Source organism: Diaphorobacter sp., from assembly GCF_050251835.1.
Classification (GTDB): Bacteria; Pseudomonadota; Gammaproteobacteria; order Burkholderiales; family Burkholderiaceae_C; genus JBFXIE01.
Genome location: NZ_JBFWLZ010000003.1, coordinates 57154 through 114824, shown reverse-complemented (window position 1 = coordinate 114824; position 57671 = coordinate 57154). Strand labels below are relative to the sequence as shown.

The 57671-nt window shown below is 67.2% G+C and carries 43 protein-coding genes (1 of these 43 running past the window's edge); 21 read left to right on the top strand and 22 right to left on the bottom strand.

From position 1 onward, the window contains the following. The 5 genes from AB7E35_RS02160 to queF all read left to right on the top strand — a co-directional run. Positions 1-3171, top strand: partial view of an Rne/Rng family ribonuclease gene (locus tag AB7E35_RS02160; RefSeq protein WP_428162378.1) — the 3' portion only. The gene continues 93 nt to the left of window position 1, outside the view; 3171 of the gene's 3264 nt are visible here — the last part of the coding sequence; the start codon falls outside the window, past its left edge; its stop codon occupies positions 3169-3171. 146 nt (positions 3172-3317) lie between these two features. After that, positions 3318-4100: a peroxide stress protein YaaA gene (gene yaaA / locus AB7E35_RS02155; RefSeq protein ID WP_428166992.1), complete on the top strand. Its 783-nt coding sequence runs from the start codon at positions 3318-3320 to the stop codon at positions 4098-4100. Between the two features lie 84 nt (positions 4101-4184). Beyond that, on the top strand, positions 4185-4571 hold the full coding sequence (locus AB7E35_RS02150) for a hypothetical protein (RefSeq protein ID WP_428162376.1): 387 nt from the start codon (positions 4185-4187) through the stop codon (positions 4569-4571). Positions 4572-4630: 59 nt separating this feature from the next. Further along, complete coding sequence (locus AB7E35_RS02145; RefSeq protein WP_428166991.1) at positions 4631-5500, top strand: 2OG-Fe(II) oxygenase; 870 nt, start codon at positions 4631-4633, stop codon at positions 5498-5500. An 81-nt stretch (positions 5501-5581) separates the two neighbouring features. Next, complete coding sequence (gene queF / locus AB7E35_RS02140) at positions 5582-6427, top strand: NADPH-dependent 7-cyano-7-deazaguanine reductase QueF (protein WP_428162374.1); 846 nt, start codon at positions 5582-5584, stop codon at positions 6425-6427. Positions 6428-6622: 195 nt separating this feature from the next. Here the strand turns inward: queF and AB7E35_RS02135 are convergent, their stop codons facing one another. The 17 genes from AB7E35_RS02135 to argH form a co-directional block, all read right to left on the bottom strand. Continuing rightward, positions 6623-8191: a methyl-accepting chemotaxis protein gene (locus AB7E35_RS02135; protein ID WP_428166990.1), complete on the bottom strand. Its 1569-nt coding sequence runs from the start codon at positions 8189-8191 to the stop codon at positions 6623-6625. Between the two features lie 155 nt (positions 8192-8346). Beyond that, positions 8347-9504: a Y-family DNA polymerase gene (locus AB7E35_RS02130; protein ID WP_428167000.1), complete on the bottom strand. Its 1158-nt coding sequence runs from the start codon at positions 9502-9504 to the stop codon at positions 8347-8349. A 76-nt stretch (positions 9505-9580) separates the two neighbouring features. After that, positions 9581-10516, bottom strand: a complete 936-nt coding sequence (locus AB7E35_RS02125) for an EamA family transporter (RefSeq protein WP_428162372.1) — start codon at positions 10514-10516, stop codon at positions 9581-9583. A 158-nt stretch (positions 10517-10674) separates the two neighbouring features. Beyond that, on the bottom strand, positions 10675-11847 hold the full coding sequence (locus AB7E35_RS02120) for an alpha-hydroxy acid oxidase (RefSeq protein WP_428162371.1): 1173 nt from the start codon (positions 11845-11847) through the stop codon (positions 10675-10677). 73 nt (positions 11848-11920) lie between these two features. Further along, positions 11921-14203 carry a diguanylate cyclase domain-containing protein gene (locus AB7E35_RS02115; RefSeq protein WP_428166989.1) on the bottom strand — a complete coding sequence of 761 codons (2283 nt, stop codon included), beginning with the start codon at positions 14201-14203 and terminating at the stop codon, positions 11921-11923. 68 nt (positions 14204-14271) lie between these two features. Beyond that, positions 14272-16533, bottom strand: coding sequence for a penicillin-binding protein 1C (pbpC, locus tag AB7E35_RS02110; protein WP_428162369.1), 2262 nt, complete (start codon positions 16531-16533; stop codon positions 14272-14274). Between the two features lie 21 nt (positions 16534-16554). After that, positions 16555-17427: a methylglyoxal synthase gene (locus tag AB7E35_RS02105; RefSeq protein WP_428162368.1), complete on the bottom strand. Its 873-nt coding sequence runs from the start codon at positions 17425-17427 to the stop codon at positions 16555-16557. Between the two features lie 84 nt (positions 17428-17511). Further along, the gene (locus AB7E35_RS02100; protein ID WP_428162367.1) at positions 17512-17898 is read right to left on the bottom strand and encodes a YkvA family protein; all 387 of its coding nucleotides are present in this window, start codon (positions 17896-17898) and stop codon (positions 17512-17514) included. A gap of 99 nt (positions 17899-17997) precedes the next feature. Beyond that, positions 17998-18873 (bottom strand): endonuclease/exonuclease/phosphatase family protein, encoded by an 876-nt coding sequence (locus tag AB7E35_RS02095; protein ID WP_428162366.1) that lies wholly within the window; start codon positions 18871-18873, stop codon positions 17998-18000. 70 nt (positions 18874-18943) lie between these two features. Further along, complete coding sequence (locus tag AB7E35_RS02090) at positions 18944-19765, bottom strand: carbohydrate ABC transporter permease (RefSeq protein ID WP_428162365.1); 822 nt, start codon at positions 19763-19765, stop codon at positions 18944-18946. Between the two features lie 148 nt (positions 19766-19913). Then, complete coding sequence (locus tag AB7E35_RS02085; protein WP_428166988.1) at positions 19914-20813, bottom strand: carbohydrate ABC transporter permease; 900 nt, start codon at positions 20811-20813, stop codon at positions 19914-19916. 13 nt (positions 20814-20826) lie between these two features. After that, positions 20827-22122, bottom strand: a complete 1296-nt coding sequence (locus AB7E35_RS02080) for an ABC transporter substrate-binding protein (protein WP_428166987.1) — start codon at positions 22120-22122, stop codon at positions 20827-20829. A 93-nt stretch (positions 22123-22215) separates the two neighbouring features. Beyond that, the gene (locus AB7E35_RS02075) at positions 22216-23262 is read right to left on the bottom strand and encodes an ABC transporter ATP-binding protein (RefSeq protein ID WP_428162362.1); all 1047 of its coding nucleotides are present in this window, start codon (positions 23260-23262) and stop codon (positions 22216-22218) included. A 297-nt stretch (positions 23263-23559) separates the two neighbouring features. After that, on the bottom strand, positions 23560-25665 hold the full coding sequence (locus AB7E35_RS02070; RefSeq protein WP_428162361.1) for a BCCT family transporter: 2106 nt from the start codon (positions 25663-25665) through the stop codon (positions 23560-23562). A gap of 321 nt (positions 25666-25986) precedes the next feature. Beyond that, entirely contained in the window at positions 25987-32088 is a 6102-nt protein-coding gene (locus tag AB7E35_RS02065) for an alpha-2-macroglobulin family protein (protein WP_428166986.1), read from the bottom strand. A 63-nt stretch (positions 32089-32151) separates the two neighbouring features. Next, the gene (locus AB7E35_RS02060; RefSeq protein ID WP_428166985.1) at positions 32152-33204 is read right to left on the bottom strand and encodes a Bug family tripartite tricarboxylate transporter substrate binding protein; all 1053 of its coding nucleotides are present in this window, start codon (positions 33202-33204) and stop codon (positions 32152-32154) included. Between the two features lie 95 nt (positions 33205-33299). Further along, a complete protein-coding gene (gene argH, locus AB7E35_RS02055) occupies positions 33300-34760 on the bottom strand; it encodes an argininosuccinate lyase (RefSeq protein ID WP_428162358.1) in 1461 nt (486 codons plus the stop codon). A 49-nt stretch (positions 34761-34809) separates the two neighbouring features. Between argH and AB7E35_RS02050 the strand changes: the two genes are divergently transcribed. Next, complete coding sequence (locus AB7E35_RS02050) at positions 34810-35877, top strand: sensor histidine kinase (RefSeq protein WP_428162357.1); 1068 nt, start codon at positions 34810-34812, stop codon at positions 35875-35877. A 13-nt stretch (positions 35878-35890) separates the two neighbouring features. Next, complete coding sequence (locus AB7E35_RS02045; RefSeq protein WP_428166984.1) at positions 35891-36640, top strand: LytR/AlgR family response regulator transcription factor; 750 nt, start codon at positions 35891-35893, stop codon at positions 36638-36640. A gap of 33 nt (positions 36641-36673) precedes the next feature. Here the strand turns inward: AB7E35_RS02045 and AB7E35_RS02040 are convergent, their stop codons facing one another. The 3 genes from AB7E35_RS02040 to AB7E35_RS02030 form a co-directional block, all read right to left on the bottom strand. Then, the gene (locus AB7E35_RS02040; protein WP_428162355.1) at positions 36674-37519 is read right to left on the bottom strand and encodes a ZIP family metal transporter; all 846 of its coding nucleotides are present in this window, start codon (positions 37517-37519) and stop codon (positions 36674-36676) included. 119 nt (positions 37520-37638) lie between these two features. Next, entirely contained in the window at positions 37639-38535 is an 897-nt protein-coding gene (locus AB7E35_RS02035) for a dienelactone hydrolase family protein (protein ID WP_428162354.1), read from the bottom strand. Positions 38536-38565: 30 nt separating this feature from the next. Then, positions 38566-39288 (bottom strand): lysostaphin resistance A-like protein, encoded by a 723-nt coding sequence (locus AB7E35_RS02030; RefSeq protein WP_428166983.1) that lies wholly within the window; start codon positions 39286-39288, stop codon positions 38566-38568. A gap of 406 nt (positions 39289-39694) precedes the next feature. Between AB7E35_RS02030 and AB7E35_RS02025 the strand changes: the two genes are divergently transcribed. Further along, a complete protein-coding gene (locus AB7E35_RS02025; RefSeq protein WP_428162352.1) occupies positions 39695-40507 on the top strand; it encodes a PEP-CTERM sorting domain-containing protein in 813 nt (270 codons plus the stop codon). A gap of 233 nt (positions 40508-40740) precedes the next feature. On the opposite strand, the gene AB7E35_RS02020 is transcribed toward AB7E35_RS02025, so the two are convergent. Next, positions 40741-41685, bottom strand: a complete 945-nt coding sequence (locus tag AB7E35_RS02020; RefSeq protein ID WP_428166982.1) for a LysR family transcriptional regulator — start codon at positions 41683-41685, stop codon at positions 40741-40743. A 143-nt stretch (positions 41686-41828) separates the two neighbouring features. Here AB7E35_RS02020 and AB7E35_RS02015 point away from each other — a divergent pair, with 143 nt between their 5' ends. The 10 genes from AB7E35_RS02015 (at position 41829) to AB7E35_RS01970 (ending at position 51901) form a co-directional block, all read left to right on the top strand. Next, positions 41829-43004: a muconate/chloromuconate family cycloisomerase gene (locus AB7E35_RS02015; RefSeq protein WP_428166981.1), complete on the top strand. Its 1176-nt coding sequence runs from the start codon at positions 41829-41831 to the stop codon at positions 43002-43004. A 60-nt stretch (positions 43005-43064) separates the two neighbouring features. Next, positions 43065-44000, top strand: coding sequence for a catechol 1,2-dioxygenase (catA, locus tag AB7E35_RS02010; protein ID WP_428162349.1), 936 nt, complete (start codon positions 43065-43067; stop codon positions 43998-44000). A 125-nt stretch (positions 44001-44125) separates the two neighbouring features. Next, positions 44126-45490 (top strand): Rieske 2Fe-2S domain-containing protein, encoded by a 1365-nt coding sequence (locus AB7E35_RS02005; RefSeq protein WP_428166980.1) that lies wholly within the window; start codon positions 44126-44128, stop codon positions 45488-45490. Further along, entirely contained in the window at positions 45487-45987 is a 501-nt protein-coding gene (gene benB / locus AB7E35_RS02000; protein WP_428166979.1) for a benzoate 1,2-dioxygenase small subunit, read from the top strand. Before AB7E35_RS02005 ends, benB begins: the two co-directional genes overlap by 4 nt. A 17-nt stretch (positions 45988-46004) precedes the next feature. Then, complete coding sequence (gene benC / locus AB7E35_RS01995) at positions 46005-47030, top strand: benzoate 1,2-dioxygenase electron transfer component BenC (RefSeq protein WP_428162920.1); 1026 nt, start codon at positions 46005-46007, stop codon at positions 47028-47030. A gap of 12 nt (positions 47031-47042) precedes the next feature. Further along, positions 47043-47816 (top strand): benzoate diol dehydrogenase BenD, encoded by a 774-nt coding sequence (benD, locus tag AB7E35_RS01990; RefSeq protein ID WP_428162919.1) that lies wholly within the window; start codon positions 47043-47045, stop codon positions 47814-47816. 172 nt (positions 47817-47988) lie between these two features. Continuing rightward, the gene (locus tag AB7E35_RS01985) at positions 47989-49344 is read left to right on the top strand and encodes an MFS transporter (protein WP_428162918.1); all 1356 of its coding nucleotides are present in this window, start codon (positions 47989-47991) and stop codon (positions 49342-49344) included. Positions 49345-49479: 135 nt separating this feature from the next. Next, complete coding sequence (gene pcaD, locus AB7E35_RS01980; RefSeq protein WP_428162917.1) at positions 49480-50292, top strand: 3-oxoadipate enol-lactonase; 813 nt, start codon at positions 49480-49482, stop codon at positions 50290-50292. A gap of 33 nt (positions 50293-50325) precedes the next feature. Next, entirely contained in the window at positions 50326-50604 is a 279-nt protein-coding gene (gene catC, locus AB7E35_RS01975; RefSeq protein WP_428162916.1) for a muconolactone Delta-isomerase, read from the top strand. 115 nt (positions 50605-50719) lie between these two features. Continuing rightward, positions 50720-51901, top strand: coding sequence for a benzoate/H(+) symporter BenE family transporter (locus AB7E35_RS01970; protein WP_428162915.1), 1182 nt, complete (start codon positions 50720-50722; stop codon positions 51899-51901). Between the two features lie 103 nt (positions 51902-52004). On the opposite strand, the gene polA is transcribed toward AB7E35_RS01970, so the two are convergent. Continuing rightward, positions 52005-54800, bottom strand: coding sequence for a DNA polymerase I (gene polA / locus AB7E35_RS01965; protein WP_428166978.1), 2796 nt, complete (start codon positions 54798-54800; stop codon positions 52005-52007). Between the two features lie 175 nt (positions 54801-54975). Between polA and AB7E35_RS01960 the strand changes: the two genes are divergently transcribed. The 3 genes from AB7E35_RS01960 to AB7E35_RS01950 all read left to right on the top strand — a co-directional run bounded on the left by AB7E35_RS01960 (position 54976) and on the right by AB7E35_RS01950 (position 57287). Next, on the top strand, positions 54976-55344 hold the full coding sequence (locus tag AB7E35_RS01960; protein WP_428166977.1) for a hypothetical protein: 369 nt from the start codon (positions 54976-54978) through the stop codon (positions 55342-55344). A gap of 75 nt (positions 55345-55419) precedes the next feature. Then, positions 55420-56370 (top strand): homoserine kinase, encoded by a 951-nt coding sequence (locus AB7E35_RS01955; protein WP_428162912.1) that lies wholly within the window; start codon positions 55420-55422, stop codon positions 56368-56370. A 104-nt stretch (positions 56371-56474) separates the two neighbouring features. Then, a complete protein-coding gene (locus tag AB7E35_RS01950) occupies positions 56475-57287 on the top strand; it encodes a BPSS1780 family membrane protein (protein ID WP_428166976.1) in 813 nt (270 codons plus the stop codon). Positions 57288-57671 lie beyond the last annotated feature (384 nt).

The following is a 57671-nucleotide window of genomic DNA, read 5'->3' as shown; positions in this document are numbered from 1 at the left end:
GAAGGGCGCGAGCAGCGCAAGGGCAACATCTACAAGGCCGTCGTCACGCGCGTCGAGCCCTCGCTGGAGGCCTGCTTTGTCGATTACGGCGAGGATCGCCACGGCTTTTTGCCCTTCAAGGAAATCTCCAAGCAGTACTTTGCCGAGGGTGTATCGCCCAGCCAGGCGCGCATCAGCGATGTGATCAAAGAAGGCCAGGAGCTGATCGTCCAGGTCGAAAAAGAAGAGCGCGGCAACAAGGGCGCAGCGCTGACCACCTTCATCAGCCTGGCCGGCCGCTATGTGGTGCTGATGCCCAACAACCCTCGCGGCGGCGGCGTGTCGCGCCGTATCGAGGGCGAGGACCGCGCCGAGCTCAAAGAGGCGATGGACCAGCTCGACTACCCCAAGGGCATGAGCATCATCGCGCGCACCGCCGGCATCGGCCGCACCGCGCCCGAGCTGCAATGGGATCTGAACTACCTGCTGAAACTGTGGACCGCCATCGACGGCGCGGCCAAGGGCGGCAAGGGCGCGTTTTTGATCTACCAGGAGTCCAGCCTGGTGATCCGCGCCATCCGCGACTATTTCAACAACGACATCGGTGACATCCTCATCGACACCGACGACATTTACGAGCAGGCGCAGCAGTTCATGGCGCATGTCATGCCCGAGCATGCCGCCCGCGTGAAGCGCTACCGCGACGATGCGCCGCTGTTCTCGCGCTTCCAGATCGAGCACCAGATCGAATCGGCCTACGCCCGCACCGTGCAGCTGCCCAGCGGCGGCGCCATCGTGATCGACCACACCGAGGCGTTGGTCAGCGTGGACGTGAACTCGGCGCGCGCCATCAAGGGCGGCGACATCGAAGAAACCGCCACCCGCACCAACCTGGAAGCCGCCGACGAAGTGGCGCGCCAGATGCGCCTGCGCGACCTGGGCGGCCTGATCGTGATCGACTTCATCGACATGGAGGAAGCCAAAAACCGCCGCGAGGTCGAAAACCGCCTGCGCGACGCGCTGCGCCAGGACCGCGCCCGCGTGCAGTTCGGCACCATCAGCAAGTTTGGCCTGATGGAGATGAGCCGCCAGCGTCTGAAGCCTGCCTTGAGCGAAGGCGCGCACATCAACTGCCCGCGCTGCGGCGGCTCCGGCCACATCCGCGACACGGAAAGCTCGGCCCTGCAGATCCTGCGCATCATTCAGGAAGAGTCCATGAAGGACAACACCGCCGCGGTGCACTGCCAGGTGCCGGTGGAGGTGGCCAGCTTCCTGCTGAACGAAAAGCGCACCGAGATCGCCAAGATCGAGCTCAAGCAGCGCGTCAGCGTGCTGATGATCCCCAACAAGACGCTGGAGACGCCGCACTACAAGCTCGAGCGCCTCAAGCACGACGACCCGCGCCTGGAGAACCTGGACGTCAGCTACAAGCTGGCCGAAGAGGTGGAAGACCCCACCACCGTCACGCGCCGCTCGCAAGAGCCCACCAACAAGCAGACGCCGGTGATCAAGGGCGTGCTGCCAGACGCGCCCGCCCCCGTGGCAGAGGCCCGCCCCGAAGCCGCGCCCGCCCGGCCCGCCAACGGCACAGGTACCGGCAACCGCGCCCAGGGCCAGCCACGCACGCAGACCGCCGCGCCACAGCGGCCCGCGCCCGCGCCAGTGCCGCAACTGGGCTTCCTGGGCTGGCTCAAGAGCCTGTTTGGCTTCGGGCCCGCGCCAGCCCCGGCACCCGCACCGGCGCAAGCGCCAGCGGATCCCGGCGCCCGCACCGAAGCGCGCCGCGACGGCCGCAGCGGTGAACGCGGCAGCCGCCGCGGCAGCGGCAACACCGAACGCGGCACCAACCGCGATGGCGCCAGCGCAAGCGGTGAAGGCCGTGGCCGCCGTGGCGAGGGCCGGGGCGGCGAACGCTCGGCAGAAGGGCGCGAAGCTCGTGAATCCCGCGAAGTGCGTGAGCCACGCGAAAGCCGGGAGGGCCGCGAACCACGTGAACCCCGTGAACCGCGCGAATCCCGCAATGGCCGCGGCGATCGTCCCGAGGGCGAAGGCCGCCGCGAGCCGCGCGAGGGCCGTGGCGGCCGTGAACGCGCCGCGCAGCAAGCACAGCAAACCGACCAGGCAGCTGCCGACCTGACGGCCGAGCGCAACGCCGCGCCCGCCGTCTCTGGCGCCGAAGTGCAGCAAGACCAGGAGCGCGCACCGCGCCGCGAACGCGGCGAACGCGGTGGACGTGGCCGTGACCGCAGCGAGCGCGGCCCGCGCGCCGACGAAGCCGCCACCCCTGCCGCAGGCGTGGACTTTGCCGACACCGCGCCACTGTCCGCCCTGCCCGACCTGGACTTGACGGGCCACGAAGCCGCGCCTGGCCAGCCCGAGGCTACCGGCGGCGAGGAGCAGCGCCGCGAGCGCCGATCGCGCGACCGCTACGGCCGTGACCGCCGTGACCGCGCCGACCGTGGAGACCGTGCCGAACGCGGTTCGCGCAACGGAGGCGACAGCGCCGCCGAGGGTGACGCACCGGCCACCACAGCCGCCGTCGGTGTGCCCGACTCCGCAGCGAGCGCGGACCAGCGCGCCGATGACCGCGTGACCGAAACCGCCAGCGAACCCGCGCGCCGCAGCTACTTTGCAGCGCCCGCGTCAGTACCCGCTACTGCAGCCCCGGCGACCAGCTTGCCTGCGGCGCCTGTGGCGCCAGAGGCCGCGCCCGCCAAGGCCCCGCAAGCAGCGGCACCCACGGCGCAGCACGTGCTGCCGGCAACCGCACCGGCAGCGGCGCCGTCAGCGGCTGATGCCGTGGCGCAAGTGCCGCCGGCAACCGCCGCAACACCGCCCGCCGCCGCACCCGCAGCGTCAGCGCCGGTCGCAACGCCTGCAACGGCCCCGGCCGAGCAGCCGGCCGCACCCGCGGCAGCTGCCAGCGGCATGCCGCGCGTGTCGGCCTTCACGCTGCCCGTGGCATCGCTGCAGCAGGTGGCGCAGGATGCAGGGCTGGAGTGGGTGAACTCCGACGCAGAGAAGATCGCCGCCGTCCAAGCAGCGATTGCCGCCGAGCCCAAGCCGGTGCACGTGCCGCGCGAACGCCCGCCCGTGGCGCAGCTGGATGAGGGCCCGCTGGTGCTGGTGGAAACACGCCGCGACCTGCGCGACCTGCAACTGCCCTTCGACAAAGAGGGCAACGCCGCCTGACGGCGCAGACTCCCGCGTCCGCGCCAACGGCACCGCAAGCGACTGGCCTGCGGTGCCGTTTCACCATCAAACCCATGGAGATCAGTGGTTGGCAGACCAGCAACTGAATCTTTATGGAGGCTTCAATCACCAAAGTTGCAACTGCCATGCTGTTCTTGCTCTCGCCCGCCAAGTCGCTGGACTACGACACCCCGCTGCCCGCCGGCCTGCCGCACACGCAGCCCCACTTTGTGCCGCAGGCACAGCGCCTGATCGACGTGCTGCGCGAGAAGTCGCCGCAAGAGGTGGCGTCGCTGATGTCGATCAGCGACCCGCTGGCCGCCCTCAACGTGGCGCGGTATGCGGCGTGGCAGCCGCAGTTCACGCCCGCCAACGCGCGCCAGGCGGTGCTGGCCTTCAATGGCGACGTCTATGAAGGCTTGCAGGCGCAGACGCTGTCGGGCGACGACCTGCAGTGGGCGCAGCAGCATGTGGCCATCCTGAGCGGGCTGTACGGCGTGCTGCGCCCGCTGGACCTGATGCAACCCTACCGCCTGGAAATGGGCACGCGCCTGGCCACCGACGCGGGCGCCAACCTGTACCAGTTCTGGGGCACGCGCATCGCCGAGCACCTCAACCAGCAACTGGCCGCAGACACTTCGCCCGTGGTGGTCAACCTGGCCTCGCAGGAATACTTCAAGTCCGTGGACACCAGGGCGCTCAAGGCGCGCGTGATCGAGTGCGTGTTCGAGGACTGCAAGGCCGGCCAGTACAAGATCATCAGCTTTTATGCCAAGCGCGCGCGCGGCCTGATGGCGCGCTGGGCCATCCAGCAGCGCGTGTCCGTGCCGCGGCAACTGGAACAGTTTGACCTGGAAGGCTATGCTTTCCACCCGCCATCGTCCGAGCCGCAGCGGCTGGTGTTTCGCCGCGATGCCGTCAGCGGCTGAACGGCTCCACTGCACCATCCAGCCGCACCATCCAGCCGCACCAAACACCTGCACCAACCACCCGCATTTCCTCCGCACCTGCCCATGAAGCACGCCGTAGAAACAGCGCACTACCCTGCCAGCCAGCCGCTCGACCAACCGTTTGAAGCCACCGTGCGCGAAGGCTGGGGCGTGTGGATCAATTTCATGCGCGAGGATTTCCTGAAGGCCACCTTCACCCGGCGCGCCGACGCCGATGCCTTTGCGCAAAAGCACAACCACGGCGGCCAGCGCGGGCAGGTGCGCCGCATGTGGCTGCTGGTCAACGAGACGGCCGGCGAGGCCTACGCGATCGACTCTGACGGCGCTCAAGCCCTGCAGGGCGTGGACTTGGACTTTCGCCACCACCAACGCCTGAAGGCGCTGCGCAGCGATGTGCTGTCGCGCCTGAGCGACGCCGAACTGCATGCGCTGGGCCTCAAGCGCAGCTGAGAGTCTGTTGCCCATGCCCGCCTTGCAAGCCCTGCCCTGAACCCATCGCCCGCGACGCCATGTCCAAGCAAAGCACCGCATCATCCCAACCCGTCACGCCCGAGCTGCGCCAATGGATCATCGACCAGGCCCGCAACGGCATTGCCGCGCCCGCGCTGATCCAGTCGATGTGCACAGCCGGCTGGAACGAAGACGTGGCCGTGCGGGCCGTCGAAGAAGTGCTGCGCGCGCACCTGGACAACGTGGCGCAGCAGCAGGGCCTGCCGCCCGCCGTGCCGGTGCCCGACCCCGACATTGCCGACTCGCCGCTGTTCATCGACGTGGGCGACCGCCAGGTCGAGGTGCTGATGGCCATGGCCAACCCGCGCGTGGTGCTGTTTGGCAACCTGCTGTCGCCCGATGAATGCCAGGCCATCATCGACGCGGCAGACCCGCGCATGGCGCGCTCGCTCACCGTGCAGACGGCCACGGGCGGATCTGAGGTGAATGCCGACCGCACCAGCGACGGCATGTTCTTTCAGCGCGGCGAAACTCCGGTGGTTCAGCGCCTGGAAGAACGCATTGCCCGCCTGGTGCGCTGGCCCATCGAAAACGGCGAGGGCCTGCAGGTGCTGCACTACCAGCCGGGCGCGCAGTACAAGCCGCACTACGACTACTTCGACCCCGGCCAGCCCGGCACGGCCACCATCTTGCGCCGTGGCGGCCAACGCGTGGCCACGTTGGTGATCTACCTGAACAACCCGCGCAAGGGCGGCGGCACCATCTTCCCTGACGTGCCCCTGGAGATCGCGCCGCGCCAGGGCAACGCGGTGTTCTTCAGCTACGAGCGCGCCCACCCCGCCACGCGCACGCTGCACGGCGGCGCGCCGGTGATCGAGGGCGAAAAGTGGATCGCCACCAAATGGCTGCGCGAGCGGGAGTTCAATTAAATACAAGCCAAAAATGCCTCCAGCCCTTTTATATCAAGCGCTGGCAGCTATTTATTTTCTAGCACAACCTGGCAGCACACCGTGAACACCCCGAACCAATCCCAGCTGGGCAAGGCATCGGCCTATACCGACCAGTACGACGCGACGCTGCTGTTTCCCATACCGCGCGCTGACAAGCGCGCCGAGCTGGGCATCACGGACAGCGCGCCTTTTTTTGGCGCCGACCTGTGGACTGCGTTCGAGCTGTCGTGGCTGAACGCGCGCGGCAAGCCGCAGGTGGCCATCGCCCACGTCACCGTGCCCTGCGAGACACCCAACATCGTCGAGAGCAAATCGTTCAAGCTGTACCTGAACAGTTTCAACAACACCCGTTTTGCCAACGCCGATGAGGTGCGCGCGCGCATTCGCGCCGACGTGAGCGAGGCCGTGTGGCGCGGCGCGGCCACCGCCGCCACCGTGGGCGTGACGCTGGTACTGCCCGAGGCCTTCGACCGCGAGCCCATCCATGAGCTGGACGGCCTGCTGCTCGATCGCCTGGACGTGGAATGCACGCGCTACCAGCCCGCGCCCGAGCTGCTGGCCGCCAACCACGACGAAGCCCCGGTGAGCGAGACGCTGGTGAGCCACCTGCTCAAGAGCAACTGCCTGGTGACCGGCCAGCCCGACTGGGGCAGCGTGCAGATCAGCTACAGCGGCGCGCAGATCGACCAGGCCGGGTTGCTGCAGTACCTGGTGAGCTTTCGCAACCACAACGAATTCCACGAGCAGTGCGTGGAGCGCATCTTCATGGACATCTGGACGCGCTGCCGCCCCATCAAGCTGGCGGTGTATGCGCGCTACACGCGCCGCGGCGGGCTGGACATCAACCCGCTGCGCACCAGCCACCCGCAGCAGCTGCCGCGCAACGTGCGCACGGCGCGGCAATAGCCAGGCATCGCCCGCATTTGCTGCGCACCCTGCCCGGTGCGCGCGGCCTCTCGGGCTGCGTTCAGGGCCAGGATGGCCTGCATCGGTCAGATCGCATTCGGCAACGTTTTGCACGGCATTGACCGGCGCCACAACGGTGCTGGAGCAGCCGGCTGCGCGCCCAGGGGCAGCCGCCGCGCCAGGGCAAGTGCGCCGTCAGCCCAGGCGGAACACCTCAACGCTGCGCCCCAGCGATACCGCCCCGCTGCGCAGCGCCTGCGCGGCTGCGGCGGACTCCTCCACCAGCGCCGCGTTTTGCTGCGTCATGCCGTCCAGCTGTGCGATGGCGCCATTCACCTGGCCTATGCCTTGCGACTGCTCGCGCGTGGCGGTGGATATTTCTTGCACGTGGCTGCCCACCCGCTGCACGGCGTCCACCACCTCGGCGATGGTGCCGCCCGCCTGCGCCATGCGCTGGCTGCCGTCGGCAACGCCGTCCGCCGTCTGCCGGATCAGGCCGCTGATTTCCTTGGCGGCACTGGCGCTGCGCTGCGCCAGCGCGCGCACCTCGCCCGCCACCACGGCAAAGCCGCGGCCCTGCTCGCCCGCGCGGGCGGCCTCCACGGCGGCGTTGAGCGCCAGCAGGTTCGTCTGAAAGGCAATGCCTTCGATCACGCCAATGATCTCGCCCATGCGCGCCGACGACTGGCGGATGCGCTCCATGGACTGCCCCACTTCGGCAATGGCCGCACCGCCGCGCCCAGCCACGGCGGTGCTGCGCCCGCTCTCGTCGGCCATGTGGTTGGCAGCGTCTGCCGTGTGGGCCACGGCGCCCGACAGCTGCTCCATGGCGGCGGCGGTCTGCTGCAGGTGACCGGCCTGGGCCTCGGTGCGCGCCGACAGCTCCAGCCCGCCCTGCGCCACCTGGGCCGCGGTCGCTGCGAAACCTTGCACCTCGGTGCGCACGTCGCCCACCACCGCACGCAGGTTGACCTGGATTTGCGCCAGGCGGCGCATCAGCGCGCCCAGCGCACCCGGCGCACCCGGCAAGTCTGTGTGCGCGGTGGTAGAGAGGTTGCAGCCTGCAATGTCTCCGGCAAAGCGCTCGGCCTCTTGCAGCGCAGCCGTGAAGTAATGGTGAAAGTAAGCCACCGCAGCCGCGCCGCCCAGCGCCAGCACGGCTGCGCGCCAGATCACAGCGGGCATGCCCTGCACGTCAAGCAAGTCCGGCAGCAAGGCCGCCAGGGCCGGCACACCCAAGGCCAGCGCCATGCGGGCCGCCAGCCCAAAGCCAGACAGGCGCTGCAGCCAGCCGCGCAGGCCGGTGTGCAGCACGGCGCCCTCGCGCAGCACCAGCGTGGTGCGGCCGGCATCGGCCTCGGCACGCATGCGCGCGTACAGGTCTTCGGCAGCAGCCACCTCGGCAGCGGACGGCTTGACGCGCACCGACATATAGCCCACGGGCTTGCCGCCTTCCAGCACCGGCGTGACGTTGGCGCGCACCCAGTAGTGGTCGCCGTTCTTGCGGCGGTTCTTGACCAGCCCCGTCCAGGGCTTGCCACGGCCGATGGTGGACCACATGTCCTTGAACGCCGCGGGCGGCATGTCGGGGTGGCGTATCAGGTTGTGCGGCTGGCCCATGAGCTCGTCATAGGCAAAACCGCTCACCCGCACGAAGGCCGGGTTGCAATGGGTGATCTCGCCGCGGGCATTGGTCAGCGAGACCAGCAACTCGTCTGGCGGATAGTCGTAGTCACGGCCCGTGACGGGGGAGTTCACTCGCATGCACACCTTTGAAAGAACAAACGGCCCCGGGTTCGGGGCCGTGCGCGACAGTTGCGGCCCGCAAGTGTAACTTTTCACCGAATTGGCCACGATTGGCGTCAAGAAATTTACACAAACCGGGTGTACGGCAGGGCGCTGGCGCGCCAGACCAGGGGCTAAAACAGCGCCGCGCTCTCGCCCCAGCGGCCGGCCTGCCCTGCCACCGCGGCCTGGGGCAGCAAGTTGCCCACGCGCACGCCCAGCAGGCGCAGCCGCCGGCCCAGCGGCACGCGCTTGAGGCACAGGCCGGCCACGCGGCGGATGGTGGCTGCGTCCTGTGTGTAGTCCGCCACCGTCTGGTCGCGCGTGGCGGTCTTGAAGTCGTCGTAGCGCAGCTTGATGCCGATGGTGCGGCCCGCGTAGCCCTTAGCAATCAGGTCGCCCGCCACCTGCTCGCACAGGGCGGTGAAGATGCGGCCCAGCTCGGCGCGGTCGTGCACCGCGTGCAGGTCGCGTTCGAAGGTGGTCTCGCGGCTCATGGACACGGGCTCGCTCTCGGTCACCACCTCGCGTTCGTCGCGGCCCCAGGCGGCCTCGTGCAGCCAGGCGCCATAAGACCGCCCGAACTGCTGCACCAGCCACGGCAGCGGCCGCTGCGCCAGATCGCCAATGGTGCGGATGCCGTGGGCCAGCAATTTGGCCTCGGCCTTGGGGCCCACGCCGTTGATCTTGCGGCAGTCCAGCGGCCAGATGCGCGGTTGCAGGTCATCGTGCTGCACGATGGAGATGCCATTGGGCTTGTTGAACTCGCTTGCCATCTTGGCGATGAGCTTGTTGGGCGCCACGCCGATGGAGCAGGTCAGCCCCGTGGCGTCGAAGATGCTCTTCTGGATCAGCCGGGCCAGCACACGGCCACCCTCGCGCTGGCCGCCGGGCACCCGCGTGAAGTCGATATACACCTCGTCCACGCCTCGGTCTTCCATGACCGGCGCGATGGACAGGATCACCTCCTTGAAACGCCGGGAGTAGCGGCGGTACTGCGCAAAGTCCACCGGCAGCAGCACGGCCTGCGGGCACAGGCGGGCGGCCTTCATCAGCCCCATGGCGGAGCCCACGCCAAACTGCCGCGCCGCATAGGTGGCGGTGGTGATCACGCCGCGGCCTGCGTAGTCACGCAGCAGCGCAAACGCCGCCACGGGAATCTCGCCCAGGCGGCCCGCATAGGCAGCAGCCAGCGCCTCGTCCTGCGGTCGGCGGCCGCCACCGATCACTACAGGCAGCCCCTTGAGTTGCGGGTAGCGCAGCAGCTCGACGGAGGCGTAGAACGCATCCATGTCGAGATGGGCGATGCGGCGATCAGGGGCGGTAGCGGTCACTGCCGCGATTGTCGCGCCTCCCCCCAGTCCGCTCCTACACGCCCTGCAGGCAGATCAGCACCAGCCCTGCCAACATGAGCGCCATGCCGACCTTCTCGGGCCGCGTGAAGGACTCGCTGAGCAGGCGGCGCGACACCAGGTAGCTGAACACCACCTCCACCATGCCCAGCGTGCGCACGGCCCCCGTGGTCTGCATGGCATAGGCCGTGAACCAGGCCAGCGACGCGGCCGCCCCCATGCTGCCCGCCACCAGCGACATGCGCCACGCGGGCCACAGCGCGGCCAGGCCCCGCTCGGTCCTGAGCGCCACCCAGGCACCCAGGCCCAGGGTCTGCAGCGTCTGCGCGATGAGCACGCCCCAGGCGCCCGACAGCCAGGGGGTTTGCGCCCCCAGCGCCAGCGCCCCGCCGCGAAAGCCCACCGAGGCGATGGCAAAGCTGGCGCCGCAGGCCAGGCCATAGAGGGCCGGGCGGCTCAGCCAGGCCGCCGGCGACAGCAGCTGTCCGCGCGGGGGCAGCGACAGCAGCAGCACGCCCAGCGTGGCCACCACCATGGCCAGCAGCGCCAGCGGCGTGGGCAGCTCATGCAAAAAAACGCTGGCAAACAGCGCCACCTGCAGCACCTCGGTCTTGGACAGGGTGACGGCCACGGCAAAGTTGCGCTCTTTCATGGCCAGCAGCAGGAAGGCCGTGCCCGCAATCTGGAAAAAAGCCCCCAGGGCAATCCAGCCCAGATAGGCGACGCTGAACTGCGGCACCGCCGGCGGCTGTTCGGGCCAGGCGTACAGCAGCGCCAGCCACACGCCGGCAAACGGCAGGCCGTAGAGAAAGCGCACCAGCGTGGCGGGCAGCGTGCCCAGTTCGGCGGTCAGGGAGCGCTGCGCGGTGTTGCGCACGGTCTGCGCCAGCGCGGCAAACAGCACCACGGGCACCCAGAGCCACGGTGCGACGGTCGTCAGGGAGGAAGTCATGCGCTGCCGAGCATAGCCAGCACCACTGCCGCGCGGCCCCGGTGATTGGCGAGGCCCGCCTCAGTCCCTGGCGATGGCCGGCGGCCAGGTTTCAAGTCAAAAATGCCGATGACGCATACCCATCAAGCGCCAGCAGCTATCACAACAGGAGCAAACCGTCAGTCCTGCGGCGCCGTGGGATAGGTGCCGGGCACGAGGATGGAGCGGCTCACGTTCTGGATGTCGGTGTGCCCGCAAAAAGCCATGGTCACGTCCAGCTCCTTGTGGATGATCTGCAGGGCCTTCGTCACGCCCGCCTCGCCGAACGCGCCCAGGCCATACACCATGGCGCGGCCGATCATGGTGCCGCGCGCGCCCAGCGCCCAGGCCTTGAGCACGTCCTGGCCGCTGCGGATGCCGCCGTCCATCCACACCTCGGTCTGCGTGCCCACGGCATCCACGATGGCCGGCAGTGCATGGATGGAGGACGGCGCGCCGTCCAGCTGGCGCCCGCCGTGGTTGCTGACCACGATGGCGTCTGCGCCGTGCTGCACGGCCAGGCGCGCATCCTCCTCGACCATGATGCCCTTGAGGATCAGCTTGCCGCCCCACTGCTCCTTCACCCAGGCGACGTCGGCCCAGGACAGGCGCGGGTCGAACTGCTCGTTGGTCCAGGCGGCCAGCGAGCTCATGTCCGACACGCCCTTGACGTGCCCCACCAGGTTGCCAAAGCTGCGCCGGCGCGTGCCGGCCAGCCCCAAGCACCACTGGGGCTTGGTCATCAGGTTGAGGATGTTGGCCAGCGTGGGCTTGGGCGGCGCGGTCAGGCCGTTTTTAATGTCCTTGTGGCGCTGGCCGATCACCTGCAGGTCCAGCGTGAGCACCAGGGCGCTGCAGCGCGCGTCCTTGGCGCGCTGGATCATGCGGGCCATGGCGTCGCGGTCGCGCATCATGTACAGCTGGAACCAGAACGGCGCGCTGGTGTGCCCGGCAATGTCCTCGATGGAGCAGATGCTCATCGTGGACAGCGTGAACGGAATGCCGAACTTCTCGGCCGCGCGAGCGGCGTGGATCTCGCCGTCGGCATGCTGCATGCCCGTGAGGCCCACAGGCGCGATGCACACGGGCATGCGGGCCTGCTGCCCCACCAGCGTGGTGGCAGTGGTGCGCCCTTCCATGTTGACGGCCACGCGCTGGCGCAGCTTGATGGGCGCGAAGTCGTCCTCGTTCGCACGGTAGGTGCCCCCGGTCCAGGCGCCAGAGTCGGCGTAGTCGTAGAACATGCGGGGCACGCGGCGCTGCGCGAGCACGCGCAGGTCTTCGATACAGGTGATTCTGGAAAGGTCGGGCAAGTGATTCTCCTGCGGCGGGTGAGGGGTGGGCAGCGGCGAAGCAAGCCGCGGACTTTGCCAGCCCACCAGGGTTTTAGGTGGATGAAGGCTGCACGGCCAGAGGCGGCTGGCCCCTGCCGCGGTAGAGCATGAAGCGCAGCCTCCCGGCGCGCTTGGCGACGTACATGGCACTGTCGGCATGGCGCGAGAGCTCTTCGAAGGTATCGCCATGCTCAGGGTACAGCGCGATTCCGCCGCTCAGTCCCCCGCGCACCATGTGCCCGGACAGGTCGAAAGGCGCATCGAGCGCCGCCAGAATCTTGTGGGCCACGCGGCATGCCGAGCCCTCGGGGTCGGCGCCGTCCAGGCCCGGCAGCAGCACCACGAATTCGTCGCCGCCATGGCGGCACACGGTGTCGGTCGCGCGCACGGCGCGCTGCAGACGTTGGGCAAACTGCACCAGCAACTGGTCACCCAAGGCATGGCCCAGGGTGTCGTTGACTTGCTTGAAACCGTCCAGGTCCAGGTACATCACGGCCAGCGCCTTGCCCAGGCGCCGCGCCTGGGCAATGGCCTGTTGCGCGCGGTCTTGCAGCAACACGCGGTTGGGCAGATCGGTCAGGGCGTCGTATTGGGCAAGGCGGGCCAGGCGCTCCGCCATGGCCACGGCATCGGTCACGTCGCGCAGCACGGCAACGGCGCCGGTCACGTTACCATGGCGATCGGCAATGGGGCTGGCGGTCTCGTCCACCTGGAAACGCTGGCCGCTGGTATGGTGCACGAGCACGCCGCGCACGTTTTCCACCGGTGCGGCCAGCTGAATGGCTTTGTGCAAGGGACTGGGCAGGGGCGCGTCATTGCCGGGGCAGCGCAGCTGCTTCACTTCATCGATGCTGCGACCCGCCGCGTCGCTGGCCTGCCAGCCAGTCAGGCGCTCGGCCACGGGGTTGAGGTAGGTCAGCACGCCCCGGGCGTCGGTGCAGATCACCGCATCGCCAATGGATTGCAGCGTCAGGCGCTCGCGCTCTTTTTCCTCGAACAGCTGATCCTCCATCCGCTTGCGGTCGGTGATGTCGGTGACCTGCACGAAGATGCCTTGCACCTTGCCGCTGTCCTCGTCCACGTCGGGCACCAACGAGCCCATGGTGTGGCGTGGCATGCCCTGGGTGTCAATGATGGTGTGCTCGAACAGCTGCGGCTCGCCCTGCAGCGCGCGCTCAAAGTAAGGCTTGCCGGCGGCATACAGCTCGGGCGTCAGCAGCTCGCTGGCGTGCATGCCGCGCATGCGGGCAGGCGTCACGCCAAACCAGTCGAAGTAAGGCTGGTTGGCGAAGCGGTTGCGCAGCTGGTCGTCCCAGTAACCAATCATGGAGGGCATGTTGTCCATGATGGTGCGCATGTCGTGCTCGGCCTCGCGCAGCTGGGCCGACACCTTTTGCCGCAGCGTCAGCTCGCGCACGAACAGCAGCGCCAGGCCCAGGCTGGCCAGCATCAGCAGCGCGGCAAAGCCGCCCAGCACCCAGGCACTGCGGCGCCATTGGGCCAAAATGGTTTCGGTGGACTGGGCCACGTTGACGATGAGCGGATAGCCGCCCACCTTGCGAAAGGCGTACAGCCGCTGCACGCCATCAATGGCGGCCTTGCCCACAAACAGGCCGCTGCCCTCGCGCTGAAAACGCAACATGTTGGGCGTGCCCGCGATGCTGCGCCCCACGTCGGAATTGCCATACGGAAAGCGCGAAATCAACACGCCGTCGGCGCGGTACAGGTTCACGCCGCTGTCTTTGCCCAGATCAAGCGCCCGAAAGAAATCGTTGAGGTAACTCAGGGGAATGACACCCACCACCACCCCGGCAAAGCGGCCATCGGGATGATGATAGGCACGCACCAACGGCAGGATGCCCACGCCAGTAATGCGCGACACGACAGGCCGGCCGATGTACAGGCCCTGGTGGCCGCTTTCCTTGAAGGCCAGAAAGTAGTCCCGGTCGGCCAGGTTGGCCTTGCGCGGCTCAAGGGAGCCGGAGTCCAGTACCACCTCGCCGCTCTCGTCGAGCACCAGCACGCCGCCTGCGCCGCGCGCGCGCAGCGAGTTGTCAAACAGCACGCGGGCGCGCAGGTCCGCCGTCAAAGCCCACACGTCTGGCTGCGTCACTTCACGGGCCACGCCTTCCAGCGATTTGTCCATGGAATCGAGTGCCCAGACCAGGCCGGTCTCCAGCGTGCGCACCAGGTTGGTGTTGGTCTGGCTGGCAAAGCCCCATTCTTCGCCGCGCATGGTCCAGATAGCGCGCGCAAACAGCGCGCCAATGCCGGCGGAGACCAACACTGCCAGCCAAATCAGGCGGTGGGTAAAAAACTGACGGGATAAGGACATGGCCATTTTGTAACCATTTTAAACAACGCCGTTGAACCCGAACCGGACGCGCAGCGGCTGAACCCATGTCACCGTGCCGGGGCGCTAGCGCCGCGCACCTCGACAGTCACCTCATCCAGCAGCAGCTCGCGCCTATCCAGCAGCTGCACGCGGTGGCGACCGGGCCAGGGCAGCCAGGCCAGGGTGGCGCCCTGCCCCGCAGGCTTGCCGTTGATGCGCCAGTGCAGCGAAGCGCTGCCCGCCAGATCGGCCTGACCGGCAGCACCTGCCACGAACTGCAGGCGCTGGTGCGCAGGCGCAATGTCGGGGTCCAGCGCCACCACGGTGCCCGGCGCGGGCGCCAGGATGCGCGGCGCGGCAGCGCTGGCGAGCTGGTAGTCATTTTGGCCTTTAGCGCTTGTATTACCTGCGCTAGCAGCTATGCTTTCAGTAGCAAAAAACGCCTGCTGCATGCCTGCCGTAAACCACTCCTGCCGCGCGCTCTCCAGCGGCTGGCCATCCTGATCCGGGCCAAAGCGCACGGACTGGCGCACCAGCGTGGCGGGCGGCTGTGGGGCGCGGCTGGGGGTGGTGCGGTGTAGCCAGTGCATGACTTCGGCCCAGATGGGCGCGGCGCCGCTGGTGCCGCTGACGTCGTGCATGGCAGCGCCGCTGGCGTTGCCCACCCACACGCCCACGGTGTAGCGCTGCGACCAGCCCACGGCCCAGTTGTCGCGCATGTCCTTGCTGGTGCCGGTCTTCACCGCCGTCCAGAAACGCGTGGCAAGCACGCTGTCGGTGCCAAAGGTGCGCACGCGCGCATGGGCGTCCGACAGGATGTCGCCCACGATGAAGGCGGCGCCCGCATCCAGCACCGGGGTGAACTGCGGGCGCGGCGCAGGCGCATAGGCCACGGGGCTGATGCGCCCGCCGTTGGCCAGGGCGCGGTAGGCGTTGGTCAGGTGCAGCAGCGGCACCTCGCTGGCGCCCAGCGCCAGGCTGTAGCCGTAGTAGCCGCCCGACTGCGGCAGCGGCAGGCCCAGGGCGCGCAGCTGCTCAAAAAACGCATCGGGCGACACCATCACCAGCGTGCGCACCGCCGGCACGTTGAGCGATGCCGCCAGCGCGGTGCGCACCGACACCCAGCCCTTGAACTGCCGGTCGTAGTTCTGCGGGATGTACAGCCCGCCGGCCGTGGGGATGTGCGCCGGCGAGTCGTGCACCAGCGACGCGGCGGTGAGCCGCCGCTGCGCGATGGCCTGCGCGTACAGAAAGGGCTTGAGTGTGGAGCCCGGCTGGCGCAAGGCCAGCACGCCGTCCACCTCGGCTGCCTGGCTCAAGGGGCCGGACGAGCCCACCCAGGCCAGCACCTGGCCGCTGGCGTTGTCCAGCACCACCAGCGCTGCGTCTTGCACGTTGCGCCCGCGCAGCTCGCGCAGGTGGCGGGTGAGCGTGTCCAGCGCCACGCGCTGCAGCGGCGCGCTGAGCGTGGAGCGCAGGCGCTGCGGCGGCGCGCCGCCGGGCGGGCGGGCCTGCTGGCGCAGTAGCTGGCGCGCAAAGTGCGGCGCGATGCCCTCGCTGGCGGCAAAGGTGCGGCGCTGCAACGCGGCGGTGGTGAACAGGTCCAGCGCATCGCAGTCGGTCGCGTTCAAGGCCCCGCTGGCCCCGCCGGCCCCGCGCATGTCGCGCAGCACACCGCAGGCGCGCCGCGCCACCAGCGCGGGCCGCGCATTGGGCGCGCGCACCAGGGCCGCGGCCACGGCGGCCTCGCGCTCGTCCAGACCGTGCGCGGCCTTGCCGAACAGGGTGCGCGCCAGTGCGTCGATGCCCACGATCTCGCCGCGAAAGGGCACCAGGTTGAGGTAGGCCTCCAGGATCTGGTCCTTGCGCCAGCGCCGGTCCAGCACCTGCGCGGCCACGGCCTGGCCCAGCTTTTGGGGCACGCTGCGCCCGCCCGGGCCCTGGCGCAAGAAATCAGCATCCGGGCCGTCGAGCAATCCCGCCAGCTGCATGGTCAGCGTGCTGGCGCCGCGCGTGCGCTGGTTCCACAGGTTGCCCCAGGCGGCGGCGGACACCGCCGCCCAGTCCACACCGCTGTGCTCGTAAAAGCGCTTGTCCTCGCTGACCACCAGGGCGCGCCGCAGCGCGGGCGACACGTCGGCCAGCGCCAGCCACTGGCCGCGGCGCACGGTGGCGTCGGTACGCAGGCGCTGCAGCACCTCGCCCTCGCGCGAGAGCACCAGGGTCTCGGACGAGCGAAAGCCCGCGCGCACTTCCTCAAAGGTGGGCAGCGCCAGACTGGCAGTGCTGGCCAGCGCCAGGCTGGCCGCTGCAAGGGCGCGTCGCCACATCACGGGCGCCTCACCCGCAGATCACCGCGCGGCGCGCAACGCCGCGGCATCGCACCAGCGCTGCGCCACCTGCGGCGATGTGGTGCACACCGCGTCGTGCGTGGCGGTGGTCACGGCGCGCTCCAGCAGCTGGATGTCGGCCTCATGCTGGCGCGCCACGTGCGGGTCTTCAAAAAAAATGGCACGGTGGCAGCGCCGCTGCAGCACCAGGTCGGCAATCTGCGCGTCACCGCCCAGCGGGCCGCTGTTGAAGCGCTGCACCCAGGGCGTGTCGGCAGGCCAGCCGCGTGCCCAGGCCAGCTCATTCAGGCGCTGGCCCGTGGTGCCCGTGGCCACGCGCTGGCGAAAGCGCGAGAGCAATTCGAAGTTACGCGCCGCAAAGTCCAGCATGGCGGACTTCATCGCATCGTGGGCGATCAGCGCCAGCGTCTGCGTGCCGTAGTCATGAAAGCGGTCGGCGTTGCGGTCGGCCGGCAGGCCGGCGTGCATGCGCTCCATCTCCACCCAGTCGCGCGCGCTGGCCACGGTGGACAGGAACGGCTTGCCGTGGATCACGCACTGGCGCTTGAGCGCCAACGCCTCGGGGAAGATGGACGACGGGTCCACCGGGTCGATGAGGTAGATGGCGCCATCCAGCGTGCGGCCGGGCTCGGGCAGGCCCACCACCTCGGCCACCAGCCGCATCAGCCCGCCTTCGCGCCCGTAGGGGTAGCGCACCAGCGGGCGGTAGTTGTGCAGCATGCCGGCTGCAACGATGGCATCGTGCGTGCGGCCCACCGTGTGCAGGCCCAGCTGCAGTTCGCGGATACCCGCCTCGCAGGCGCGCAAAAAGGCAAACAGCGCGGCGTCTTCGGTGTGGTGGTGCAGGCGGTTGGCGGCAAGACCCATCAGCATGGTGCAAAGGCTTTCAGGCGAAGAATTGATTGACCGGCGAGCATAGCCGCAGGCACCACCGCACGCGGCCCCGCCTTGCCGGCTTTACCGGCCTGACCAGCCGCGCCACCAGACGAAAAGCAGCACGGCCAGCAGCACCCACAGCGCAACGATCAGCGCCGCAGCCACCCAGCTGCGCGGGCGCGCCAGCATGTGCGCGGCACGCTCGCGCGCGGCGAGCAGCACCGGCGCCGGCAGCAGGCGCAGCACCAGGGCCAGGCCCAGCGGCACGATGAGCAGATCGTCCAGATAACCCAGCACGGGGATGAAATCGGGCACCAGGTCGATGGGGCTGAGCGCATAGGCGGCCACGGCCAGCGCCAGCAGGCGCAGCGCCCAGGGCGTGCGTGGGTCGCGTGCGGCCAGATAAACGACCAGGACGTCGCGCTTGAGCGTGCGCGCCCATTGCTTGGCGGTTTGCAGCAGTCCCATGGGATGTACGGCAGAAGTGAAAAGGCGGGGGGTTGTCAGACGGGAAGCCGTATCGTAAGCACGCTCTGAGACAGCCGGGCAGCGCCTGCACTCAGCCTCTCAGCCCAGCACCAGCAGCACCGGCTGGTGGTCCGACGCCCGCGTGGCGCCATCGACGTACAGGGCGCGCACTTGCGCGCGCAGTGAATCGCTGACCCACCAGAAGTCACAGGCCACGGGCTGGGGCGCGTAGGCGCGGTCAAACACGCAGAACGTGGGCGGCTGCGGCTGGTTTGGATGCAGCAGCCGCCAGGCATCGTGCAGCGGCACCGCGCCGGGCTGCGCCCAGCCCTGGGCCTCGGGCGCCGACAAAGGCGCAGTCATGGCGGCGTACTCCGCCTCGTGCGCCTGCAGGTTGAAGTCACCGCACAGCACGGCGTGCGGCGTATGTGCTTTGGTCTGAAAGGGCGATCCGTCCTGCAAGGGCTGCGGCGGCTGCGCGGCCTGGGCGCAGGCCTGCAGATGCAGCGCCCGCAACGCCAGCGCCTGCGCCATGCGCTGGGGCTTGGAGTAGTACTCCAGGTGCGTGGTCATCACGCGCACCGGGCCCAGCGCGCGGTCATGAACGGTGAGCACGCTGCACATGCGCGGCATGGTGCTCACGCCTGCATCCGGCGGGTACGGCAGCGGGTGGTGCTGCAGCTGCAGCACGGGCAATCGCGTGGCGATCAGGTTGCCAAAACGCTGGCGGCCCACGGCGGTCCACTCGTCCACCGCAGCGCCAAAGAACACCTGCCAGCCCACGGGCAGCGCGGCGCGCACCTGCGCTACCTGGTCGCCAGGCGCGCCCGCCAGGCCGGGGTAGTTGACGGCGATCTCCTGCAGGCACAGCACATCGACGTCGCCCAGCGCCAACGCGTGGCGCACGATGCGCGCGGGATCCACGCGGCCGTCCAGGCCGCAGCACCATTGCGTGTTCCAGGTGACGAGCTGCATGATTTGCTCCTGAAAACATAGCTGCTAGCGCTTGCAGTATGAGCGCTTTAGGCCAATTTGGCTAATCACTTTACTTGATGCCCGCGCGCATGAAGCTTTGCACGAACTGGCGCTGAAAGAGTATGAACCCGATGAGCAGCGGCGCTGTGGACATCAGCGTGGCCGCCGTGATGAGCGACCATTCCACGCCCTGCTCCACCGACGAGAACACCTGCAGCCCCACGGTGAGCGGGCGCGATTCCACGCTGTTGGTGATGATGAGCGGCCACAGGAAGTTGTTCCAGTGAAAGCTCACCGACACCAGCGCGAACGCGGTGTACACCGGCCGCGCCAGCGGCACGTACACGCGCCACAGGATCTGCAGGGCGCTGGCGCCTTCCACGCGCGCGGCCTCGTCCAGCTCTTTGGGAATGCCCATGAAGGTCTGGCGCAGCAAAAAGATGGCGAAGGCCGAGGCAAAGTACGGCAGGCCGATGGCCACCAGCGAATCCACCAGCCCCAGGTGGCCCATGGTCTTGTAGTTCTCGACCAGCAGGATGTCCGGCATGACCATGAGCTGCACCAGCACCAGCGCAAAGGCCACGTTCTGGCCGCGAAACCGGTAACGCGCGAAGGCATAGGCCGCCAGCGTGGACAGCACCAGCTGCGCGGCCAGGATCATCGCCACCAGCACGGTGGTGTTGAGGAAGTAGCGCGCAAACGGCGCGGCCTCCCAGGCGCGGCGAAAGTTGTCCAGCGTCCAGGGCGCCAGCAGGTCGAAGCGCGTGGCGTACTCCGCGGGGTGGAAGGCCGTCCACACCGCATAGGCCAGCGGCAGCAGCCACAGCAGAGCCAGCGTCCAGGCGGCCAGGGTGTCCAGCCAGATTACCTCGTACAGCGTATTGGTTTTCATGGCGCGTCGCGCCCTCCTGGGGCATGAAATGGGCGCCACACACGCCAGGGCCGCCGTGCAAGGGCCGCCCCGCCGCACGGGCGGCGTCCTCCTTCCCACGCGCAGCGTGAGAGAAGGGGGAAGCGGCGCAGCCGCTCAGGGGGTTGTTTCACTGGTAATGCACCCGTTTGTCGAACACGAAGAACTGCACCAGCGCCACGCCGGCCAGCACCGCCACCAGCACCACCGTAAGCGCCGCGGCATAGCCCGTGTCCCAGAACTTGAAGCCCACCTCGTACAGGTGGTACAGCAGCAGGGTGGACGCGTTGTCCGGCCCGCCGCGCGTGAGGATGAAGAGATGGTCCACCAGCCGGAAGGCGTTGATCACGGCATTGACCAGCACGAACAGCGTGGTGGGCATGAGCAGCGGCCACTGCACGCGGCGAAAGAAGTACCAGCGCGAGGCGCCCTCGATGGCCGCGGCCTCCTTCAGGCTGGGGTTCAGCGTCTGCAGCGCGGCCAGGTAGAAGATCATGAAGAAGCCCGCCTCCTTCCACACTGCCACCACCGTGACGCAGGCCAGCGCCGTGGCCGGGTCGCCCAGCCAGTTGCGTGATGGCAGCCCGAAAGCGCCGGTGATCTGCTCCAGCAGCCCGTACTGCGGCGTGTAGAAAAACAGCCAGATGTTGGCCACCGCGATCATCGGCAGCACCGTGGGCGTGAAGTACGCCATGCGCACCCAGGTGCGCCCCGCCAGGCGTTCATTCACCCACAGCGCCATGACCAGTGCCAGGCCGATGGACAACGGAATGGTCACCCCGGCAAACCACAGGTTGTTGCGCACAGCTTGCCAGAAGACGGGGTCGTCCGCCATGGCCGCGTAGTTCTCCAGCCCCACCCACACGCCCGCCTGGCCGGCGCGGGGCGTGGAATGGAAGCTGTCGATCAGCGTGGCCAGCGTGGGCCAGTGCGTGAAGGCCACCAACAGGACCATGGCCGGAAGCAGCAGCAGCCAGGCGTGCACGGCACGCTGGCTGCTGTCCCCCGGCGTGCTGCGCATCACCGGCATGGAAGGCCCGCCCTTATTTGTAGCTGCGCAGGATGCGGTCAGCCTCGCGCTGCGCGTCCTTCATCGCCTGGGCCGAGGTCTTGGTGCCGTTCAGCGCCGCCTGGATGGCGTCGTTCAGCACCTTGGTCACGCGCTGGTTCTCGTGCGTGGAGAACTCGGCCACCGATACCGGCAGTTGGTCGCGCGCCACCAGTGCGGGCGGGAAGTCCTGGCCGTACTTCTTGAGGGCCGGCGTGTCATAGGCGGCCTGCGACACGGCCACGTAGCCGCTGTCCATGCTCCACTGCGCAGCGCGCTCGGGCTGGGTGATCCACTTGGCGAACTCGAACGCGGCCTGCTGCTGCTCCTTGGGCGACTTCTTGAAGATGTAGAAGTTGCCGCCGCCGGTGGGCGAGCCTTTGCGCAGGTTGCCGGCGATCTGGGCCACGCCGAAGTCGAACTTGGCGTTGTTCTTCACGTTGGTCAGGTTGCCTGTGGTCGTGATGATGATGGCCGCCTTCTTCTCGAAGAAGTCCTTGGGCGTCGTGCCCCACTCCACCACGCCCTTGGGGTGCACGCCTTCCTTGGTCAGGTTGACCCAGAAGTCCAGCGCCTCGATGACCTTGGGGTGGTCGAAGGTGACCCGGGTGCCGGCTTCATTGGCCAGCAGCACGTCGTTGGGCGTGGTCAGTGTCTGCAGCATCCAGTAGGCAAAGCCGGTGGACGGGATCTGGATGCCGTACTGCGTGACGTTGCCGCTGGCGTCCTTCTTGGTGAGCTTGTGCGCCGCCTCTTTCAGCTCCTTCCAGTTCTGGGGTGCCTTGCTGGGGTCCAGGCCCGCCTCCTTGAACGCCTCCTTGTTGTAGTACATGACCACGGTGGAGCGCTGGAACGGCACGCCCCAGGTCTTGCCGCCGGTCTGGCTGTTGGCCATGAAAGCGGGGTAGAAGCCCTTGAGCCAGGCGCGGTCGGCATCGGTCTTCACAAAGTCGTCGATGGGGGCGATGGCGTCCTCGTCGATCAGCGTGAACATGTCGGTGGACAGCAGCACCGATGTCGCCGGCGCCTTGCCCGACTTGTGCGCTGTGAGCGCCTTGACGATGGTCTCCTGGTAGGTGCCGGCATAGATGGGCACCACCTTGTACTGCGGGTGCGCCTTGTTGAAGTCGGCCGCGTAGCCGTCGATCACCTTGGTGATGGGGCCGCCCACGGCCACGGGGTAGTAGAACGGCACCTCCACGGGTGTCTGCGCCGCCGCCGTGCCGGCGAACAGGGCCAGGGTTGCCAAGGCCGGTGCGGCCAGGGTCTTCAAAAACATCTTGCGTTGCATGGAAAAGCTCCTGAGGTCTGAAAAATGGGAGAGAGGAAACCGAAAGGAAGAAAGCCGTGCACGCGCTCTGGCGCAGGTTGCAGGGGGAGTTGCTCAAGCCGCCAGGCGCTGGCCCTGGGCGTCGAAGAAATGCTGGTCGTGCCCGCGCCATTGCAGGCGCACACGCTGGCCGTTGGCCGCAGGCGCTCGCTGCCCCGGCGCGCGCACGGTGATGAATTCAGTCCCGATCGCGCAGCGCAGCACGGCATCGGCGCCCAGGTATTCCTGGCTGTGCACGGCGGCGGCCACGCTGCCCACTGCGCCGCTGCCACTGCCTTCGTCCAGGGCCACCGCCTCGGGCCGCAGGCCCAGCCATTGCGCCTGCGCGCTGCCCACGGTGATGTCGGTGCCTGCGATGCGGCCTTGCTCCAGGCGCAGCAGATTCATGGGGGGCGTGCCAATGAAGCGCGCGGCAAAGGTGGTTGCGGGCGCGGCATAGACATCGCGCGGCGGCGCGCATTGCTCCACGCGGCCCTGGTGCAGCAGCACCACCTGGTCGCCCATGCTCATGGCCTCTGCCTGGTCGTGCGTCACATACACCACGGTGAGGCCCAGGCGCCGTTGCAGCTCGCGCAGCTCGGTGCGCATCTCCTGGCGCAGTTGCGCGTCCAGGTTGGACAGCGGCTCGTCCATCAGGCACACGCGGGCCTGGGCCACCAGGGCGCGGCCCAGCGCCACGCGCTGCTGCTGCCCGCCGGACAGCTGCGCCGGGCGGCGCTCCAGCAGCGGGGCCAGGCCCAGCAGCTCGGCGGCATGCGCCACGCGCTGCGCGGCCTCGGCCTTGGGCACCTTGCGCACGGACAGGCCAAAGCCGATGTTCTGCGCCACGCTCAGATGCGGAAACAGCGCATAGTTCTGAAACACCATCGCAATGCCGCGCTGCGCCGGCGCCAGCCGCGTGACGTCCTGCCCATCGATGCGCACGCTGCCCGACGTGGGCGACTCCAGCCCCGCGATGATGCGCAGCGTGGTCGATTTGCCGCACCCCGAGGGGCCCAGCAGCACGCAGAAAGAACCGGGCTCAATGCGCAGGTTCATGGACTGCAATGCCGTGGTGGAACCCCAGGACTTGCCAACCGCATCAAGCTCGATCAAAGACATCGCGGAAGTGTAGAAACCGCTTGTGACGCGGTCGTTACGCGCGGCCGAGCGGCCCGGCGCACTGCGAAGCGCCTTTCATCGCCCGCCAGGCGGCCAGCGGCAGCGGATGGGCGTAAAAACAGCGGCTAGCGCTGGCCCATCAAGCGCTGTAAGCTATATTTTTAATAGCATACAGCACTGCAGCAACTTCACCCGGGCGCCTCGCCACGCATCTCGGGCGCAGCCGCACGAATTGCTCCTGAAAACATAGCTGCTCACGCTTATTACACTTGCGCTGGATGCCTATTTGGCCTGTTCTCATGCGGGACTGTCGTGGCCGGGTGCGCGGTTGAGCAGCTGCGTGCTCTGGCTGGCACTGGCCGACAGGTAGCGCTCGTAGTGCCGCAAGATGTCGGCGATGACCTCTTCGCCGCGCAGGTACTGGATGTCGTAGCCCGATCGACCGTCGGCAAAAAAGGTGATGGGCTCGACCACGTAGAGCCGCTCCTTGTCCTGCGGGGCCACCTCGGCCAGCATGAAGCCCGGCAGCTTGCGCCGCACGGGGTGCACGCCATAGACGAAGTCGCGCAGCTCTGGCATGGGGATGGTCAGCCGCACCGAGCCGGCATCGCCGCCCTCGCTGCGGGTGGAGTCGTCCTGCACCTGCGCCTGCACACCGCGGCGGCCAAGCTCTGCCGCCACCTCGCGCATGGCCGGCAGCACCGTACCCTGCAGGAAGCGCAGCACGTCCGCGCGCGAGGGCTGGTGCACGATCTGCTCCAGGCGCTTGCGCCAGTGCTGCCCGCTCCAGAAGCTGGTGGCCTGGGCCAGATCCTGCGTCGAGTGCGCCAGATCCGCCTGCATGCCGCGCCACAGCCCCCAGCACAGGGCCACCATGATCGCCGCCACGGGCAGGGCCGCTGCCAGCGTCAGCGCCTGCAGCGCCTTCAGGCCGCCCGCCACCAGCAGCACCGCCGCCGTCACGCCCAGCACGGCGGCCCAGAACAGCCGCTGCCACACCGGCGAGCGCGTGTTGCCGCGTGTGGCAATAGCGTCCAGCACGTAGGCGCCCGAGTCGGCGGAGGTGACGAAGAACACCGCAATCAGCACGATGGCCAGCCACGAGACGGCCTTGACGAACGGCAGGTACTCGAAGAAGCGAAACAGCAGCGCGTCCACGTTACCCGCCGTCTGCGCCAGCGCGCCCTGGGCGACATGGGTGTCGATCCAGATGGCGCTGTTGCCAAACGCCGTCATCCACAGCAGGTTGAACGCGGTGGGCGCCAGCAATACGCCCAGGATGAACTCGCGCACCGTGCGCCCGCGAGAGATGCGCGCAATGAACATGCCGACGAAGGGCGACCAGGAGATCCACCACGCCCAGTACAGCACCGTCCAGTCGCCGTACCAGCCGGGCTGCTGCGGCGCCTGGTAGGCGAAGGTGCGCAGCGACATCTGCGCCAGCGAGGAGACATAGTTGCCGATGTTCTCGCTCAGCGCCTGGAACAGGTGGACGGTGGGCCCGCAAACGATGACGAAGGCCAGCAGCACGAAGGACAGCCCCAGGTTGAACTCCGACAGGATGCGCACGCCCTTGTCCAGGCCCGACACCGCCGAGAGGCCCGCCATCGTCACCACTACCGCGACCACCGCCACACGAAACAGCGCCGTGTCCGTGTTCCAGCCCGTCAGCAGCCCGATGCCCGCGGCCAGCTGCAACGCGCCGTAGCCCAGGGTGGTGGCGATGCCCGCGATGGTGCCCACCAGCGCAAAGGCGTCCACCGTATGGCCAATGGGGCCGTTGATGCGCTGCTGCAGCAGCGGATACAGGCCCGATCGCATGGTCAGCGGCAGGTTGTAGCGAAAGCCGAAGTACGCCAGCACCAGCCCCATGGTGCCGTACACGGCCCAGGCATGAAACCCCCAGTGAAAGAAGGTGGACTGCAGGGCCTCGCGCGCCGCTTCTGCCGTGCCGGCAGGCGCCGTCGGCGGCTTGATGTAGTGCTGCAGCGGCTCGCCGACGCCGAAGTACATCAGGCCGATGCCCATGCCCGCCGCGAACAGCATGGCCGTCCAGGACAGGAAGCTGAATTCGGGCTTGGCGTCGTCGGGCCCGAGGCGGATGTCGCCAAAACGGCTGGCCGCCACCAGCGCCAGGAACACCAGAAAGAGCGTCACCGCCACGCTGTAGAACCAATCGAAGTGCCCCACCACCCAGACCTGCACGCCGCTGAAAAAGCGGCCTGCCTGCTGCGGGAACATGCCGCACAGCACCAGCAGCAGCCCCAGCACGACGAGCGAAGGCACCACCACGGGCGCGGAAAAGGTAAAGCGCTGCACCGAATAGGACGCAGGCGCGGTGGATGCAGCAGGCGCAGCAGGCGGCGGCTGGTGCGCACCCGGGCGGGGTGTTGGAGAGGTCATGCGAGCTCCTGCACAAGGTTGCCAGGGAATAACACCGCAATGTACAGGCCGCCGCGCCATTGCGTGCGCCGTCGGCGCGCGCGGCAAGGATGGCTCCTAAAGTAATAGCTTGCGGCGCTTGCTGCGACTGGGTTACCGCCCCAAAGACCTGATGACCAACATGTCTCTGATGTCTTATCCCATCCGTTCGGGCTGAGGCATGTTGCCAATCAGGCCCAAAAATACATGCACCACACGCCCATCCAAGCCATCAAGGCGGGGCCGCATGGGGCTCCGCGTTGGCGGCGGATGCATGGCAGGCAGGGCGTTGGTCGCACTGTCTCAGCGCTGCACCACCTTCACCCGCGCATTCGGCGCCTCGCCAAACATCTCCGGCGCGTACAGCGCCTCGACGCGGCTGGGCGGCAGTGCGAAGTCGCCCGCATTGTTCAGGCGCAGGGTGTAGTGCACCGTCACCGTGCCCTTGGGCAGGTACTCGTAGTAGCTGCGGAAGGACTCAAAGCCCCGCTCCTCGAACGCGGGCCAGCCCCAGCCCTCGCGCCTTTCCTCGGGATTTTCGCCCCGGACGGCGATCTCCGAATCGCGCCCCAGGCCGCTGCCCAAAATGGTCGCGCCCGCGGGGACGGGGTCGGTGACCGCCACCCAGGTCATGTCGGCCGTGCCGGTTATCTCCAGCGTGACCCGCAGCACGTCGCCGCGCGAATAGCTGCCCGCGGGCAGGGTTTTGTCGGCCTGCTCCACCGGCGTGACCGTGCGCTTGATGGTGTAGCCCGCGCTGAACGGCTGCTGGCGCGGCACGGCCGCCACCGACTGCAGCGTGAGCCACGGCTTGCCCGGCCCCTGGTGCGTGACGACCAGCGGCTGCGCACCCGCACCCGCACCCGTGCCCCACGGCAGGAACATGCCGTTGTTCTGGAGCATGCCGGGCGCCGCCGGCGCGCCGAACCAGCGCGTCTGGTGCGCGGCGCCGGCAGCGTCGCTGGCCTGGGCCGGCTGCACCTTGGCCCAGTCCACGCTGGCGCGGGCGCCCTGCCCATCGCTGCCCAGCGCGGCGCGGGTGGTGCCGGCCACGGGCGAGGACTCGAAGCGGGCGCTGAATTTCTGCAGCGCCAGAGCGCCCCACAGGTTGGCCGTGGTGGTCTGCCATGCCCCGCCCTGCTGGCGCGCGATGAAGCCGCTGGCCAGGCGCCCCATATCGTCCTTCCATGCGGGGTCGTCCAGCACGGCCAGCATCAGGCGCGCGGTGTTCACGTCGCCGCCCTGCATCAGCCACCACCAGTGGTCCTGCTGCTCGGTGCTGAACACCAGCCTGGTGCCCTGGTAGGACAGGCGTCCCTTGAGGATCTGCATCGCCTCGGCCAGGCGCTGATCGCGCTGGGGCACGCCCTGAACGCGCCTGAGCACGTTGACCCAGTCGATCACCGCGTGCGTGGGCCACTGGCTGGGCGCAATGGTGATGCTGCCCAGCATGCGCGCCTGCGCTTTGCCGGTGCGCGACAGCGCCTCGATGGCGGCCAGCTTGCGCATGTCCAGGTCATTTCGGGGGCTCCAGAAGTCGCGCTGGATGCGTCCCTCCACGAAGGCCGTCAGACCGCGCTCCATGGCCTCGCGCACGTCGGTGGGCAGCGCAAACTCGGGGTGCAGCGCTGCCGCCTCATGCGTGGCGGCCAACAGGTAGGCGGTGAGCGTGTCGCTGCCCCGATCGGCACTGCCGCCCTGTGGCGGGAAGTAGTAGGCCAGTCCGTCGCCGTCCAGATAGGTGGGCAGCCTGGCCGCCACGCTGCGCCACAGCGCGGCATCACGCAGGCCGATGGCCTTGCTGGCCTGTTGCTCCAGGCAGGCGAACGGGTAGTTGGCCCACCAGTCGCGCACGCCGGGCAGGCCCTCGGCCAGCCGGGGCTGCAGCGCCAGCTTGAGGCCGCCGCGCCCCTGCAGCGCGCCTGCGGGCGGCGCTGCCTCGGTCTGGAAGCTGCCGTCCAGCTGCACCAGCGTGGCCTGCTGCACGGCCAGCGGCACGGCGGGCACCAGCCGCTGGGTCACCTTGAGCGCATCGCGCGCGCCGCTCACCGTATCGCGTGCCGCTATCTCCCACAGCAGCGCCTGGGCGCGCGTCTGGGCCAGCTGCGCGGGCGCGGTGACGGTCCACGCCACCTCGCGCGACTCACCCGCGGGAATGTCCACGGTCTGCCTGTCCAGCTGCAGCAGTGTGGCGCGCGGCGTGACCTCGACCTTCATCGCCGCGCGGGTGGTGTTGCGCAGCGTGAGCTGCGCGCGGAACTGGTCTTCCTCGCGCACCAGCGGCGGCAGGCCGCTGATGATCTGCAAATCCTGCGTGGCGCGGATCTGCGCGGCACCGGTGCCGAACAAGCCGGTGCCCGCATCCGCCACCGCCACTACCTTGAAGGTGGTGAGCGCATCGTTGAGCGGCACCGTCACCTGCGCCTGGCCGTTGGCGTCCAGCACGATGGCGGGGCGCCACAGCAGCAGCGTGTCCAGCAGCTCGCGCGTGGCCGTCTGGCCGCCGCCGCCGCCCGCGGGCACGGCCTTCTTGCCGTAGTGGCGCCGGCCGATGATCTCCATCTGCGCGGTGGCCGTCTGCACGCCCCAGCTGCGCCGCTGCAGCATGGCCTCCAGCAGGTTCCAGCTGGTGTTGGGCATCAGCTCCAGCAGGGCCTGGTCCACGGCGGCCAGCGCCACCTCGGCGCCCGCGGCGGGCTTGCCGTCGGGCAGCGTGGCGGTGATGGTGACCTGCGCCTTGCCGCGCACCGGGTAGCTTTCTTTGTCGGCGGCCACTTGCACGTCAATTTGATGGGCCTTGGTGCCCACGCGCAGCTCGGCCACGCCCAGCCGGTAGGCGGGCTTGGACAGGTCCACCATCACCGTGGGCGCGACGTACTCGCGGCCCTCGTACCAGAAGGCGCTCCACCATTCGCGCGGCGCCTTGAAGCCCCAGGTGAAGAAGCTGTACCACGGCACCTCGCGCAGGCGCCCGCGCAGCGCCAGCACGCTCACATAGACGTTGGGCCCCCAGTCCTGCCCGATCTGCACCTGCACCGTGGGGTCCTGGCCATTGAGCTGCACCACGCGTGTGTCGATGATGCCCTCGCGCTCCACGCTGACCAGCGCCGTGGCGTGGCGAAACGGCATGCGCACCTGCAGCCGCGCGGTCTCGCCGGGCTGGTAGCTCTTTTTCTCGGGCAGCACGTCGATGCGGTCATGGTCCTCGCCGCCAAACCACAGCTCGCCGCGCCGCGTGACCCAGACGGAGGACGCGGCCTGGGCCTCGTTGCCGTCCTTGTCGCGCGCGGTGACCACCAGCTCCACCTCGCCGGGCTCGTCCAGCCGTGCGTCGCACAGCAGCAGGCCGCGGCTGTCGCTCTTGCCGGTGCACACGGTGCCCAGGTCCTTGGTCTCGGTCTTGTTGTCGTAGCTGTAAAAGCCCCCCACCATGCGCTTGCGGCTGGTGGTGGTGACGTGCGCGATGGCCTGCACGGCCAGTGGCACGCCCGCCTGGGGCTGGCCCTGCAGCGACAGCGCCAGGGCCTGCAGGCGCACTTTTTGCGCCGCCGACACCCAGCCCTCGGTCTTCACGCCCGCCACCACGGCGGCCGGCCACAGCGTGTGCGTGCTGCGCACCGTCTGCACCTCGCCATTGGGGTCGGCATAGGTGGCCTCCAGCACCAGGTCCTGCGCCTGGCGGGCCTGGGGCAGCTGGTCGAGGGTCACGCGACCGGCGCCGCTCTTGTCCAGCGTCAGCGGCAGCTTGTCGGCAACCACGCGCGTGTCCTGCCGCGCCGCGGGCTCCTCGTCGTCGTCCCCGGCCTGCGGGCCGCGCTGGCGCGGCGGCTGGAAGCTGAAGGCGTCAAAGTCGGCAAACTGCAGCGACTTGGCCCGCACCATGGCCGACACCCGCACCGGCAGCTGCCCCGCGGGGCCGCCCGACACATACCCCACCTGCACGTCGGCCGCTACCGACCGCGCCCGCACCAGCGGCTGGTCGCCCACGAGCGCAACGCGCCCCTGCAGCACCGGCAGGCGGAATTCCTCCACCCGGAAGCTCCCGGACTCGAAACTGCGTTCGCCCCCCTTGGCGTCAGCGCCGCGCAGCTCCACCTGGTACAGGCCCAGCCTGGCGGCTGGCGGCACCGCGAACTCGCTGGTGGCGGACAGCCCCCCCGTGCCGGTCTTGCGCCATTGCAGCGGCTGTGTGAACTGCTGGCCGCTGCCCACGTGGGTGATCGCCAGCTGCGACGGCCGCTGCTGCGGCAGCGCAAAGCCCTGGCGGTTCTGCAGGCGCAGCACATGCTTCATGGACACGGTCTCGCCCGCGCGCAGCAGCGTGCGGTCGAAAATGGTGTGGGCCACGGTATCCGGGCTCGGGTCGCTGCTGGTGGGCAGGTTGAAGCGCCAGGGCTCGATGCCGCGCTGCCAGTCGCTCCAGGCAAAGGCCAGGTCCTCCACCCCGTCGGCGCCGCGGTGGCGCGCGCTGACAAAGTAGGCCTGCGAGCCGTCGCCGTAGTCGCCATAGCCGCCGTAGCCGTCTTCGTCGCCGCAGCGCGGCGGCTCGGGCGACAGGCCGTCAAAGCGCGCAATGCCCTGCGCATCGGTCTGCGCCTGGGCCAGCAGGCGGCCCCGGCAGTCGGACACGCGCACGCTGGCGCCCTGCACGGGCTGGCCCTTGTCCAGCGTGGTCACCCAGGCCAGCGCGTTCTCGCGGCCCAGCTTGAAATGCACACCCAGGTTGGTCACCAGCGCCGCCGTGCGCACGTACATGGTGCGGCCGGCGCCGTGGCGCGCATCCAGCAATGCGCCGCCCAGCGCCTGCGATGCCACCTCCACCACATGGAAACCCGGCGCCAGCGGTATGCCCACCACCTCGAAGGGCCGTGGGTCCGCTGCTGCGGCGCGGGGCAGCTCCAGCGCCTTGGCGCCGCTGTGGCCTTCCAGCAGCGACAGCATGCGGGTCTGCACATGGTCCGGGCTGTCCTGCCCTTGCAGCGGCCGGGGCAATGCACCCACGCCGTCCCGCTGCGCCTGGCGGCGCTCCACCAGCGGGCTGTGGTAGCGCCGCACCTTGCGCATCCAGGCGATGATTTGCGCATCGCCACCGGGCTGCAGCGTACGCACCTGTCCCGCGGGCACCTCGGGCGACGACGCGGGTTGCAGGCCGTGCACGCGCAGCGCGGGCTCCACCTTGCGCAGCGTCACGGGCAGCAGGGCGGGCGGGTTACTCTCGACCGGGCCTTCGGCGAAGCGCTCGACGATGCCGAACGGCGCCGCCGCAAACTTGGCCAGCGGCGGCATGCCGCCCGTAGCCACCTTGAGCGGGAAGCTCGCTGCATTGCGCGGCGCCCGCCCCGCGGCGTCAGACAGGTTGGCCGGCAGCTCCAGCGTGAAGGCCGTGCTCTCGGCCAGCGGCGGGCCAAAGCGCACGGCATTGACCAGCGTGTCGCCGGGCGGCGGGGTGGCGCCGTCCCCCTCGTCCTCGAAGCGTGGCAGCAGCGTCTCGCGGTCTGACTTCAGGCGTATGCCTGCTGCCAGCTTGCGCGGCACGGGGGCGTTGAACGACAGCACCATAGGGCGGATCGGCAGGCAGGCGGCCTGGGCGTTCTCGCGCTCGCACTGAAAATCGACGGAAAAGGGCTCGCGCACCTGGAAGGTGAAGCGCTTTTCCACGGCATTCGCCACGCCGCCGGGCGTGGCCACGCCCTTGCCGAAGACGAGCTGCATCTGCGTGCCCGACGTCAGCCGCCGGTTGCATGCCAGCGTGGCGTACTGCAGCGGCGACTGCGCGGCACGTTTGTCCAGCCCCAGGGCCTTGAGGATCTCGCTGCGCTGCGCGCCCTCGACCAGACGCACGGGCACGCGCTCGCCCACTCCGTCCAGCGCGCACCAGGCATGGCTGCGCAGGCTGTCCGCCGTGGCCGCGCCGTTCATCTGCAGCACAAACACCTGTTCCTCGTCGATGGGCTGGTAGGTGCCCGGCAAAATGCGCTGGACAAACGGCCCTCCACTATTGAATTGATAGCTACCAGCGCCCGTTATTCCTGCGCCCAAGGCCGATTTGAACCCGGATACTGCGGTGGCCGTGCAACGCACGCCGGGTGGCAGGTCGCGCGCGAAGTCGAACACCCATTCGCGCTCGCCCGTCCAGCGCCCCGTGCCCTTGGCCGCATCGGCGTCGCTGCACTGCACCGTGAAGGGAGCCGCCGCCTGCGGGTCGCCAAAGCGCACGGCCGCCGCATCAAACCGCGCGACCACCTGGCGCACCTGCGCCACCTCGCCCTGGGGCGAGAAGCTGCTCACCTGCAGCGCCTGCGCGCTGCCCGCCGCAAGCGCCAGTGCCGCAGCCAACCAACGTGTCCATTTGTTCAAGAGCGTATCCCCCGGGCCGGTTTTCTGCCCAGCGTAACAAAGCCGCATGACCGCAACCCCGCGCCCCGGGGCGCAGGCCACGCCGGGCGCGGCCACGCCCTCAAGGCGCAATCAAGGCGCCGAAAAGCCGCTGCCACGGATGATGCGCGCCCACACCCGGGTGTAGGCCTGCTCGCGCGCGGCCAGCTGCTCGGGCGTCATGTGGCCCACGGACAGGCCCATGGCGATGAGCTGGTCGCGCACGTCGGGCATGACCAGCACCTGCGCCAGAGCGCCGGAAAACCGCTGGATGAAGGCCGGGGGCGTGCCCGCAGGCGCATAAAAACCGTAATAGGGCAGATCCTCAAAGCCCTGCAGCCCCAGCTCGGCAAACGTGGGCACATCCGGCAGCGCGGCCTGGCGACTGCCGCCGAGCACGGCCAGCACGCGCAGTTTGCCGGCGCGGTGGTGCTCGATGAAGTCCTGCACCGACCCCACGCCCGCCGCGATCTGTTTGCCCAGCATGTCGCCGATCATGGGCGCGCTGCCGCGGTAGGGCGCGGCCACCAGATCCAGACGGTAGCGGCGCCCCAGCAAGCCCACCAAAAATTCAGGGGTTGACGCAGGCGCGGGCACGCCCACGGCGCTCTTGCCGCCATGCGCGGTCTTGAGCCACCGCACATACTCGGCAAACGACTGCGCGGGCGTGCCGCCCGACACCGCAAAGGCGTTCACAAAGGTGGCAAAACCGGCCACTGGCGCAAAGTCGCGCGCCGGATCGAACCCCGGGTTCTTGACGACCAGCGGCAAGATGGAAATGGTGTGGTCGTGCGTGAGAAACAGCGTGGCGCCGTCGGCCGGCGCGGCCTTGAGCACCTGCGCCGCAATCTGCCCGCCGGCGCCGGGGCGGTTGTCCACCACCACGGGCGCGCCCAGCACGTCCTTGAGCTTGTCGGCCAGCAGGCGGGCGACGGCGTCCGAGCCGCCGCCAGGCGGAAAGCCCACCAGGATGCGCACAGGCTCGGCGCTGCCCGCCCGGGCGGGCAGCGCGCCCAGCGCAGGCCAGGCGCCCGCGGCCAAGGCGCTGGCCAGCAGGCGGCGGCGGGGAAGGCCGCGGGCGCGGTCTTGGCCATGTTCCACCGGCTCAGCCAGCCGGCCTTGTGCATGCGTGGAGGTTTTCAGCATCAAAACAGCCCCTGGGCCTTGTTGGAACCATGCTGCCCGTCAGAGACGCAACAGCCACAACGGCACGCCATCCGCGCCAGCCGACCATCAGGCCATCAGGCCGCCAGCCGCGCCCGGTGGCGTTCCAGCTGAGCGCGCACCTGCGCGGGCGCAGTGCCGCCCAGCGTGCTGCGGGCGTGCAGCGAGCCTTGCAGGCTCAGGACTTCGTACACGTCCTTCTCGATCGCCGGGTGAAAGCCTTGCAGCACGGCCAGCGGCAGCTCGGACAGGTCGCAGGCGTGGCTTTGCGCGGCCTTGACGGCGTGGGCCACGGTCTCGTGCGCGTCACGGAAGGGCAGGCCTTTCTTGACCAGGTAGTCGGCCAGATCGGTGGCGGTGGCATAGCCTTTCTTGGCGGCGTCTTCCATTGCCTGGGCATTCACCGTGATGCCGCCTTCCTTGCAGCCGGTGGCGGGGTTGACCTGGCCGCCCACCATTTCGGCAAAGATGCGCAGCGTGTCCTTGAGCGTGTCCACGGTGTCGAACAGCGGTTCCTTGTCTTCCTGGTTGTCCTTGTTGTAGGCCAGGGGCTGGCCCTTCATCAGCGTGATCAGGCCCATCAGGTGGCCCACCACGCGGCCGGTCTTGCCGCGCGCCAGCTCGGGCACGTCGGGGTTTTTCTTCTGCGGCATGATCGACGAGCCGGTGGTGAAGCGGTCGGCAATCTTGATGAAGGCAAAGTTCTGGCTCATCCAGATGATGAGTTCTTCACTCAGGCGGCTGATGTGCACCATGCACAGGCTGGCCGCGGCGGTGAATTCAATCGCAAAGTCGCGGTCGCTGACGGCATCCAGGCTGTTTTGGCACACACCGTCCATGCCCAGCGTGCGCGCCACGCGCTCGCGATCCAGCGGGTAGGTGGTGCCGGCCAGCGCGGCGCTGCCCAGCGGCAGCACGTTGGTGCGGCGGCGCACGTCCTGCATGCGCTCGGCATCGCGCTTGAACATTTCCACGTAGGCCAGCAGGTGGTGGGCAAAGCTCACCGGCTGGGCCACCTGCAGGTGGGTGAAGCCGGGCAGGATGACATCCACGTTCTGCTCGGCCACCTCCACCAGCGACAGCTGCAGCGCGCTCAGAAGACCGTCGATCAGGTCAATCTCGCTGCGCAGCCACAGGCGCACGTCGGTGGCCACCTGGTCGTTGCGGCTGCGGCCGGTGTGCAGGCGCTTGCCGGCGTCGCCCACCAATTGGGTCAGGCGCGCTTCAATGTTCAGGTGCACGTCTTCCAGATCCAGCTTCCAGTCAAATGCGCCGGATTCAATCTCGGCCGTGATCTGCGCCATGCCGCGCTGGATGTCGGCCAGGTCTTGCGCGCCGATGATGCCCTGCGCGGCCAGCATGTCGGCGTGCGCCAGGCTGCCGGCGATGTCGGCCTGCCACAGGCGCTTGTCAAAAAACACGCTGGAGGTATAGCGCTTGACCAGATCGCTCATGGGCTCGGAGAACAAAGCCGACCAGGCCTGGGACTTGGTGGCCAGCTGATCGTGGGACGGTTGCGAGGCAGAAGAAGAGGACATGAGGGCAATAATCCGGGAGGTTAGACAACCGGAACGCCCGGATGCCGCGATGCAAGAGACGCAAATTTTATCGACCCGCCCTGCGCCACCGGCCAATGCCGCACCGCGCCACGCGCCACGGGGCACCGCGCTGGTGTTTGACGCCTGCCATGTGGGGGTGGTGCTGCGCGCCGTGCTGTTCGTCGAAGCAGTGCTGGGTGTGGGCGCCATGTTTGGCGCTGCCAGTGTGGCCGACTGGCTGGCGCAGCTGGCTTTGCTCACGGGCGGGGCGCTGCCGGCCACGCTGGCCTGGCTGATCACGGCCTGCAGCCTCAAGAAAACGCTGCAGCGCCTGCGGGTGCAGCTGCAGTACGCCGCCGGCGTTGTGCTGGGCGCGCTGGCGGGGCTGTATGCCTGCGCCATGCTGGTGCTGGCCGGGCCCGCCGCAGACAACCCGCCCTGGGCGGCCAGCGCCGCCAGCGGTGCGCTGCTGGCAGCGCTGCTGGTCACCGCGCTGATGCTGCGCGCCCGCGCGCGTGCGCCGGCATCCACCGCGGCGCGACTGGCCGAGCTGCAGTCGCGCATTCGCCCGCACTTTCTGTTCAACACACTCAACAGCGCCATCGCCCTGGTGCGCGCCGAACCCGCCCGCGCCGAGGCCGTGCTGGAAGACCTGAGCGAGCTGTTTCGCCACGCGCTGGTGGATCAGGACGAATTCGCCACGCTGGAGGACGAAATCGCGCTGGCGCGCCGCTACCTGGATATCGAGCAGGTGCGCTTTGGCGACCGCATGCGTGTGCAATGGGTGCTGGATGCGCGCGCGGGCACGGCCCGCCTGCCGCCGCTGCTGCTGCAGCCGCTGGTGGAAAACGCCGTCAAACACGGCGTGGAGCCCAGCACGGGCGCAGTGGCCAAGCTGCGCATACGCACCGAGCTGCGCGGGGGCCGCGTGGTGCTGACCATCACCAACACCCTGCCCACGCAGCTGCAACGTGCACAGACACCCGAAAGCGGCCACGGCATCGCCCAGGCCAATGTGCGCGACCGCCTGCGCCTGCTGCACGACGTGGACTGCGACTTCAGCGCGGGCGAGCACAGCGGCTTTTACCGCGTGCGCATCTCGGTACCGACCTCCTGAAAGCAGATACGCCATGCACATCCTGATCGTGGACGACGAAGCCCTGGCCCGCAGCCGCCTGCGCACGCTGCTGCACGACTGCGCAGCAGGCTACACCGTGGCCGAGGCGGCCCACGCCGCCGACGCACAGGCGCAGTTGGCCACCAGCGGCGGGCAGGCGGTGGACCTGGTGCTGCTGGACATCCACATGCCGGGCCAGGACGGCCTGGCGCTGGCGCAGCACATCCAGCGCCTGCCGCATCCGCCGGCCATCGTCTTCGTGACCGCATACGCCGACCATGCGCTGTCGGCCTTCGAGCTGGATGCCGTGGACTACCTGACCAAGCCCGTGCGCCTGCAGCGCCTGCAGCAAGCCCTGGCCAAGGTGCAGCGCGCGGCTCCCCATGCGGCGCGCCGGCGCCCTGCCCTGCCGCCGCCCGACTGCGAGGCGCTGCTGATCCATGACCGCGGGCGCACCGAGCGCGTGCCGCTGGATGACGTGCTGTACCTGCGCGCCGAACAGAAGTACGTGACGGTGCGCACCCTGGCGCGCAGCTTTGTGCTGGACGGCGCGCTGGCCGACCTGGAAGCGCGCCACGCGGCGCATTTCTTGCGCGTGCATCGCAACACGCTGGTGGCCCGCCGCGCCATGCGCGCCCTTGAAAGACACCACGACGCCCAGGAAGGCGAAGGCTGGGCCGTGCGCCTGCACGGACTGACCGAAGCGCTGCCGGTATCGCGCCGCCAGGTGGCGGCGGTGCGCGAAGCGCTGGCGGGCGGCTGATACCGGCAGGGCGCCGCCCGTGCGGCAGGGCGGTCAATGCGCCAGGCCGCTCACCAAGATGACCAACGCAATACCGCCCGCCAGCCAGGCAATCTGCACCAGTGTCTGCAGGGCCGTCAGGCGTTTTTGCAGCTGCGGAATCAGGTCGGCCAGCGCCACATAGACAAAGCTGCTGGAGGCCACCACCAGAAAGTACGGCAGCGCCTCCTCCCACAAGCCCACCAGGTAGTAGCCCACCACCCCGCCCAGTGCCGTCACTGCACCTGCCAGCGACACCTTGAGCAGGGCCGCATGGCGGTGCAGGCTGCTGTGGCGCAGCACCACCAGGTCGCCAATGTGGTGCGGCACCTCGTGCGCCAGCACCGACAGCGCTGCCACCAGGCCCAGGCGCATGTCCGCCAGGAAAACGGAGGCGATCAGCACCCCGTCGCCAAAGCAGTGCACGCTGTCGCCGGTCAGCAGCGACCAGCCGCCGTGGCCATGCTGGCCGTGGCCGTGGCCGTGGCGATGCCCGCCGTGATCGTCGGCGTGATCGTGGTCATGGTCATGAGCGTGGTGGTGGTGATCGTGCAGCCGCAGCTCGGCCTGGCTGTGTTCATGTCCGTGGTGCCACAGCTCGGCCTTGTCCAGCAGAAAGAAAAACACCAGCCCCAGCAGCAGCGTGGCAAACAGGTCATGCGCGCTGGCCTGGCTCTCGAACGCCTCGGGCAGCAGGTGCATGAAGGCCGTGGACAGCAAGGCGCCGGCCGCCAGGCTCAAAAGGTGCTGCGCCCCCACGCGCCCCCGCCCGCCCAGCCCCACGCGCAGCAGCGCCGCAGCGACCCACACACTGCCAATGCCCGCGGCCAGGGTGGCCAAAATGATTGCTATCAATGTCATAGCTATTAGCGCTTTCTTTCAATGGGCTGCAAGCCCTTTTGACTCATGAACGACGACACGCCGCACCATCAAAAAAAGCCCCGAAGGGCTTGTGTGCGGCTCCTCCCCCACGGCTGCGCTCACGCAAGTCCGTGCTGCCTGAGCCAGTCCAGCGCACGCCTGCGGCCGTCCAGCGCGGCCTCTGGGCGAAAGCTGGGGCGGTAGTCGGCATGAAAAGCATGCGGCGCGTCCGGGTAGATCACAAACTGCGAGGCCTTCGCTGCGGGGGACCCTTGTGCAAGGGCTTTTTTCATCGTATCAACCGTGTCAAGGGGTATGCCGGTATCTTTTTCGCCGTACAGGCCCAGCACCGGCGCCTTGAGGATGGGCGCGATGTCCACCGGGTGCTTGGGCGTCAGCGCGCTGGCCTGCCCCACCAGCCGGCCATACCAGGCCACACCGGCCTTGACCGGGCCGTGCGCTGCGTACAGCCAGGTGATGCGCCCGCCCCAGCAAAAGCCGGTGATGCCCACCCGTTGCAAGTCGCCGCCGTTGGCGCCAGCCCAACGCACGGCGCCGTCCAGATCCGCCATGACCTGCGCATCAGGCACTTTGGCGATCAGTTCGCTCAAAAGCTTGGCCACCTCGGTGTAGGCGCGCGGATCGCCCTGGCGCGCGAACAAGTCGGGCGCAATGGCCAGGTAGCCTTCGCGCGCCAGGCGGCGGCAGACGTCGGCGATGTACTCATGCACACCAAAGATCTCGGAGATCACCAGCATCACGGGCAGGCCCGTGCGCCCCTGCGGCGCTGCGCGGTAGGCACGCACGTCAAAACCGTTGACTGCAAAACTCACTTCACCCGCCACCAGCCCGTCGGCCGGGGTGGCAATCGCCGTCTGCGCCATCACTGGCGCGGCCGCAGCGGCATAACCCGCGCCCAGCATCATGCCCAGCGCACTGCGGCGGCTGGAGCCGGCCCCGATGCTGCGGCCCGGGACGAGCGCGTCAAAATCACGCTGAAGATCGTTTGACAACATGCAAGACTCCTGCAATGGCTTGGGGTTTTCTCAGAGCCCGCCACGCAGCTGCAGCGCATGGGCAAACTCCACGGCATTCAGCGCCAAGTGTGCCGCAAGCGGTGCGACAACGCTGCGGCGCCAGCAAAACAGGCCGGCAAACAGCCCCCCGGCCACCAGGCCCGTCAGCAGCATGTACCAGACACCGCCGGCCCAGTGCAGCGCGCCAAAAAATAGACAGGTGATGGCCACCGCGCGCGCCCAGCCAAAGCGCGCCGCCAGCACAGGCAGTGCCACGCCTCGGTAGAGGGTTTCCTCCACCAGCGGTGCCAGCACCACGTTGGCAACGAAAAACAAGCCGATCTGGCTGGACACGGTGGGCAAAACCGAGCCCGGCGGCACGAAATCGCCCACATCGCGCTGCAGCACGCCCAGCAGCGGCGCAAGCCAGTGGATATAGGCAATCGCCAACACAACGCCGACCAGGGCGCCCACCACGGCAGAAGAACCGGCTTTTTCCAGCGCGCGCCCCGACCAGGCCGCGCGAACCTGCGCGCCGTGCAGTGCCAGCAACAATCCCAGGCAGACCAGCACGGTCACCAGGGCCTCAGTGACCAAGCCCGACACCTTTTGCCCGATGAGCCCAGGTGCGACGCCCTGCGCGTTGAAAAATACCGATGCGCCCACGATGAACAGCAAAAACAGCACCGGGCCCGCAGCCAGCAAGGCCCAAAGCCGCAGGGGCACGGCGGCGCACGCCGGAAGGCGCTTCATGCGGCGCCCCCGCCCAGCATGCGCGGCGGGCGGCAGGCGCGCCTTGCTCTGACTTGCGGGCGCAGGCACGGGGTGGCAGGCGCGATGCGGGGCAATGAATCGGTCATGCAGGGTCTGCGAATAAGCGGCGAACGAATGGCAACCGGGCGGCGACAGGCGGAGCACGAGCTCAATGCCGGCGACCGGCGGGTGTCTGGCAGGCCGAGTGTAGCGAGCGTCCCGGTGGTCTGCGGCCTGTGCCACAGCGCACAACCCGCCCGCGCCACAAAAAAACCCCCTGTCGAAAAAACTGACACCCTGTCCGCCAGTCCGCCAAATCAAAGCTGCAACCCTTTGATTTACAACATTTTTTAATGCAGGCCCTGTTTTTGCTACGGAGTCATGCACCCACTACCGGAGACGCTCCATGCAAGCCCGCACCCTCAAGCGCACCCTGACTGCCGTATCCGTCACGATCCTGGCAGCAGCCTCTGCCTACGCAGCGCCCTCGACGCTCATCTACATCAACAGCTCGAGCGGCGCCCTCTACTCGTACGACGCCAGCGCCGCCTATGCCGAGTCACTGGTGAACCCGTCAACCGGCGCGTTCAGCATATCGTCGGGCCCTCAGGGGAACACGCTGTACGTCCAGTCGGGTAGCGGCAGCCTCTCCACCTACAACCTGCTCAGCAATGTGCAGACGAACGTGGGTGGATCGGTGCCAGGCAACGCCCTGGGCGAAGGGCGTGACGGCTTGCTGTACGCCGGGTCGGGCGTGGGCCTGTACAGCGTGAACCCGCTCAACGGCAACTCCACGTTCGTGGGCAACGGAAGCTATGGCTACGCGGGCGACATCGCCGTCGACCCGACCGACTTGACCGCCATGTACGGCGCCGTCAGCACCGGCAACGGAGTGGCGCTGGCCCTGGTCAACAAAAGCACGGGCTCGCAGTCGCTGGTGGGCCTGTTTGGCGTGACCGGCGACATCTTCGGGCTGGGCTTCTCCCTGGACGGCACGCTGTATGCAGCCGGCCCCGGCGGCGGCAGTGGTGCCGGAAGCATCTACACCATCGACAAGACCACGGGCGCGGCCACCCAGGTGCGCAGCCTGAACTACCAGCCCTACGACATGGCCACGCAGCCGTTCGAGCGCAACGAGGTTCCCGAGCCGGCCACCATGGCGCTGCTGGGCATGGCGCTGGCGGGCCTCGGACTGTCCATGCGCCGTCGCAAGCCCTGATATTTACCTGGCGCCCATTCAGCGCCAGGAACCAGCCAGGCCGCAGCCCCTGGCCCGTATCACGCATGACCCGCAAGACCGGCAACTGCAAGGCGCGGGCCGGCCTTGCAAGCGCCGCGAACCGCAAACCTTGCGGGCCACGGGATGCAGGCTGAGGGGTTCAATTTTCAAATGATTCAGGGCTTCAACCCTTTCAGAACCTGCGGTAGGCGCTATGGTTTTTTACGCCTGCGCTAAGGAGTCTGGGGCAAGTCGCTTTTCGGAAAGACGTTGTGTTCCACGTCCAGCCAGGCTGGCTTTTCAGCGTACATATCGGCCACCAATTGCTTGATGGCTTCGATGTGCCAGCCGTTGTCGTTGATGCGGTGAGTCAGGATGACCGGCGAGGTGGCACGCTCATCGTCAATCAAGCGGTAATGCAGGTCATTGCGCAGCCGCGCCGAGGCAGGAATGAGACAGATCCCCGACTCGGCGGCCACCAGCCCCAGCGCGGTCTGGATCTCGCGCACCTCGTGAACCTCGGAGGGATGGATGGCCTGGTCATTGAGCAGGCTCAGAACGTGGTCAGCAAAGCTGGGGCGTGGCTCTTTGGGATAAACGATGAGCTTTTGCCCTTCAAGATCCTTGAGGGTGGCTTGCCTGGCCCCTTTGGTGAGCGGCGAGTCCGGCGGCAGGGCGAGCACCAGCCGCTCTTCGCGCAAGACGATGCGCTCCACCGACGCGTCGTTGCTGCGAATGCGACCGAAGCCCACGTCAATCCGCCCCGACTTCAGCGCGGCGAGCTGCTGCATCGAGGTCAGCTCCACCAACTTGATGTCCAAGTCAGGGTAATGCTGCCGCAGCTTGCGCACCAGCATGGGCAGGCCACCGTACAGCGTGGAGGCAACGAATCCGATGGACAAGGTTTGGCGCTGATTGAGGCCGATCTGCTGGGTGGTGCTCTTGAGCTGATCAAGGCGGTTGATGATTTGGAGCGCCTGCTCATAAAAACTGCGCCCCGCATCGGTCAGACGCAGCGGCCGACTGTTGCGCAGTATGAGCTGCACGCCCAGCTCCTCTTCGAGCAGTTGAATCTGCCGGCTCAGCGGGGGCTGGGCAATGTGAAGCTGTTCGGAGGCACGCGTGAAGTTGCGTGTGTTGGCTACAGCGACGAAATACTTGAGCTGCCGGACATCCATAAGGGAAAACCATAGGTAGGCATGAATTGCGATATTTAAGTCATTGATTTATTTATGCATGATGATCAATCATACTTTTTAAGTATCGCACTAGACAAATTTAGTGTTGGGCGGAACGTGGGGCCTGGCATCCAATCGCGGACATGGAAAACACACGAAACTCTCAAGCTTGCGTAGCTCCAGCGCTCATCGAGCGGGTGGAGACCTTCTTGCTCGATCTGCCCACGATCCGTCCCCATCAGTTGTCCATGGCGACGATGAACGGCCAGACCCTGATGCTCGTGCGCCTTTACTGTTCAGACGGCACAGTGGGCGTCGGCGAAGGGACCACGATCGGTGGGCTGGCTTATGGAGCCGAATCGCCCGAAGGCATGAAGCTGGCCGTTGATACCTATTTCGCGCCGCTGCTGATCGGCGCGGATGCCAGCCACGTCCCCGCCATCATGGCCAAGCTCAACAAGGCCATCCACGACAACCGCTTTGCCAAGTGCGCCGTGGAGACAGCATTGTTCGATGCGCTGGGCCAGCGTACCGGTCTGCCTGTGTCCCAGCTGCTGGGCGGGCGTGTCCGCGACAGCCTGCCGGTGGCATGGACGCTGGCGTCCGGCGATACGGCCAAGGACATCGACGAGGCCGAGCGCATGCTGGCGCAGCGCCGCCACAACATCTTCAAGCTCAAGATCGGCCGTCGCGCCGTGGATGCCGACGTGGCGCACGTTGCCACCATCAAGAAAGCGCTGGGCGACCGCGGCGCCGTGCGGGTGGACGTGAACATGGCCTGGAGTGAGCTTGAAGCCCAGCGTGGCCTGGCCGGGCTGGTGGACGCGGGATGTGAACTGGTGGAGCAGCCCGTGGCCTCTGTCGATGCGCTGGCGCGCCTGAAAGGCCGCTTTGCAATTGCCGTGATGGCCGACGAATCGCTGACCGGCCCGACCTCGGCGTTCGCGCTGGCGCGGGTCGCAGGCGCCGATGTGTTCGCCATCAAAACCGAACAGTCCGGCGGCCTGCGGGCAGCCCAGCAGGTGGCGGCGATCGCCGACGCAGCGGGCATTGAACTCTATGGCGGAACCATGCTTGAAGGCGCGATCGGCACGATCGCCTCTGCCCATGCCTTCGCCACATTCCGCGATCTGCAATGGGGTACCGAGCTGTTCGGCCCCTTGCTGCTGACCGAAGAAATCCTGACCCAACCCCTGCAGTACCGCGATTTCCAGCTCGCAGTGCCGACGGGGCCAGGCTTGGGCATTGCACTGGACGAAGACCGCATCCAGTTCTTCCGCCGCGACAGGAAACAGGGCGCCGCTGTGGCAGCCGCCTAAATCGTCGCAACCTTTCATTCACCACGTTTTTAACCCACGACCGGAAAAAAGGAGACCGCGATGAGCGTCCAAATTTTCAATACTCCCGAGGTACAGGATTTCCTGCGTTTGGCCAGCGGCCTGGATCAGAGCGGGGGCAATCCGCGCGTCAAGCAAATCGTCCATCGCATCCTGTCCGACCTGTACAAGACGATCGAGGATCTGGAAGTCACATCGGACGAGTACTGGGCAGGGATCGCCTATCTGAATCAGCTCGGCGCCCGGGGCGAGGCTGGCCTGCTCTCGCCCGGCCTGGGCTTTGACCGCTACCTGGACATGCGCATGGATGCTGAAGACGCCGCTCTGGGTGTCGCAGGCGCCACGCCGCGCACCATCGAAGGCCCCCTGTACGTGGCCGGCGCGCCCGTCGCGCAAGGTTTTGCCCGTCTGGACGACGGCAGCGACAAGGAAGGCCATACCCTGATCATGCACGGCACGGTGCATGGCGCGGATGGCAAGCCGCTGGCCGGCGCGAAGGTCGAAGTCTGGCATGCCAACACCAAGGGCTTCTACTCCCACTTTGACCCCACGGGCGAGCAAAAGCCGTTCAACATGCGTCGTACCATCGTCACCGACGCCCAGGGCCGCTACAAGTTCCAGAGCATCGTGCCCAAGGGTTATGGATGCCCGCCCGATGGCCCCACGCAAGGCCTGCTCAACCAGCTGGGCCGCCATGGCAACCGTCCGGCGCACATTCACTTCTTCGTCACCGCAGAGGGCCACCGCAAGCTGACGACGCAGATCAACATCGACGGTGATCCGCTGGTCTTCGACGACTTCGCCTATGCCACCCGCGAAGGTCTGGTGCCACCGCTGGTCGAGCGCACCGACCCGGCCAGCATCAAGGCCGAGGGACTCGATGGTCCGTTCGCCGAGATCGTTTTCGACATCTCGCTCACTGCCCTGGTCAATGGCGTGGACAACCAGATCGTCAACCGTCCCCGCCTCGAGGCCTGAGCCGACGGCCTGACTTCTGACCGCCGTGGCGCCACGTGCGCCACGGCCGCTTAGATCGTATTTCCCTCTCCTACCGAACCGCGCCGTGGATCGTGGGAGATGTCTGCACACCAAGGAGACACATCATGAACACTGCCGTACGCGATGACCGGTATCAGAACATCGAGAAGCTGCTGGAAGACGCGCTGCAAGAAGATAAGGAGCAAGGCATCTTCAGGTGCCGTCGGGACATCTTCACCAATCCCGATCTGTTCGAGCTCGAGATGAAGCACATCTTCGAATCGAACTGGGTGTATCTGGCCCACGAGAGCCAGATCCCGAACAACAACGATTACTACACCACCTGGATCGGCCGCCAGCCCATCATCATCACCCGCGACAAGACTGGTGAACTGCATGCAGTGATCAACGCCTGCGCGCACAAGGGCGCCATGCTTTGCCGTCGCAAGCACGGCAACAAGGGCAGCTTCACCTGCCCGTTCCACGGCTGGTCGTTCAGCAACAGCGGCAAGCTGCTCAAGGTCAAGGACGAGAAGACCACCGAATACCCGGTGTCCTTCAACAAGAACGGTTCGCATGACCTGACCAAGGTCGCGCGCTTTCAGAGCTACAAGGGCTTTCTGTTCGGCAGCCTCAACGCCGATGTCCTGCCGCTGGAGGACTACCTGGGCGAGACCCGCGTCATCATCGACCAGATCGTGGACCAGGCTGCCGATGGCCTGGAGGTGCTGCGCGGCAACTCCAGCTACATCTACGACGGCAACTGGAAGATGCAGATGGAAAACGGCTGCGACGGCTACCACGTCAGCACCGTGCACTGGAATTACGCCGCCACCATGAGCCGGCGCAAGGAAGGCGGCACCAAGGCCACGGATGCCAACAACTGGAGCAAGGCCACCGCTGGCGTGTACGGCTTCGAGAATGGCCACATCCTGCTGTGGACCAACACGCTGAACCCTGAGGTGCGTCCGATCTGGAACCAGCGCGAAGACCTGGCACGGCGCGTGGGCCAGGACCGCGCAGACTTCATCGTGGGCCAGACCCGCAACCTGTGCCTGTACCCGAACGTGTTCCTGATGGATCAGTTCGGCACCCAGATCCGTGTGGTGCGCCCCCTCAGCGTGGACAAGACCGAAGTCAGCATCTTCTGCTTCGGCCCCAAGGGCGAGAGCGCGGAAGATCGCGCGATCCGCATCCGCCAATACGAGGACTTCTTCAACGTGTCGGGCATGGGCACGGCCGACGATCTGGAAGAGTTCCGCGCGTGCCAGGCTGGCTATGCAGGTTCGGCAGTAGGCTGGAACGACCTCAGCCGCGGCGCTCCGCTGTGGATCGAAGGGCCGGACGAAAACGCCAGGAAGATGGGCATGAAGCCCTTGCTCAGCGGCGAGCGCAGCGAGGACGAGGGCCTGTTCGTTTGTCAGCACCACTACTGGGTGCAAGAGATGCGCAAAGCAGTGCAGCAAGAGCGTGAAGGAGTTCAGCCATGAGTCAGGAAAACCAAGCCAACTACGGCGCCATCTGCGCTTTTCTCTACCGCGAGGCACGCCATCTGGACGACCGCGAATGGGAACCCTGGCTGGAAATGTATGCCGAGGACGCCGAATACTGGATGCCGGCCTGGGACGACGACGACCAGTTGACCGACGACCCGCAAAGCCAGATCTCGCTGATTTACTACCCCAACCGCAACGGGTTGGAAGACCGGGTGTTTCGCATCAAGACCGAGCGCTCCAGCGCATCCATGCCCGAGCCGCGCACCAACCACATGCTCACCAATGTGGAAGTGCTGGCCGAGCGTGACGACGGCGTGGACGTTCGCTACAACTTCCATACCCTCAGCCACCGGTACAAGGTCACAGACCACTTCTTCGGCACGGTGTACGCCACGCTGCGCAAGGTGGGGGGCAGCTTTCTGATCGCTCGCAAGAAGATCGTTCTCAAGAACGACTACATCCGCCAGGTGATCGACATTTATCACATCTGACGGATAAGGAGATCACGATGAGCAGCTACCGAATAGCCCTGAACTTCGAGGACGGTGTCACCCGCTTCGTGGACTGCGGTGCCAACGAGAAAGTGCTGGACGCCGCATTCCGCAACCGCATCAACCTGCCGATGGATTGCTCCGACGGCGTGTGCGGCACCTGCAAGTGCCGCGCCGAAAGCGGCACCTACGATCTGGGTGACGACTACATCGAAGACGCGCTGACCGAGCAAGAGGCGGCCGAGGGGCTGGTGCTGACCTGCCAGATGGTGCCCAAGTCCGACTGCGTGATCGCGGTGCCCGTGCCGTCCACCGCATGCAAGACCGGCATGGCCCAGTTCAGCGGATCGGTCGCAGCCATTACACAGTTCAGCGACGCGGCCTACGAGCTCGCGCTGGACGTGCCGCAGGACGCTCCGGCGTTCCTGCCAGGCCAGTACGTCAACATCAACGTGCCGGGCAGCAACCAGCATCGCTCCTATTCGTTCAGCTCTGCGCCGGGCGCGCAGCGCATGAAGTTTCTGATCAAGCACGTGCCTGGCGGCCTGATGAGTGGTTGGCTGGCGGGTGCCACGTCCGGCGCGCCCGGCGGCGGGCTGGAGATGACGGGCCCGCTGGGCAGCTTCTACCTGCGCGCCGTGACGCGTCCCTTGCTGTTCCTTGCCGGCGGCACGGGACTGGCGCCCTTCCTGTCGATGCTGGAGGTGCTGGCCACACAAGGCACGACGCACCCCGTGCACATGATCTACGGCGTGACGCGCGACCAGGATCTGGTGCTGGTGGAGCGGCTGCAGGATTACGCCCAGCGCATTCCCGGCTTCACCTTCACCACCTGCGTGGCCGACCCGGCGACGTCGCATGAACGCCAGGGCTATGTCACCAACCACATGCCTGCGCAAGTGCTGCATGCGGGCAACGTCGATGTGTACCTGTGCGGCCCCCCGCCGATGGTGGAGGCCGTGCAAAAGCACTTCAAGGCCGAAGGCATCACGCCCGCGAACTTCTACTACGAGAAGTTCACGCCCAACCAGCCCGCGGCTTGAACGGAGCACAGCATGACGCAACGATTTGAAGGCAAGGTCCTGATCGTGACGGGCGCGGCCCAGGGTATCGGTCGCGGCGTTGCATTGCGCGCCGCTGCCGAGGGCGGGCGGGTGGTGCTGGTCGATCGTGCCGACTTCGTCACCGAGGTGGCGGCCGAGGCACCGGGCGGCAACACCGCGGGCTTTGTCGCCGACCTGGAAACCTACGAAGGCGCACGTTCGGCAATGGCCTTTGCCGCCGGGAAGTTCGGCGGCATCGACATCCTGATCAACGGCGTTGGCGGTGCCATTCGCATGCGCCCGTATGCCGAGTTCGAGCCTGAGCAGATCGACGCCGAAATCCGCCGGTCGCTGATGCCCACCCTGTACGCCTGCCACGCGGTGCTGCCCCACCTGCTGGCGCGTGGTGGCGGCACCATCGTCAACGTATCGTCCAACGCGACGCGCGGCATCCGCCGCGTGCCGTATTCGGCGGCGAAAGGCGGCGTCAACGCGCTGACGCAGTCCCTGGCGATGGAGTACGCGCCGCACAACATCCGGGTGGTGGCAACCGCCCCAGGTGGCACCAACGCACCGCCGCGGCGTGTGCCGCGCAACGCGGCCGGCGACAGCGCGCAGGAACAGGCGTGGATGCGCGAGGCGGTCCAGCAGGTGACCGAGTCGAACTTCTTCAAGCGCTACGGCAATTTGGAGGATCAGGTCGGGCCGATCCTTTTCATGGCTTCGGACGAGGCTGCCTACATCACTGGCGCAGTGCTGCCAGTGGCGGGAGGGGACAACGGCTGACCATCTGCCCACACCCATGAAACATACCTGCGCCGCCACGCCAACAAGAAGACTCATACCCTGCAAAACGCCCGGCTGCGCCGTGGAGATCAGCGCAGTGGCGATGTGGCGCCAACCGTTAGAACGAATCAGCTGAGACATTCGCCCCCGCGGCAACAAACAGGAGACAAACATGAAAACGCTGGAAGTCAACCAGATCATCGACAACGCGCGCTTCACCCGATTTCACTGGATGGTGATGTGCCTGTGCGGCTTGCTGCTCATCTTTGATGGATATGACCTGTTCATCTACGGCGCGGTGTTGCCCGTGCTGATGAAGGAATGGGGCCTGACGCCGGTGCAAGCCGGCGCCCTGGGCAGCTACGCGCTGTTCGGCATGATGTTCGGCGCTTTCGTGTTTGGTCCGTTGGCCGACCGCATCGGCCGCAAGAAGGGTGTGGCGCTCAGCTTCGTGCTGTTCAGTGTCGCCACGTTCCTGTGCGGCTTTGCAACCTCACCGACCGAGTTCGGCATTTACCGCTTCATCGCGGGCCTGGGCTGCGGCGGCCTGATGCCCAATGCCGTGGCTCTGATGAACGAATACGCGCCCAAACGGGCCCGCAGTACCCTGGTCGCCATCATGTTCAGTGGCTACTCGCTGGGCGGCGTGCTGTGCGCGGGCCTGGGCATCTACATGCTGCCGCGCTATGGCTGGCAATCCATGTTCTTTGCCTCCGCCGTGCCGTTGGTACTGTTGCCCCTCATTCTGTGGAAACTGCCCGAGTCCGTGGGTTTCCTGCTGCGCATGGGCCAGGAAGCCAAGGCGCGTGAAATGCTGGGCAAGGTGGCTCCATACGCTCCGCTGCCTGCGGGCGTGCAACTGGTTCAGCACGACGCCAAGGGCGCAGGCGTGCCGCTGCTCGACCTGTTCAAACAGGGCCGCACGGTGGGCACCCTCATGATCTGGCTGTCGTTCTTTTGCTGCCTGCTGATGGTGTACGCACTGGGCTCCTGGCTGCCCAAACTGATGGCCAACGCGGGCTACAGCCTGGGTTCCAGCCTGTCCTTCCTGCTCATGCTGAACTTTGGCGGCGTGGTGGGCGCCATTTTGGGCGGCTGGCTGGGCGATCGTTTCAGCCTGCCCAAGGTGGTGGCGGTCTTCTTCACGCTGGGCACGGTATCCATCGCGCTGCTGGGTTTCAACAGCCCCATGCCCTTGCTGTATCTGCTGATCGCCATTGCCGGCGCCACCACCATCGGCACCCAGATTCTGCTGTACGCCAACACGGCGCAGTTCTACCCGCTGTCCATGCGTTCTACAGGTCTGGGCTGGGCATCTGGCGTCGGCCGTACGGGGGCCATCGTCGGCCCTCTGCTGGGAGGCTCACTGATCGCAGCCGCCTTGCCGCTGAAGATGAACTTCCTGGTGTTTGCTGTGCCCGGCTTGGTGGCGGCGCTCGCCATTGGCTTTTTTATCCTGTGGTACGGCCGTACTCCTGCAAATGCCAATGCAGTGGCACCGGCCCCACAACCTGCCACTTCCCTGTAAGGCATCGATGGACTGCCAATGACAAACGTCAAGGGGGTGCAGTGATGTCTTCTATATTCATCCGTGTCGCAATCCGCAGCCGGTTGGCGGCTGCGAAGGAAGCATGGCTCACATTCCCTTAACGAAGCAATGAACGTGAACGATAAAGCCTTTCAACTGAAAACATCCCGCGGCGACTTCAGGGTGGCCGTGGATGGCGATGAAACAGCCCCGGCGCTGGTTTTGAGCAACTCCCTGGGTACGACACTGGAGATGTGGGCGCCGCAGGTGGCTGCGTTCTCTGCGGGCCACCGGCTGATCCGCTACGACACCCGCGGCCATGGCGGCAGCCCGGTCACGCCCGGCCCCTACAGCTTCGATGATCTGGGCCAGGACGTACTCGCCGTGCTGGATGCCTTGCAGATCAAGCGCGCCGCGTTCTGCGGCATATCGATGGGCGGCCATACCGGGCTGTGGCTGGGCATCCATGCGGGCCCGCGCCTGAGCGCTATCGCGGTCTGCAATAGCGCCGCAAAGATCGGCGCGGAGCCGGCCTGGCGCGAGCGCGCTGCCATGGTGCGCAGCGGTGGCGCAGCTGGCATGCGGGCACTGGCCAATTCCGCACCGGGCCGCTGGTTCACGGACGGCTTCATCCACGCTCATCCTGCAACCGTGCAGCAAGCACAGGAGGGAATCGCTGGCATCGATCCCGAAGGTTACGCGTCGTGCTGCGAGGCGCTTGCGTCGTCGGATCTGCGGGCCGACATCGGCCGCATCGCCGTACCCACGCTGCTGCTGGCGGGCGAGTCCGATCCGGTGACCACGGTGGCCGACGCCCAGGCCATGCAGGCCGGCATTCCAGGCGCACGCCTGGCCGTAGTGCCTGCTTCCCACCTCTCCAATCTGGAAGCGCCCCAGGCATTCAACCAGGCGTTGCTGGACTTCATATCCAGCATCCCGGCGGCCTGATCACACGCATTTTTCACACACAAAGGAGCTCCCATGCTGTACCTGGTTCACATGATTGTTGACATTCCCTCCACTTTGCCGGCTGAAGAAGCTGCGCGCATCAAGGCCGAAGAAAAAGCCTACTCGCAAGAGCTGCAGCGCTCTGGCAAATGGCCGCACCTGTGGCGCGTGGTGGGCGAGTACGCCAACTACAGCGTTTTCGATGTGGAAAGCAACGACGAACTGCACGACACGCTCAGCAAGCTGCCGCTGTTCCCGTTCATGAGGATTTCGGTGACGCCACTGGCCAAACACCCCTCGTCCATCAAGTAAGCGGGCGTTCAATGTGCATGGGGCGTGGGGGCGCCATCGCCGGGTCTGCCCTTGGTGGCAGCCTTTCGGCCTTTGACGTCCCACTGAAGAACCTGTTTTCAGCCGGCAGCCACTGATGGAGTTCAAGCAGGGTTCTCTGACCGCCTGGGTGGCCGGATTTCTGGCGGTCCTGATTTCGTACGCCGGACCGCTCGTCATCTTCATCCAGGCTGCACAAGCAGGCCATATCTCGAATGCTGAACTGACGTCCTGGATCTGGGCCATCTCGATCGGAGCCGGCGTCAGCGGCCTGCTGCTGAGCTGGTGGCTCAAACTGCCGGTCATCACGGCGTGGTCCGCTCCCGGAACCGCCTTGCTGCTCAGCCTGTTCCCCGACATCTCGATGCCGGAAGTGGTAGGCGCCTACCTCACGGCCGCGGTCATCGTCATCGCAATTGGCGTCACGGGTTATTTCGAGAAGATCGTTGCTTTCATCCCAAGGGGCATTGCGGCGGCGATGATGGCTGGCATCCTGTTTCAGTTCGGGGTCCAAGCCTTTCGCGCCAGCGTGGACATGCCCATCGTCGTCTTCGCCATGCTGGCGGCCTACCTGGTCAGCAAGCGGCTATGGCCACGCTACGCCATCGTCATCGTGGCACTGACAGGCTTCGCCGTCGCGTTCGCCATGGGCACGACCCATTTGCAGGCCCTCGGACTGGAACTGGCAAGACCGGTGTTCGTCGCGCCGCAATTCAATATCGGTGTGTTTCTGAGCTTCTCCGTGCCTCTGGTGCTGGTGAGCCTGACGGGACAGTACCTGCCAGGCATGGCCGTGCTGCAGCTGGCGGGGTATCGCGTGCCGTCGCGCGCCGTGGTAACGGGGACGGGCCTGGCATCGCTGCTGACGGCGTGCTTTGGCGGCATCAGCATCGTTCTGGCAGCCATCACCGCCGCGCTGTGCACTGGCAGGGATGCGCACGCGGACCCCGCAAAACGCTACATCGCGGGTATTGCCAACGGCGTGTTCTACCTCGTCGGCGGGGCCTTCGCGGGAACCATCGTGCAGGTGTTCACTGCATTCCCGTCGGCACTGATCGCGGCGTTGGCGGGCCTGGCGCTGATCGGCGCCATCGTCTCCAACATTCGCATTCTCGTGAGCGAAGACGCCTACGTGGAGCCTTCGGTCATCACCTTTTTGGCAACCGCCTCGGGAATGACACTGTTCGGACTGGGAGCAGCATTCTGGGGCGTGGTGTTCGGCATGGCCTCGTATTGGCTGTTTGGCAAGCCAAAGGTAGCGCAAAGCAAAGAGCGCTGATGAAGGCAGCAACGATGCATACGAAGGCTTTTTGAGCCTGCGCCCGCCCCGCACCTGCGCCAAGGTCTGCCCCCCGTGCCTGCGCGGCGCCGGGGCGGAGGAATCAATGGGCCTTGTCCCAGTTCGGGCCGACGCCCACCTCGGCCAGCAGCGGCACCTTGAGCGCCGCCACGCCGGCCATCAGGCGCGGGATGTGGCTGCGCAGCCAGTCCACCTCGCCCTCGGGCAGCTCGAAGACGAGTTCGTCGTGCACCTGCATGATCATCTTGATGGTGGGCTTGTGGGCATCCAGCTCTTTTTGCACCGCCACCATGGCCATCTTGATGAGATCCGCCGCCGTGCCCTGCATGGGCGCGTTGATGGCAGCGCGCTCGGCACCGGCGCGGCGCGGGCCGTTGGGCGAGTTGATTTCGGGCAGATACAGGCGCCGGCCAAACACGGTCTCGACATAGCCCATGGACTTGGCCGCGGCCTTGGTCTCGTCCATGTACTGCTTGACGCCGGGGTAGCGCTGAAAGTAGCGGTCGATGTAGGCGGCGGCGGCCTTGTTCTCGATGCCCAGATTTTTGGCCAGGCCAAAGCTGCTCATGCCGTAGATCAGGCCGAAGTTGATGACCTTGGCGTAGCGGCGCTGCTCGCCCGTCACCTGGTCCAGCGCCACGCCAAACACTTCGGCGGCGGTGGCGCGGTGCACGTCCAGGCCGGCGTGGAAGGCGTGCAAGAGCGCGTGGTCTCCGCTGATGTGGGCCATGATGCGCAGCTCGATCTGGCTGTAGTCTGCGCTGGCGATCACGCAGCCGGGGGGAGCCACGAAGGCCTCGCGGATGCGCCGGCCCTCGGCCGTGCGGATGGGGATGTTTTGCAGATTGGGCTCGTTGCTCGACAGCCGCCCCGTCACCGCCACGGCCTGCGCGTAGTGCGTGTGCACGCGGCCGGTGCGCGGCAGCGCCAGTTGCGCCAGCTTGTCGGTGTAGGTGCCCTTGAGCTTGACCAGACTGCGGTGCTCCAGCAGCTTGGCGGGCAGGGGGTAGTCTTCGGCCAGTTTTTCCAGCACTTCTTCGTCGGTGCTGCGCGCGCCGGTAGCGGTCTTCTTGACCACGGGCATGCCCAGCTTGTCGAAGAAGATTTCACCCAGCTGCTTGGGGCTGCTCAGGTTAAACGGCTGGCCGGCGATGGCGTAGGCCTCGGTTTCCAGTTGCAGGATGCGCTGGCCCAGCTCGTGGCTTTGCGCGGCCAGCGTGGGCGCGTCGATCAGCACGCCATTGCGCTCGATGCGGTACAGCGCCTCGCTGCAGGCAATCTCCAGTTCGTAGATGGCGCGCAGTTTGTCGTCGGCCTGCAGCAGCGGCCACAGCGCCAGGTGCACGTCCAGCGTCTGGTCCGAGTCTTCGCAGGAATAAGCCGCAGCTTTATCCACCGGCACCTGGGCAAAGGGGATCTGGTGCGCGCCCTTGCCGCACAGGTCTTCGTAGCTGATGCCTGTGCGGCCGGTGTGGCGTTCGGCCAGGCTGGTGAGGTTGTGCGGCTTGTGCACTTCGAGCACGTAGCTTTGCAGCATGGTGTCGTGCACGTAGCCCTGCACTTCGATGCCGTGGTTGGCGAACACATGGCGGTCGTATTTGATGTGCTGGCCCAGCTTGTTGTGGCGCGCATCCTCCAGCCAGGGCTTGAGGCGCGCCAGCACCTCATCGCGCGGCAGTTGCGCGGGCGCGTCCGGCCCGGCATGGGCCAGCGGAATGTAGGCCGCCTCGCCCGGCTGCACGCTGAAACTGATGCCCACGATTTCTGCGCGCATTTCGTCAATCGAGGTGGTTTCGGTGTCCAGCGCCACCAGATCGGCCTTTTGCAGGCGCTGCAGCCAGTGGTCGAAGTCGATCCAGTTCAGGATGATGTCGTACACCACCGCACGGTGCTGCGCAGCCTCGGCCACGGGGCTGGCGGAGTGGTCGGCAAACAGGTCACCGCTTTCGCCGGGCATGGCGACAACGGGGGCGGGCGCCGCTGCAGGTGATGCGGCATCGCCCAGGGCGCGCGCCAGGCCCTTGAAGCCGTATTGCTCGTAAAAGTCCTTGAGCCGGGGCGCATCGGGCGCGCCAACGGTGATGGCGTCGAGCGAAGGCAGGCCATCGACCCAGCCATTCAGGTCGCAATCGGTCTTGATGGTCAGCAGCTGCCGGCCCGTGGGCAGCCAGTCCAGCGCCTTGCGCAGGTTCTCGCCGGCCACGCCCTTGATCTTGTCGGCGCTGGCCACCACACCGTCGAGCGAGCCATATTCCTGCAGCCACTTGGCGGCCGTTTTGGGGCCGACCTTTTGCACGCCGGGCACGTTGTCCACCTGATCGCCCACCAGGGTCTGAAAATCCACCATCAGCCGCGCGGGCACGCCAAACTCGGCCTGCACCCCCGCCAGGTCGCGGCGCTTGCCGTTCATGGTGTCGATGATGGTGATGTGCTCGTTGACCAGCTGCGCCAGATCCTTGTCGCCGCTGCTCACGATCACCTCGATGCCCTGGCGCGCCGCCGTCGCGGCCAGGGTGCCAATCACGTCATCGGCTTCGACGCCGGGGATACACAACACCGGCCAGCCCAGCAGCCGCACCACCTCGTGGATGGGCGAGATCTGCGCGCGCAGGTCGTCGGGCATGGGAGCGCGGTGCTGCTTGTACTCTGGGTACAGCGCATCGCGGAAGGTGGGGCCGCTGGCATCGAACACGCAGGCGGCATAGTCGGCCCGCACTTCCTTTTTGAGCGCCTGCAGCATGTTGATCATGCCGCGTATGGCGCCCGTGGGCGCACTGGCGGCATCGCCGGGTACAGCGCGCAGGTCAGGCATGGCATGGAAGGCGCGGTACAGGTAGCTGGAGCCATCCACCAGCACCAGGGTTTTAGAGTCGCTCATGGAGCGATTGTGCACACATGCGCCCGGCTGCTGCACAAAGCCCGCCGCATGCCGCCCACAGCGCATAGCCTGTGCCGCACCATGCGGCGGGCACGCCGTTCGCAGCCGTCAACAGCTGTTGGTAGCTGTTCGCGCCGCGCCTGCAGCGCGCTCACGGCGCCTACAATCGCGCCCCATGCGCGCCCTTCACACTCCGCTCCTGCTGCTGGTTCTGGCCAGCCCCGCTGTTCTGGCCCAAAGCACCAGTCCCGATGCCGCCCGGCCCACAGGGCAGGAACGCACTCAGCCCTTGACACGAGAGCCGACGCTGGAAGACCGCCGCAATCAGCGCGCCGAGCGCATCGTGGTGGAAGACGCCGGCAGCCGCGTGCAAGAGCTGCGTGTGGGCGGCCAGACGCAAAGCATCACCGTGCAACCCAAGACCGGCACGCCAGTGCCTGCCTACGAGGTGCGAGCCAACGACGGCGCGCGTGCGCGGCCCGGCAACTTCAACGAGTCGGACACCGTGACCGCTCCGCGCGTATGGAACCTGCGGGCTTTCTGACCCCGCGCTACCCACATCACCCGCCCCGCTTCCAGCGTTTTCATGCAGCACGCCTGTGCATTGACCTACTGACCGATGGCCGTTTTCACCGAAGTCTCCCCCAAAGAGGCGCGCGACCTGCTGCGCCGACTGCGACTGGGCAAGCTGCTTGAGCTGCGCGGCATCGAAGGCGGCATCGAGAACACCAACTACTTCGTCACCTGCGAGCAGGGCGAGTACGTGCTCACGCTGTTCGAGCGCCTCACGGCCGAGCAATTGCCCTTTTACCTGCACCTGATGAAGCACCTGGCGCACGCGGGCATCCCCGTGCCCGACCCGCAGGCCGACGCGCATGGCGCCATCCTGCACCAGGTGGCCGGCAAACCTGCCGCGCTGGCCACCAAGCTGCGCGGCAAGAGCCAGCTGGCCCCGCAAGCCGTGCACTGCGCGGCCGTGGGCGACATGCTGGCGCGCATGCACCTAGCGGGGCGCGACTACCAGCGCCAGCAGCCCAACCTGCGCGGCCTGCCCTGGTGGAACGAGACCGTGCCCGTGGTGCTGCCGCACATCGGCGCCGAGCAAGCGGCGCTGCTGCAATCCGAGCTGGCGTATCAAAACCATGTGGCCACCAGTTCGGCCTACGCCGCCCTGCCCCGCGGCCCGGTGCATGCCGACCTGTTTCGCGACAACGTGATGTTTGACGGTGATGCGCTCACCGGCTTTTTCGACTTCTACTTTGCGGGCGTGGACACCTTCCTGTTCGACCTGGCGGTATGCCTGAACGACTGGTGCATCGACCTGGACACCGGCGCGCACGACCCGCAGCGCGCCCAGGCCATGATCGACGCCTATCAGGCGGTGCGCCCCCTCACCGCGCACGAACGCCCGCTGCTGCCGGCCATGCTGCGCGCCGGCGCGCTGCGCTTTTGGATATCGCGCCTATGGGACTTTTATCTGCCGCGCGAGGCCAGCATGCTCAAACCCCACGACCCCGCGCACTTCGAACGCGTGCTGCGCCAGCGTGTGGCCCAGCCCGTGCTGTTGTAGCAGGCGTGCACACAATGCCCTGCGCACGGGGCACAAACCGCTGGCTGGGGTAAATTCCTCATGCACCCGCATCACAGCCGGGTGCGCCACTTCGACTGCCACTCATGAAACTGCACATCGTCCCCGCGCGCACGGGCCTGGAATGGGTACGCCTGGGCATCCGGGTTTTCTGGCGCCAGCCCATGGCCCTGGCCGCGCTTTTCTTCATGACCATGGCCGCCATGTCGCTGGTCAACATGCTGCCGCTGGTCGGCCCTGCCGTGGCGCTGGCCCTGCTGCCATCGGCCACACTGGCCATGATGGTGGCCGCCGCCGAGGCCAGCCAGGGCCGCGCGCCCACGCCCGCCCTGCTGCTGGTGGCATTTCGCACCGGCAAACAGCGCCTGCACGCCATGCTGATGCTAGGCGCGCTGTACGCCGTGGGGTTTCTGTGTGTGATGGGGCTGTCTGCGCTGCTCGATGACGGCCAGTTTGCTCAGGTCTATCTGGGTGGCCAGCCGCTCACCCGCGAGGTGGCCGAGTCCGGCGACTTCCAGGCCGCCATGTGGCTGTCGCTGCTGCTGTACGTGCCGCTGTCGCTGCTGTTCTGGCATGCGCCCGGTCTGGTGCACTGGCACAACGTGCCGCCCGTCAAGGCGCTGTTCTTCAGCATCGTGGCCTGTCTGCGCAACTTCGGCGCCTTCATGGTCTATGGCCTGTCGTGGATCGGCGTGTTTCTGGGCGCGGGCATCGCCATCAGCCTGGTGATCACGCTGCTGACCGCGATGGGTTTGGGCGCAGGCGTTGCGGGAGGCCTCATGGTGGCCACGGCCATGATGCTTGCCGCCATGTTTCTGGCGTCGGTGGTGTTTACGTTCCGCGACTGTTTTGACGCACCCGAGCGCACCCAGGACGCGCCTACAAAGACTACCGAGTGACCGGCGCCGCCGCGCGCATCGCACCAAGAGGCCGCAAACCGCCGGCCTGCGACGTGGCAAAGCCTTGCGATGGCCCGCGGCTACCGCGGCGATTGATGCCTCGCCTGACGATCTCGACAGGTTTCGGTCTTCCAACGGACTGCCAACCCGCAACACGGTCTAGGCGCTTTCGTAGTTGTGGCAACCCAAAGCCATGCACTTGACAGGCTTGCTGTCGGGACAGAAGCGGTAGATCTCGGCCACCCAACCTAACGTGTTGGGCTGCTGCGATGCTCGTCGGCAGCCGTTGCGCCGGTGATCCGGGTATTCCAGCGTGCGTACTGCTCGCCTTTGGCGGCGCACCACAAGCTTTCCAGATGAAAGTTCAGTGTCACCCATTATTTG

Bases quoted from the DNA above. Each gene is read 5' to 3' on its own strand.
- yaaA (WP_428166992.1), top strand. From the start codon at position 3,318: ATGCTGTTCTTGCTCTCGCCCGCCAAGTCGCTGGACTACGACACCCCG.
- AB7E35_RS02150 (WP_428162376.1), top strand. From the start codon at position 4,185: ATGAAGCACGCCGTAGAAACAGCGCACTACCCTGCCAGCCAGCCGCTC.
- AB7E35_RS02145 (WP_428166991.1), top strand. From the start codon at position 4,631: ATGTCCAAGCAAAGCACCGCATCATCCCAACCCGTCACGCCCGAGCTG.
- AB7E35_RS02135 (WP_428166990.1), bottom strand. From the start codon at position 8,191: ATGCGAGTGAACTCCCCCGTCACGGGCCGTGACTACGACTATCCGCCA.
- AB7E35_RS02130 (WP_428167000.1), bottom strand. From the start codon at position 9,504: ATGGATGCGTTCTACGCCTCCGTCGAGCTGCTGCGCTACCCGCAACTC.
- AB7E35_RS02125 (WP_428162372.1), bottom strand. From the start codon at position 10,516: ATGACTTCCTCCCTGACGACCGTCGCACCGTGGCTCTGGGTGCCCGTG.
- AB7E35_RS02115 (WP_428166989.1), bottom strand. From the start codon at position 14,203: ATGTCCTTATCCCGTCAGTTTTTTACCCACCGCCTGATTTGGCTGGCA.
- pbpC (WP_428162369.1), bottom strand. From the start codon at position 16,533: ATGTGGCGACGCGCCCTTGCAGCGGCCAGCCTGGCGCTGGCCAGCACT.
- AB7E35_RS02105 (WP_428162368.1), bottom strand. From the start codon at position 17,427: ATGCTGATGGGTCTTGCCGCCAACCGCCTGCACCACCACACCGAAGAC.
- AB7E35_RS02100 (WP_428162367.1), bottom strand. From the start codon at position 17,898: ATGGGACTGCTGCAAACCGCCAAGCAATGGGCGCGCACGCTCAAGCGC.
- AB7E35_RS02095 (WP_428162366.1), bottom strand. From the start codon at position 18,873: ATGCAGCTCGTCACCTGGAACACGCAATGGTGCTGCGGCCTGGACGGC.
- AB7E35_RS02090 (WP_428162365.1), bottom strand. From the start codon at position 19,765: ATGAAAACCAATACGCTGTACGAGGTAATCTGGCTGGACACCCTGGCC.
- AB7E35_RS02085 (WP_428166988.1), bottom strand. From the start codon at position 20,813: ATGCCGGTGATGCGCAGCACGCCGGGGGACAGCAGCCAGCGTGCCGTG.
- AB7E35_RS02080 (WP_428166987.1), bottom strand. From the start codon at position 22,122: ATGCAACGCAAGATGTTTTTGAAGACCCTGGCCGCACCGGCCTTGGCA.
- AB7E35_RS02075 (WP_428162362.1), bottom strand. From the start codon at position 23,262: ATGTCTTTGATCGAGCTTGATGCGGTTGGCAAGTCCTGGGGTTCCACC.
- AB7E35_RS02070 (WP_428162361.1), bottom strand. From the start codon at position 25,665: ATGACCTCTCCAACACCCCGCCCGGGTGCGCACCAGCCGCCGCCTGCT.
- AB7E35_RS02065 (WP_428166986.1), bottom strand. From the start codon at position 32,088: ATGCGGCTTTGTTACGCTGGGCAGAAAACCGGCCCGGGGGATACGCTC.
- AB7E35_RS02060 (WP_428166985.1), bottom strand. From the start codon at position 33,204: ATGCTGAAAACCTCCACGCATGCACAAGGCCGGCTGGCTGAGCCGGTG.
- argH (WP_428162358.1), bottom strand. From the start codon at position 34,760: ATGTCCTCTTCTTCTGCCTCGCAACCGTCCCACGATCAGCTGGCCACC.
- AB7E35_RS02050 (WP_428162357.1), top strand. From the start codon at position 34,810: ATGCAAGAGACGCAAATTTTATCGACCCGCCCTGCGCCACCGGCCAAT.
- AB7E35_RS02045 (WP_428166984.1), top strand. From the start codon at position 35,891: ATGCACATCCTGATCGTGGACGACGAAGCCCTGGCCCGCAGCCGCCTG.
- AB7E35_RS02040 (WP_428162355.1), bottom strand. From the start codon at position 37,519: ATGACATTGATAGCAATCATTTTGGCCACCCTGGCCGCGGGCATTGGC.
- AB7E35_RS02035 (WP_428162354.1), bottom strand. From the start codon at position 38,535: ATGTTGTCAAACGATCTTCAGCGTGATTTTGACGCGCTCGTCCCGGGC.
- AB7E35_RS02030 (WP_428166983.1), bottom strand. From the start codon at position 39,288: ATGAAGCGCCTTCCGGCGTGCGCCGCCGTGCCCCTGCGGCTTTGGGCC.
- AB7E35_RS02025 (WP_428162352.1), top strand. From the start codon at position 39,695: ATGCAAGCCCGCACCCTCAAGCGCACCCTGACTGCCGTATCCGTCACG.
- AB7E35_RS02020 (WP_428166982.1), bottom strand. From the start codon at position 41,685: ATGGATGTCCGGCAGCTCAAGTATTTCGTCGCTGTAGCCAACACACGC.
- AB7E35_RS02015 (WP_428166981.1), top strand. From the start codon at position 41,829: ATGGAAAACACACGAAACTCTCAAGCTTGCGTAGCTCCAGCGCTCATC.
- catA (WP_428162349.1), top strand. From the start codon at position 43,065: ATGAGCGTCCAAATTTTCAATACTCCCGAGGTACAGGATTTCCTGCGT.
- AB7E35_RS02005 (WP_428166980.1), top strand. From the start codon at position 44,126: ATGAACACTGCCGTACGCGATGACCGGTATCAGAACATCGAGAAGCTG.
- benB (WP_428166979.1), top strand. From the start codon at position 45,487: ATGAGTCAGGAAAACCAAGCCAACTACGGCGCCATCTGCGCTTTTCTC.
- benC (WP_428162920.1), top strand. From the start codon at position 46,005: ATGAGCAGCTACCGAATAGCCCTGAACTTCGAGGACGGTGTCACCCGC.
- benD (WP_428162919.1), top strand. From the start codon at position 47,043: ATGACGCAACGATTTGAAGGCAAGGTCCTGATCGTGACGGGCGCGGCC.
- AB7E35_RS01985 (WP_428162918.1), top strand. From the start codon at position 47,989: ATGAAAACGCTGGAAGTCAACCAGATCATCGACAACGCGCGCTTCACC.
- catC (WP_428162916.1), top strand. From the start codon at position 50,326: ATGCTGTACCTGGTTCACATGATTGTTGACATTCCCTCCACTTTGCCG.
- AB7E35_RS01970 (WP_428162915.1), top strand. From the start codon at position 50,720: ATGGAGTTCAAGCAGGGTTCTCTGACCGCCTGGGTGGCCGGATTTCTG.
- polA (WP_428166978.1), bottom strand. From the start codon at position 54,800: ATGAGCGACTCTAAAACCCTGGTGCTGGTGGATGGCTCCAGCTACCTG.
- AB7E35_RS01960 (WP_428166977.1), top strand. From the start codon at position 54,976: ATGCGCGCCCTTCACACTCCGCTCCTGCTGCTGGTTCTGGCCAGCCCC.
- AB7E35_RS01955 (WP_428162912.1), top strand. From the start codon at position 55,420: ATGGCCGTTTTCACCGAAGTCTCCCCCAAAGAGGCGCGCGACCTGCTG.
- AB7E35_RS01950 (WP_428166976.1), top strand. From the start codon at position 56,475: ATGAAACTGCACATCGTCCCCGCGCGCACGGGCCTGGAATGGGTACGC.